Below are 57,671 nucleotides of genomic sequence, written 5' to 3' on the forward strand. Positions count from 1 at the left end.
GGTATTTAAACGACGGTTTTGGGGTTTTACTATCTACCTTTAATTTGATAGAATCGTTCCGCGTGTAGAATTCTTCAATGGTATAATACCGTTCTTTTTGATCTCCAAGTACATGAACAGTTCTGGAGAAATGAGCCGAGTCCTGATGTTTCGTTTCTTCACCATCTAGTTTATGGTAAGTAGTAAAAGAAACCTGGGCTAGCGAACCAAAATGATAGAAAATGAGCAACAAAGAGCAGATCAGTTTTGCCGAAAATTGTAAATAATGCTTCATACTAATTATTAATCTGAAAGCAATTTAACACTTTTTATGCGCAACCTAACAAACTGCAGATTAAATAATCACTAATCATACCGATCGCACTGCAATGAAACATATTGAGTTTTCCACACTATGTTAACAACCATGTGAATAAGTCAAAATCAGACGGCCTAACTGTTTTTAATACCTGATAATACAGCTTCCCTTGCATATCATCTTTCAGTGTGCGCTGAATTTAGCCTTTTATGTGCCTACTGGGTTTGAAAAGGTCATTAAGTCATCCCTAGGACCAAGGATGCACATTTGCTAATGCTTGCGCTGTAGCAAAAAAGGCCACATCATCACGACGTGGCCAAAAATAAACATATGAATTTAATTAAACAGTTTCTATTTATAAGCGTTGACAGAACTGGAGACTTTCCAAGCACCACCCTCGTTGATCAATGTGACCAGATCAGTTTTTGTGAAATCCTCAAATTTCATGGTTATGCGGGCAACCATATAATTTTCAGATTCTTCCAAGATTTCTGCATTGGTGCTACAGTTCAATTTTTCACCCTTTTGTTTTTTCAGGAAAGAAATCACTTCCGAGCGTTTATTGGTCCGTGCATTCTTGCCCTGGATCTTTTGGCTAAAATCTGCTGCAAAAAGCTGTTCCACACCATCTGAAGCACCTTCAGTCATTACAGACAGGTAAGTATCAATCGCTAAATCGGCTGTCGACAAGTTCAATCCTTTTCCGGGATCCTTTGCTGCCATGCTCATGGTGGATACCGCAATTAAAGCAGCGGCGGCGAATGTTTTTATTAAAGTTTTCATAATTGCTATACTTTATAGTGTTAGTTTTTTTATCTCTTTTCTAATTGTCGCAAGGATCTGGATTTTGTTGCATCATTTTCCTCTTAGATTATGATTCAAAAGTAAGACAGTGCAACATGCGATTTTATTACATTTAGATCAATAGCACGGAAAAGTCGGTGAATAGCGGGATTGGAGCGGTGGAAGATAGCATGAAGGAGCAGCTTGCAATCTTCTGCGTAGCAATGAAGCGTTCGCATATTCTTCGGAAAGGAGTAACACGTGAAGTTAATTAGAAGTATTCCCAATTGGTGACATGGGGATATCTAGCAGTAATAAGGTGTTTAATAGTGTTTCCTTACCAGCAACAGAAAAGGATATTCTTTTTCCATTATTCAGACGCACATACATGATGCTCGGGGCATCAGAAATAAAACCCCAGCCATATCGAAAACTGTATCTAACCCCCCAACCTCCAAAATCCTTTAATGCTGATATATCATATATCTGAATACTCGAGATTTCATTCAGCTGATAAGTGCGTTTGAAAATATACATCACCGAATAACGGAGTCCCTTATTATCTATTTTAATTTTGACCTGATAAAAGATGAGAAGCGCGCCAACGAATAGCAAAATTAGGTGAACACTAAAGGGTACTTCAGCAAATAAAAAAAGTAAAATATATAGTACTACAAATAGTACAATTGCTATTTTCGGCATTTTTAACTCTTCTTGGAACACGGTATTCTTCATAATCTTTGGTTTATCTTTTTCGATCTCGCCACCTGAATACTGGCGGTGGTAGTATAAAAAATATCCTTCATTTCAAAAAAATAATTATCTTTAAGTAAGCCAAATTTTAAACTTCTAATACAATAATTCGAATTATGAAAGCTTACTTAAACAAGAAATCTCCATTAGCATTGATATTGAATATCGTTACCGCATTATTCTTACTCAGTCAAATGCCTCAGCATATCCTAATACATCAAGATGCCAAGATACTGAAAATTATTTCAGTAATATTAGTTGATATTTGTGCTATTGCAATTCTGATCTATTCGCTATATAGACTTATCTTTGATCGGATAAAATCCTAGAAAACGCAGCAGTTTATAAAAACATGAAAATCAATTATTAAGATCACGAACATGAACACAATTTTATTAAAGATCTATCAGTTTTTTACGACAACCACTATAGTCGGAATATCTATAACTGGATGGGTTAAAATAATACTTGCTTTTCTTCTGTTGGTTATAGGTATAAAGGATAGACACCACCTAACCATTTGGATCGCACTTCTGTTTATTGTAGCAGAATTGAATGTCCGTATTTTCTCCAAAAGAAGCTCAAAAATCATCAAGGAGAAGTAGTATATAACTACTTCTCCTTGATGATCTCAATTGAAGGATTAATCAATTGTAATTTACCAATAAATTCGGCAGGTTTTTCTGGGCAAATGAAGAGATTGTCAATCTGATTATAATGCAAGATCATTCCCTTTCTATACGGCCTTAATATAGTTAATCGCATTGTCCCAAACCAGTCAACCTTATCCTTTTCTAGTCTTCTAATCGTTGTAATATTCAAAGATTTTGTTCCTGAAATACTTCGAATTAATAGTTTATCTCCTTCAATCCAATATCGATTAAAGAAAAACGTAAAATACCAGGTTACAGCCAATATGAGAAAAAGAAATAAAGTGCCCATATAAAGCCCCTGCTCAATGTCTTCATAAGACAACATAATGATAAATCCTATCATTGCAACTCCCCAGATGTAACTACCTAGAGTAATACTTGTTCTATATGTATCCTTCATAAATTAACACTTCATTAAGATGTTTAGAGATTGAATTTATTGTTCCTTTATAGAGATAATGCATGAATTAAAGTAAAAAATTGGCTGCCTACAGAATAGTACAGCCAATTCTCAACATTTATTAATAAACTAGCTTTTCCAACAATCTAATACAACCAGGTAAAATAATAATCTGGATTGTCAACACGAGTAAATTTCACTGCTCGACCAAATGTAGGATCACTTACAAATGATAATTTAAACTCCTTATCCTTCATGTTTGCAAAAAATGAATTATTCATGTAAGGAACAATAATACCACCATTACCATTGTCTGCAGCTAGCGAAACAAATTTGAAATATCCCGTAGCTTCATCAATTGAATATTTCATAATATATGTTGCTGAAAAACCAGTTGTCCCTTGATAGATATTTGAAACAGCCGAGATTTCATTTCTAGCACTTACAAAAGTATAAGTCGTGTTACCAATAGTCAAATTATAGCCTGAGTTCTTAGATAGATTAAGATATTTGTTCCAATCAGCGATGAAGGAGTTTGACCAAGTAATCATCGGCAGATATTGTGAGTAACTAAATGGCCCCGGCACAGCAAAAGAAGTAATAGCTTTACCAATTTTATATTCTGGAGGAAGAATGTAATCTGGAGATTTATAGATATCATATGTTTTACCACTACGTGTCTGAAGCTTATATACATCTCCAGATTTAATTATCCCCGAAAAATATTCTCCGTTGTATTCCACATCATTTAACATCCGGATACTTTCACCCGCAATATAATAGTATTTAAGCTCAATACCAGTAACGGTATTATTAGGCATACCTATAAAGCTAATCACTTTGCCGTCAACATTTAGACCAATCTCAGTTTCAACATCTCCAACTTTAGCAACAGGTATACCGTCAGCAAAATATTCATTAAAACTTTCGATCTCAGATAGAAACTTTTTGTCTTCATATTTTTTTGCTTCTTCAGCTGTTGCCTTAATCAATATCAATGGATTTTGATATTTCTTTCCTGAGAATATTGCAGAATCACCTGAAAGACGAATAAATTCGAACTCTACGTCGCTTTGGAACCCAGCTCCAGGCGCTCCTCCAGCTACTTCTGGAACAGGATCTTGTAATACTGAAAGATAGGTATAAGTATCGAAAATCAGAGTCCCTTTCATCCCCCACTTAAGACGATATGTAGACGTTTCTGGGCTCACAGCAAACTCCTTAGCTAAATCACTATACATCAAAACCTTATCATCTTCCGTAAACCTCATATAATAACCGAATCCGCCTGAGGCTGATGTTCCCATACCCGCAATCCAACCATTTGGTGCTGAAACCAAAGCTGTTTTCCATTTCGCCAGTTCCTCCGAGATTCGTTCCTCAGGCGCTTCGCCGAAAACCAACTCGTTTTTTTCTTTTGAACAGCCTAAAAACAGGATGCTCAAAAGCGCTATATAAAATATCTTTCTCATCTGTTTATTTTAAAACAATAGGACCATAAAAATAATTACTCGTTGTCCCGTCCACATAAAAACCACCAAATTTTCCAAAATTTGGATCTGATGCTGTCATTGTCGTTGGGAAGAATGATGCGACAAACACTCTATTAGTTAAATAAGGTAATATATATGTTTCAAATCCTAACTTAACAGAAGCTATTGCGCCATTGCTATATGTAGTCCCACTTCCCTCAGGCAACAGTTTTGTGAATTTAGTCTGTCCTGTCGCATAGTCCACAGACAAATTGAAATCGTAATCGGCATAATATGGTCCTGCTCCTGCATTTGTCTTAAATTCGCATCTAAACGTTAACTTTGTTGCACTAGCGAAAATTAATTGAATATTTTGTACAGCCCAACCATTCGTTGACATAATGTTCTTATAATTATCGTAGACTGTTTGGAATGAACTCGATTTACCATAAGTTGTGTAATGTGACGCATCTGGATTAAAAGTAAATGACGCCACCTTGTTCCCGATCAGATAAGCCTTAAATGTCTTCGTTTGATCTACTGGATCTGTAGCCCCATATTCCTCTTTCAATACACGTTGAACTTCAGCCTGTAACGCACGATAGTCGATATTATAATAATCTTTAAAATAGGACACCACAAGTTTCTCCTTTTCCCGCAATTTTGCCGCTGCTGCAGGGCTTGTTGTTGCGCAGTAATTGTCAAACCAAACCTGTCCTTCAACAAGTAAATGGGCATTCATCTCAGCAAAATCTTCACCGAAAGAACTTCTGGAATATTGGGATACAAAACCCAAACTCTTAGCTACTGCTGCAGTATTTGCTGCTCCGGTCCAATCCGCTGTATAATCTGCTTTGCTTATTTGCTCAAATGCTGGCGGAATAACAATATTCTGATTTAAAATATGGGTAAACTCATGATGAATTGTACGCACCGGACGTTTTACTGCAGTAGGATTATTAAAGTCCAGGCTGTTCAATTCATACAATACAATCCGTCTACCGTTATCAGCAGTCCCCAGCGTAATGGATCCATTAGTATTATAAGATGGTGACCCATAAAGCACAAACTGTTTTGGCGTATAAGTCTTAATAAATGTTTTCCCGCCGATCTTTTCATAGGGTTGCAGATAGGTGGTCAACACCGCGTTCATCATGGGTTCTACTTGTTGAAGATAAACGGGAGAGATATCTCGGTTGACATCCGTAAAATTCCTTTCGAAACGATAGACCGTCTCAATATTATATGGATTGACTAAATTGCTAGTTAGCCATTTGTCTACATCATTCTGCGCTGTAATATCCGGATTATACTTTGTGAGATCTACAGTCAGATTATCGTTGTCTTTGCTACATGAAAGCAAACTGCCCAGAGCAAAAACACATATCATGTAATTAAAAAATCTTTTCATAATTTGTAATGATTATCTAGGGTTCAACTCAATACCAGCCAATGTACTCTCTTGTGGGATCTGAAATACTCTACGCGGATCTTCTGGCGACAATGTTTCAAAAGTCTCTGCACCACTTACATCAATATGGTTATGCACAACGGGAATGCGGTGTCTCAAGACATCAAACCAGCGCATCCCTTCACACAACCAACCAATCTGCTTAAACTGGAGTACGGTCTTCAATAGCGCATCTTTATCATCCGAAACATTGAAATAGGTTTTCGATTTTTCTGCGGTCACAGCATGCGTCGTACTATTGTAATTTACCACACGTACACTTACAAATTCATTCAGATCTCTCAACGCATTGGTAAAATCACCTTTTTGAATATACGCTTCAGCTCTATTCATTAGGCCTTCATCAGCTATAAACAACGGCTGCATAATATATGGGTAACCAATCCCTGCTGCGACGTTGGTATAATAGAAATACTCCTTAAAAACATAGGTTGTATAATTGTTGTCTGACCAACGCAAACCTTTATTGTAAAAAGGGGCACCACAAGCAGTGGTTTTATTGTAAACACCATTGAAAATAGCTGTACCAAAGCCGTATCGTGGATTGCCACCGACATTGCTTCTTTGGTAAGTTGAATACGTGTTAGCAAGCAAAATATTATAATTCTTATCAGCTTTTGTTAACTCGGTACGGAATTCCTCTGAGGTGTAGTTCCTTAATGTCGTGTTCCAAGGCCTCAAATAGGTGAGATAAGCTCCATTGGGGACAGCCAGATTTGCATGTTCAATGACCTTATCCCAATCACCTTTGAAAAGAAAAAACCTCGATGCGAACAAATGGGCGGCAGCCGGCGTAAAATGATATTTTGGCACTTGCCAAACACCTCCGTCCAAAAGCGACATTCCTTCTTCAAGATCCTTTTGGATATTTTCATATACCGATGCCACTGTACCGCGCTCATATTTGGGTAGGACGTCTGTCTCGGGCTTTAGAATATAAGGGATGCCAGGAGAAGAATTTGGCTTGCCAATCTCATACGCTTGGGCAAAAAATGTCACTAGCATAAAGTGACAATAGGCGCGGGCCACCAATGCTTCTCCCTTATATGGATTAGCAGCGATTCCCATATTATGTTCCTCAATTGCTGCTAAGGCTTGGTTAGCATTATTAATGGCTTCATAACAAGTCTTCCAATACTGAGTCGGCGTATTCGTTCCGTCGTCAACGATGTCTTTCCAGTTATAAAGACTGACAAATGGCTCGTTATTGTGGCCTACGTTAGGTCCTTTATCCACCGCATTATCCGAGTATGTCTCTGCCATCGCCAAATAATCGTACCCTGGATATGCAGATCCCACTAATTGAGCAACTTTCTCTACTGTATTTATATCCGTACGCATATCCGGTTCTTCATCTAGAAATTTATTGCAGGACGAAAAAACAGTTGCTCCACATATAAGCGCCAATATTATATTTTTATTTCTTTTCATTTTTACAGTCTATTAAAATCCAACTTTTAGTGAAAAAGTATATTGTCTAGGGATAGGCATTGCAACCCCACCGTTATTGAAAAACTCCGGATCTGCGCCATTTAGCTTTCTATCCGAATAGAGCAAGGCAATATTATTTCCAACCAATGCAATCGAAGCAGTACTTAATTTAAGTTTTGAAGTGATTGATTTAGGAATCTGATACGATATACTGATATTTTTCAGGCGAATAAAATCACCTTTGGCAACGCGTTCTGTCGAGTAGTTGTAGGCGTTGTACGGATATATCGCATCAACAGTAGATCCATCAGCCGCATATACTCTGGCACCTCTTGAGAAGGCATCTAATATCGACGGTATATTTGTCCTTGTTTCATCACCAGGCATAATCCAACGATTCGCGATATCGCGTGACATTGATGTCATATCATCATAGGTGGCTGAAATTGTAGGCTGTAAACGCACAAAGTTTCCTGCCGAAAAGGTAAATAATGCTGATAAGGTAAAGTTTTTATAGCTAAAGTTATTGTAATAACCTCCGGTAAATGTTGCATCCACAGGGCCGTGATATTTAAGATAATCGACTGTGTTGTCTTGGAGCCAAATATATGTCTCATTGCGTTCCCCATTTACACCCACATAAGTTGGGTATCCATATTCGGGATTCAAGCCATCAAACTGTAGCGAAAATAGTCCGCGTTGTGCGTAACCTTTCATTGCTCCGCCCTCAGCTTTAACCAAGGACCAAATGTTTGGATTAACTTCAAGTTCTGTAATCTCGTTTTTGTTGATTCCGAAGTTAAATTGTGTTCTCCATCTAAAATCTTGGCTTTTGACAGGGTTGCCTGCGACAGTCAACTCAAAACCATGAGCTTTCATTTTTCCGTAATTGGCATTCTTTTCGTATTCTCCACCGATACCTGAGGTTCTTATTGTTCCAATAAGATCGAAGATATTCCTTTTATAATAATCGAAAGTGATATCTATTTTATTGAATAATGCGAAATCAGCACCGATATTCAACTCGTACAGTTTCTCCCAGGTCAATTGGTCGTTTGCCAATCCACTATTATAGATCAGTGACTCTTTTTCATTCTCATATGGCCGTTTCGCGATCGTGCTATAAAACACCGCAGCAGAGTTACTCGCATTGCCCATATTAGCCACTAATCCATATGTACCCCTGATTCTGGCGCCCGACAGAACCGGTTTTACCGACTCAAAGAATCTTTCACTATCTATATCCCAGGCTCCTGATAAATTCCATGTAGGTAACCAACGTGCTGTGCGGGATTTCCCCATTTTATTAGACCCATCATAACGGAATGTACCATTTAAACTATATTTATCATTAAAATTATATGCTCCGCGCACAGCAAAACCAACTTGCCGGTCTTTCCCGTAGCCCATACCGAAGTATGGATCTCCGCCTTCTATCGCCTTCTTAAAATAACGATAATTTGGGTTTACAAGTCCGCCGTTCTCGTATTGATAACCAACACCGTCGTAATCGGAATTTTGGCGGTCCGCAGTCCGCAATTCCATCGTTGAAAATACATTGATCTTATGCTTTTCAATGGTTTTGTTGAACTCTAAATCCTGCCTAAAATAATACGACTTAATATTGTTGAGTACGGTATTAAAGAAACCTCCTTCAGGCAAAACAACTATTTTTGGATCATTTGGGAAATCAGGGTCATCATATAAGAAGATATTGCCTTCATTGACAGTAGGATTAGCGTTGGCGCGAAATGCCATTGCCATATTGGAATTGTCCCTTATATAATGTTGTCGTTCCGATTTGGCGTAACGGTAGGCTGCGTTGGCTGAATAAGTAAAGTCAGGAAGAAATCTGTACTTTATTCCTCCTTGGACTTTTAGATCCATCATATTTAAATTAAGATAATTATTCTCCAGCTCATTGATAATATTAAACGGAGCATAATTCCGGGTAAAATATTCCAAACTGCCATCCTCATTATAAGGAGTAATCAAACGGCTGGTATTTAATGCATATGAATATGGATTGATATCAAAGTCGCGCGAGTACTTACCATATACCGGGTCAGACTGACGGGTCAACGTTCCTGGAGATCGCTGATCACGGATGGAACCATTCACCAATAATTCAGCACTAAACTTGTCACTCAACTGAAAGTTATTGCGCATGTTCGCAGTATAACGTTGTACATTATCACCAATGGTCATACCATTGTCATTCGTGTAACTTGTCGAAAAATATGTCTGTGCTTTCGACGTTCCAGTTGAAATACTGATAGAATGCTCTTGCAACAAAGAGTTTTTAAATAAAACATCAAACCAGTTGGTATTTGCCTGTGCATAACGGGTGAGATAATTTAATCGGTCCTGCACTGTGTTTTTCAACCCAAAGGAATCTGTATTCGGATCGTAGAGATACATTTGGTTATACATTTTGGCAAAGATACCTCCGTTCATTGCATTGGCTACCGAACTATGGTTATAATAACCCTTATTTTCCATTTCCAGCAAAACAGACATTTGTTCCGCGGAATTCATAATATCAAATTGGTTATAGTTCGGCTTCAGGTAGGTAGTGAACGTTCCAGAGTAATTAACATTGGGCTTACCTTCTGTATTTTTTCCTTTTTTGGTATTCACCACAATTACCCCATTCATCGCTCGAGCCCCATACATCGCTGTTGCCGCAGCATCTTTAAGAATGGTAAAATCCTGAATATCGTCCGGATTTAATCCTGCAACAGACGAACCAATTAAAGTGCTTGCGTCACCCGTAGACAGTGCCTCGTTCGAAATATTCACAACGTCTTCTAAAATAATACCATCGACAACCCATAACGGCTTGTTATCTCCGGAGAGGGAGGTTGCTCCACGTACTCGAATCTTAGGAGCTGCTCCAAATGTACCGGACACATTTTGAACAGATACCCCGGCTACTTGGCCTTCTAACATTCTTGAAACATCGGGAACCCCACTTCGTTCGGCATCCTTTGCATTCACTTTTGAACTTGCCCCCGTGAATAACTTACGATCTATATTCTGATAACCCGTGGCGACAACATCGACCACATCCAACTGGTTATCTAAAGACTTCAACACTATGGACACTGTAGCTCGTCCATCTACAGCGACCTCAGTTCCTGCATACCCTATATACCTTACTACTAAGGTAGATGCCAAAGAAGCATTCAGCTTAAATCGTCCCTGTTCATCGGTCTGCGTAGAAATTGAAGTTCCTTTGACTGTTACTGTAGCGCCACTCAATCCTTTTCCGTCTTTATCTTTGACTGTTCCCGAAATGGATTGTTGTTGGAGGCCTGAGGAGACTGTCGTACTACCGTTCTTTACATTACTGTTGACTGAGATCGTATTGGCAATAATCTTGTATTCTATATTATTAGCTTTTAATACGGCGTTCAGCGCTTCTTCAACAGACGCATTTTTGACATTAACGGAGATTCGTGCTTTTGCGTTCAGATTTTCACTGTAAAGCACCCGTAGATGGGACTGCTTGGAGATCGCAGAGAGTGCTTCTTCAATGCGAGCATTGCGCAAATTCAGGGTAACCTTTTGCGCCGTTCCCTTAGCATGCACGCCCGTCACAAAGGCGAACAGAAGACATGTACTAATTTTCATAATACGTAATGGTTTGCAAAACCGTGGATCTTGTGGGATCAAGAACCACCTTTTGCTAAATGGTAAGTTATTCATACATTTACACTTTGTGGTTAATTAGGGTTTAATTGTTCAATTCAAGATCTAGGACCTGATAATCACATTTTCTGAACAGGGATGCTGCAACATTCCTGTTCTCTTTTTTAGGTCATTGTACTTAAGTATTATTTTTTCATAGGCAGATCAATTAGGTTGGCTGAAATTCTATATTTAAGTTTTAGTTGCTATAATTAACTTCTTACCGTCGATCTCAAATTTAAGGTCACTGACAAAGGATAGCATTTCCAGCACCTGTGACAGCTTTACATCGCGTTCGATACTACCAGTATATTCTTTATCCATTTGGACATTTCCGCGAAATGTGACATCTAAATCGTACCACCTGGATAATTGATGTGCAATAGCGGTAATCGTTTCCTTCTTGAAATAAAACTCATTATTGTGCCATGCGAGATCATGGGTCAAATCTGCTTTTCCTTTGACTAAATTGTCTTTGAAAGAAGAGGCGTATTCGCCAGGAAATAATTCGACTCGTTGGTCATTTTGCCTGACTTCCACCCTTCCTTCCGCCAATGTCGTACGCACTACATCCGAATAGGCATTGACGTTAAAATGTGTACCCAATACTTTAATTTCATTTCCTTTTGACTCTACGATAAACGGATGCCCTGGTTTTGGCACCACTTCAAAATAAGCCTCACCGTCCAAAACGACCCGCCGTTCATTCACAGAAAACTGAGAGGGAAACTTCAATTGCGATAGCGCATTTACCCACACCTTCGTTCCATCAGCTAAGGTCATCTTATAAAAACTTGCCTTTGGAACGATCAGTGAGTTGTATTGCAAGGGGATAGCTGTTTCGGTGGCTTTAACAATAAGTTCGTTACTATTGCCGATCAAGTTATTATTGTTGGTCAACGTTTTGGTGGAGTCGTTATTTAAGGAAACCTTCGTACCATCCGCCAAAACCAGGACTGCACCACTTGTAGCTGGCGCTATGTCTTGCTTCTTTGACACATATATACGCTCTTTAGCTTTTGGTACCGCGTTATGATAAGTATTCCATAAAAGAGTAGTACCCAACAAAAAAACAATAGATGCCGCTACTCCCAAGGACCATCTCCTGAACGACTTTGACTCTTTATACTTCTTAGCGTTCAATCTAGCCCAAGCCTTGTTGACATCCAACTGCCGAATAATACCCAGATCCTCCTCAATGTGCTTGGCTTGATGAAAGGATTCTAAAAATTGTCTATTTTTTGGGTTAGCCTTGAGCCAATTGTCAAGTTCTTCCTGTTCCTCCGCAGCCAGTTGACCACAAAGAAATTTTTTGATTAAATCGGTGATATGTCCTGTATTTTCTTTCATTGATTACAATAAAGAAACGCAAGACATAAAAAGGGGTGACAGGAATTTAAATATTTTTTAATAAAAAAATAATAAAGGGAATAAACTCGGGATTTAAACGCTTCAACAACATTTTCATGCCCCGTTGTTTTTGCGTTTTGACGGTATTGATACTGATCTGTAATTCTCGGGTAATCTCCAGGTTCGATAGTCCCTCTAAATACCCTAGCCGAAAGACCTGCTGACACGAGCTGGGCATTTGCTCTATGATTTTATAGATCTCCTGAATGACTTCGCTATGGATCATATTCAGTTCCAAAGCAATATTGTCCTCTTCGGTAAACCCCACAATGTTCCAATATTTTTGTCGCACTTTTTCATGCCGAATATGGTTATAACAAGCGAAGCGCACGGCCGTATAGAGATAATTTTTTATCGCAATCTCATTATCGCTTACCTGATCGGTGTTTTTAAAGTACGAAATAAAGGAATCCTGGACCAAATCTTCTGCTACAGAGAGGTCCCCAACTATCTTCCATGCAAAATGGCATAGCCCATTATAGTGTGTCTTAAACAATACTTCTTCTTTTTGCATAGTTAGGTCACTTGCATTCTCATTTATCTATCGTAATGACGATAGATGAGATTCTTATTTAGGGTAAAAGAACACATCTCCTCGAAGATGTTTAATAATTGTATTGTAAAAATGCTCATTTAATTTGTGAATAGCAAAAATATTTTAGCAATAGTGCCTTCCGCTATAATTAGACTTGCAGACTCATACTCTTTTTAGAGAGATAAGGAAAATAAATGCTGTATTCGAAAATAAACCTGGCAAAAGCGCATCAGTAACTTCACTTTTTTCCGATTTTTTTGCTATATTGTAAACTTTCCGAAAATCTCCGCACCTCTATAATACTCAAGGTTGAGAGCAATGCCAGAGACATTATGGAAAGGTAACAACATCATCTTAATAAAATTAAACAAAGACTGAATGCTATTTACTGTTTTATCAGGGTTAATAACATCGAGCCTTATTGTTCCATTTGGTCGGTTCCTCAAAACCAGATGGGGTTTTATTCTCGCATTTTTACCGGTACTTTTATTTTTATACTATCTGAAATTTATTGTACCGATCGGACAGGGATCTCATTTTGTGCAATCCACCCCCTGGGTACCTTCCCTGGGCATCAATCTGGACTTTAAGTTAGATGGTCTTTCCCTGCTCTTTACCCTGCTGATCACTGGCATTGGTGCCTGCATATTTTTTTATGCAAATGCTTATCTCAAGGGCCATCCCTATATCGACCGTTTTTTTGGTTATCTCTGCCTGTTTATGTCGGCGATGCTGGGTCTGGTACTTTCGGACAATATGCTTCTGCTGTTCATCTTCTGGGAGCTGACATCCATCAGTTCTTTCTTTTTGATCGGATTTAACAACGATATTAATGATTCAAGAAAAAGTGCACTAACCGCCCTTTCGATTACCGGACTTGGTGGCTTTTTCCTGCTTGCCGGATTTATACTGACCGGAAGTATCGCGGGCACATACAGTATCACCGAGCTGGCCGATAGGGCTGCATTGATCCAGCAGCATCCACTTTTCCCGTTGGTGTTTGGATTGATTGTGCTCGGTGCGATCACGAAATCCGCCCAGTTCCCTTTCCATTTTTGGTTACCCGGTGCCATGAAAGCTCCTACGCCGGTCTCTGCTTACCTGCATTCGGCAACGATGGTCAAGGCAGGGATCTACCTGCTGGCCCGCTTCTCCCCCGTCTTGGGCGGAAATCCGATATGGTCCTATTCACTAATGGCAATAGGTGGCGTGACCATGCTCTACGCCGCATTTCACTCGCTTTTCCGCACAGATCTCAAAGGTGTATTGGCTTATTCGACCATTTCTGCATTGGGCGTCCTTGTCTTCCTCCTTGGACTTGGTACCAAAGAAGCCGTCATCGCTGCCAGTGTATTTATTCTCGTACACGCGTTATATAAGGCTTCTTTGTTTCTGATCACCGGCATTATTGACCATGAAACAGGCACAAGAGACCTGACTGTCCTTAGGGGGCTAAGCAAAGTATTACTGCCGGTCGCCGTCGCAGGCTTTCTCGCCGCTCTATCCAGTGCCGGCGTACCACTCAGTATCGGCTTCATCGGAAAAGACCTGATCTATGAGGCTACATTACATGCTCATCAGGACCTGTTCCTTTACTTGACAGGCGCGGCTGTGCTAACAAACATTTTCCTTGTAGCCGCCGGATTTATGGCAGGCATCAAGCCTTTTATGGGCAAGCTCCCTGAACAGTTTAACGGTATCCACCTTCCGTATAAGTCAATGTGGATTCCGCCGCTGATTCTGGCGATCCTGGGTATCGTATTTGGCTGCATCCCCGGTATCCTTGGAGACTGGTTATCGGGCCCCACCGCGACCAGCATCCTCGGCGGTCCCGAGAGCTTCCAGCTCCAAATCTGGCACGGGTTCAACCTTGTGCTGCTGCTGAGTGCCATTACCATTGTCGCGGGTACAATTCTGTTTGTTTCAAATAAACCCAGTGCCGGCAAGCTGGCCTGGATAGGAAGATTTAATGCCTTCGCTCCGGAAAATATCATGCGCGTGATTTCCCGTGAATTTATGCTCTTCTCCGTCTTCTTCACCAGTAAAATGCATAATGGCTATCTGCGTTCTTATTTACTGAAAATTATCTTGTTTGCCGAACTGCTGATCGGCTATCAGCTCTTCTTGGGCGGGCCGCTGCATATCAAATGGGAAACCTTGTCTCCTGTCAGCTTTTACGAGGTCACCACCGTATGTATCTTGGTCGGCGCCATCATTTTGACCATCCGCACCTCCTCGCGCCTGACGGCAGTCGTCGCTACAAGTGTCGTAGGCTACGCAATCTGCCTGATCTTCGTGTTCTATAGCGCTCCGGATCTCGCGATGACCCAGTTTACCATCGATACGCTGACTGTCGTACTGTTTGTACTGGTACTGTTTAAACTGCCATCGTTTTTGAACCTGGCCAACCGCCGGACCATCATCAGGGATGCGATCGTCGCTATCGTTTTTGGTGTCATGTTATCCATGGTCGCCCTGCGTGTACTACATGAACCGACAAGCACTGACATCAGTGACTTCTATGGGAACTACGCTTATGTATTGGCGAAAGGAAAAAATGTCGTCAACGTCCTGCTCGTCGACTTTAGAGGATTCGATACCATGTTTGAAATTGTGGTACTGAGTATAGCTGCTTTAGGGGTGTACAGTTTATTGAAATTACGTTTAAAATCGTCTGATAAAGAATAATACAAGTTAGGGAAGTGTTGATGATCTCCTCAGAATCTCCATACTCGCTACGAATATTTAAATACTAGAATAGATGAATAGTACCATATTACAGACCGCAACGCGTTATCTTCTACCGATACTTTTGCTTTTTTCGGTATTTCTTTTATTGCGCGGTCACTACTATCCCGGAGGCGGTTTTGTTGGTGGCCTGGTCGCCTCCATCGCCTTTGTCCTACATAGTTTTGCATTCGGACCGCAAAACACGATGAAGCTGATTCAGTACAAGCCCCTATCCCTTATTCCCATCGGTCTCGGGATCGCTGCAGCAAGTATGTTTCTGCCGGCTTTCTTTGGATACCCAGTCATGACGGGACTTTGGCTGGAAGAAAAGATTCCTGTCATCGGAATGATTGGAACCGCCCTATTCTTTGACTTGGGTGTCTATTTTGTCGTGATCGGGGTTGTACTCACCATTTTGTTTACCATCGCACTAAATACGGAGGAAGAATAATGGAACTGGTTCTTGTATTGTTGATCGGGATCCTATACGCAGCAGGAATCTATCTTATCTTGCGACGGAGCATGGTCAAACTGCTATTGGGAATTATGCTATTGGGCAATGGTACCAATATCCTCATCTTTCTACTGGGCAACATCATTAAGGGCAAGCCTCCCATTATCGGCCCCGACTTAAAGGTATTTACGGATATATATGCAGATCCCATCCCGCAAGCTTTGATATTAACGGCAATTGTGATCAGCTTTGGGCTGACATCTTTTGCCATTGTACTGCTCAAACGTGTCTATGCACTACTGGGCACAGATGATTTGGATGATTTAAACACGCCTGAGGAAGAAGATATATGATAGACAACCAGCTTATCGCTACGGTCATCGTGCACCTATTCATTGCCATTGTCCAGTTGATGTTCTGGCGAAAATCCACCGCACAACGCTATTTGAGTGTAGGTGGAAGTATACTGGCACTGATACTTGCATTTAAGTTATTTTTCAAAGTGGAGGACAGCGGCATTTTAACCATGAATGCAGCCAACTGGAAAGCGCCTTTCGGAATTGTCTTTGTAGCAGACCTGTTCAGCAGTACACTGGTGGTGCTCACCTCCATCGCCGGACTGGCGGTATCGATATTTTCCTGCGTAGGGGTCGGACGTCAACGGATCCTCTATGGCTACTTTCCAATTTTCCACTTTTTGATGATGGGGCTCAACGGAGCCTTCCTGACCGGCGATATTTTCAATCTCTACGTCTGGTTTGAGGTCATTATCATCTCTTCATTCGTGCTGATGACACTTGGAGGCCGCAAATCTCAGCTTGAAGGAGCTGTCAAATACATGGCCATGAATATTCTCGCCTCCACATTCTTCCTGACGGGCATCGGTATTCTCTATGGCATTTCTGGTTCGCTAAACATGGCCGACCTGGCGCTGCGGATTCCCAAAATACAGAACCAGGCGCTCGTGGAGATCTCCGCAACGTTTTTCCTGATCGGATTTGGCATCAAATCAGCGGTTTTTCCACTCTATTTTTGGCTGCCCTCTTCTTATCACACACCACCATCTGCCGTTGCTGCGACTTTTGGCGGATTATTGACCAAAGTGGGTATCTATGCCCTGTTTCGCGTTTTCTCCCTACTCTTTATCCCTAATGAATTTACAAAAGAATTATTGGTCATCCTGGCCATACTAACGATATTGACTGGTGCCTTTGGTGCCCTGATCAAAACAAATATCCGTAGATTATTTTCCTACCTGATCGTTTGCCATATTGGTTTTATGATCGGCGGCCTTGGGTTATATAGCAAATGGGCACTGCTGGGGGCGGTGTTTTACCTGATCCATGATATTATGGTAAAGACCAATCTGTTTTTAATCGCAGGCGTTATCCGGCAGCTTAGGGGTACGATGGATATGAACAGGCTGGGTGGTCTCTATGCTCAGTATCCGAAGATCTCCTTGCTATTTGCTGTAGTGCTGTTCTCGCTGGTCGGCATTCCACCATTATCAGGCTTCTGGCCTAAGATCTATCTTTTCAGAGATACCTTTCAGCTGGAGAAATATGTCTTTGCCGCGGCACCGATTATCGGTAGCTTCATTACTTTATTGGTCATCGCCAAAATGTGGGCACAGGTCTTTTGGAAAGACGTACCGGAACCGGCAGTGATTGAGGACAAATTTGCAAACATGGTCGGCTACAAAAGAACCATGCTGTTGCTGCCTGTCATGCTGCTGGCAGCAGCATCTCTCTATATCGGCTTCAACGCGGAAGCCATCATTCGCGTCGCGGATCAGATCGCTGTACAATTATTGGATACTTCACCTTATATAAACGCTGTATTAGGAGGGCAGAATTAATATGATCAAACAGTTTTTAATGAATCTGATGCTGTCCTTTATCTGGGTAGCACTTACAGGATCCCTATATTACACCAATTTTCTGTTCGGCTTCCTACTTGGTTTCGCCATCCTCTGGGTCATGAACAGAAACGAAGCTGACCAGCGCTATTTCTTTCGGGTTCCAAAGACCGTCAGCTTTATACTCTTTTTCCTGTGGGAAATGATCGTCGCCAATGCTCAGGTTGCTTATGACGTCATAACACCCAAATTTTTTATGAAGCCGGCAATTGTGAAATACCCCATGGATGCGAAGACCGATCTGGAAATCAACCTGCTGTCGACCTTTATTTCACTCACCCCCGGCACATTGATATTGGATGTCAGCGAGGACAAGAGAACGCTTTTTATCCATGTCATGTATATGAAGAGCAAGGAGCAGTTTGTTTCCACGCTCAAAAACAATGTTGAACGAAGACTTTTAGAAATCTTACGATGAGTTTAAACAGTTATTTCGACTATGTAATTCTTCCGATATTAACATTGTCGGTCATTCTGGCATTTATCCGGTTATACAAAGGTCCGCAGATCTTTGACCGTGTCATCGCACTGGACCTCATCATCACGATTGGAATTGGTATTATCACGGTTTATAGTATCCGCAGTGCGCAGGAAGTATTTTTGGATATCGCCATGATCCTGGCACTGATCGCCTTTCTCGGTACGATAGCCTTTTCATTTTACTTAGAAAAACAAAACAACGATGATTGATATTACATTAGCTATTCTAAGCACCATAGGAGCCCTTGCCATTCTATTTGCATCAATCGGCATATTGCGGATGCCGGATTTTTACTTACGTCTTTCGGTTACGGTAAAGGCGGCAACCCTCGGCGTGGGGTTATTACTGATCTGCGCGGCCATGACCTTCCCTGATGTGTCGGTGACCACCAAAGCCATAGCAATTGGCTTTTTCCTTATCCTCACCGCTCCTGTAGCAGCGCATATGATCGGCCGTGCCGCTTATATCCAACGAGTAAAAACCTGGAAAGGAACCACGCTCAACGACCTTGAAAAGGAAGGCAAGCTGGACTGCAGGAAAGAAGACTTCTAATTGCTCCTGCTAGCCTCCAACGGAGGTAAACTGACCTTCAAAACCGTATCAGGGTACCAAACTGAATTCGATGCCCTGATATCGTTTTATGAGCCGAGCCCGAGTGGACTAAAATAGTATACATACAGGCGCCGGAACACTAATTTCCTTACCAGTATCGGTCAGCAGCCCTGTTTTCGCGTCACGGCTGAATAACACAATATTGTTGGTATTTTGATTGGCCACCAGAACAAAATTTCCATCTGGCGAAAAGTTAAAATTGCGTGGTCCCTTGCCTTTGACGGATGTATTGGCGAGCTTCTTTAATTCACCATCTTTTCCTATTGCAAATGTGGCAATGGTATTGGCATCCCCCCTATTTGTCGCGTACAAGAACTTGCCATCAGGAGAGGTTTTGATGTCTGCCCCACCATTTTGTCCACGGAAACCTTCGGAATTTATGTCATAGGTATTTTGGTACATCCAATCATTGCCTTCTTTTTTATAGGATGCAATCTGGCCCGTCATTTCTAATATTGCATAGAGATATTTCTCTTTTTTATCAAAAGCAATATGGCGCGGCCCGCCACCAGCCGGTGTAAAGAAGTCCTCTGACTCTTCGGCTGCACTAAACGTATTTCCTGATTTGCTGATAGAGAATACAGAGATCTGATCTAAACCGAGATCCTGAAGAAATAGTCTATCGCCCTTTTTCGAAAAAAAAGCAGAATGCACATGCGGCTTTTCCTGGCGCACCGGATCCACACCCTTACCCTCATGCTGGATGAGACGGCTTCTTTTGCTTAACACACCATTGCTCTCTAGATCAAACAAAGCTGCCGAACCACCGGAATAATTAGCCACCGCCAATAAGCTGCCTTTCGGGTGCACCTCGACAAAACAGGGTGATTCACCACCTGAAGGAAGTGAATTTAGCAGGGTCAGCTTTCCATCCTTAAATGAATAGGCTGATACCGTCCCCTCCTCGCCCGGGAGTTCATTGGCCGCGTAAACAAAATTATTATAACGTGCCAAAAACGAGGGGTCTTTGCTTTCCTGTGTGCTAAGCAACGAGGCTTCTCCCGTTTTTGTGTCGAAATTGTAAACATAGATCCCTTTGCTTTCGGTCCTATTGGTATAGGTTCCGACAAACATGGGTATCTGCTGGGCTAATGTAGTCAAGGGAAGTATAGTCATTAAGTAAATAAAAGCTTTTTTCATCTGTTCAAATTATTTATCCATATTACTTGTTTTAACGGCTTCAATAAACCGTTACCTGCGCATTGCTTTTTATATCATTTCGTCTGCCCGCAATATCGTCAATAAACTTGTTAAATTAGGTTAAAACCGCCCTTGCTAATAGGCAAATGCGTATTTTAGCGAATCAATATTAACAAGTCATCAATCTCCATCTGAAATACCGAGATTATAAAAATATTGTTAAATAAAAATACGAATAATTCATATAATCTGATAATTTTGTGCTGTTGTTCAAAATTTCACCATATGGAACGACGTAATCGAAAGGTTGATTTTAAATAATTTAGATGAAAAAAAACATATATATATTGTTTTTGTTGCTGTTTGTTTCCATTCAGGCCAACTTTGCGCAAAGGGGACAAGTTATTGACCGGGTAGTTGCAACTGTGGGCTCAGGAATTATCCTACAGTCGGATGTAGACATGCAGTATGCACAGTGGCTAGCGCAGGGAAATAAGCCCAACGAAACATTTAAATGTGGGGTGCTCGAGCAGCTAATCATTCAGAAGCTACTTTCACAACAGGCTGTAATTGACTCCATCGATGTGACCGAAACAGAGGTCGATGATAACCTGAATGCCCGTCTGCGGCATATGTCGCAACAGGCAGGCGGCCAGGAACGTCTTGAGAAGTTTCTCAACCGGTCGTTATTACAATATAAAGAAGAAATGCGGGCAAGTGTCTTCGAACAGCTGAAAGCAAATAAAATGCAGCAAAATATCGTATCCAAGGTGGATGTCACGCCATTGGAGGTAAAGCGCTATTTCGAAGGATTGAATCCGGACAGTTTACCTTATTTTAACACTGAGGTAGAAATTGGTGAAATCGTCCTAATGCCTAAATTGACTGACGAAGAGAAAAAAGAACAACGGGAAAAAATAGAAAACATCCGTAAACAAATTGTCGACGGTTCGGATTTTGGGACAATGGCCCGGTTGTACTCACAGGATCCGGGATCTGCTCCATACGGTGGCGACTTGGGCTTTGGTACCCGCGACAATTATGTAAAAGAGTTTTCGGCGATGGCGTTTAAATTAAAACCGGGAGAAATATCGCCTGTCGTCGAATCGAAATTTGGCTTTCATATCATCCAGGTATTAGAAAGACGGGGCGAAGAGGTACATAGCCGCCATATCTTAATGAAGATCAATCCAGGCGCTGCAGCATTGGAGCGAACAAAGAATAAATTGGACAGTATTTATAAACTTGTCGTAGATAAGAAATTAGATTTTTATAACGCTGCGACCAACTTCTCAGATGCCGAAGAGAGCAAATTCAACGGCGGTATGGTCCTCAATCCACAGGGATCCAACCGTACAACCTTAATTCCGATGGACGGGCTCGAAAAGGCTGTCTTTACAGCGATTGATCCGCTGAAACCCGGCGAATATTCGAAACCGGAACAATTCACTGACAAAACAGGGGATGTAGGCTACCGTTTCAATTACCTCAAGACACGTATCCCACCGCATAAAGCCAATCTGGATCAGGACTTCACCAAGATCAAGGAAGCAGCCCGGCAAGATAAAATTAACCGGAATCTCAGCAAGTGGTTTGATGATAAAGCGAAAAGCACCTTCATTGAAATCAGCGAGGACTTTGGGAACTGCGACGAACTAAAAAAATGGAAGAAGTAAGGTAAGACAAAAAAAAGACTTGAATGGATCATTCAAGTCTTTTTTTTGTCTTACCTCTCAAACATCATTTCTATCAGGATGTTCCAGTTGGCCTTTTTTACGTCATCTTTTGCCAGCTCACTCAATTGCCACACCCGTATATAATTATATTTGACCACCTTATCTTTTTGCCGAACAGTTGCCGTTCCTTTGGTGTAGGCAAAGTCCCCACTATACGAACGTTTCACCTCTTCCGGCACTGTTTCGATCGTCATACGCTGCTTCTTTAAATATGCCATCATTTTATCCTTACCCTCTAACGGACTTGTCCAGGGGAAAAGAAACCGAACGTCCTCACTTAAAAACTCCTTATAGGCCGTGGCATTATCGGCCTTGAGCACAGTAGACATCAGCTTATCGGTTTCCATGACAATATCTTCCCGTTGATTAAGCCTTACTTTAGAACGATGTTTTAAATACCAGGAATCTGTTGGTTCGATATATTCAAGATCAAAGTTGTTGTCGTTGCCGTTATTTTCTACTTCAGCACGGATATCGACAAGCCATTTCCCTTTTTTATTGCGCTTCCAAACAGTGAGGTATTCTCCGTGTCGCAACCGTGCTCCAACTTTTTGAAAGTCCATCGATCCTGAAGTGACGCCAAACTCCTGACTCTTCGCAACCAATGCAAATGTCGGCGCCCAGTCTATGACATCTGGAATATTGGGTCTATTATTAAGGTAATTGAATGCGTTTACCGCGGAGGGAACATAGAATGTAGATTCTTTATCGATAATCGACAAAAACGCCTGATGTGGTGTGGTTGCTTTAGCCAATGCTGCGGCGTCTTTATCCGCCTGTATCAAACTTCCAACTTTTTCGGGTATCTGCGCATACAATGTTGTACCGACCGTACTCATCAATGCAACAACGGATAACCTGTTCCAAAAATTCATATACAAATGATTATTTATAAATGTTCATTTTCATCGACATAAAATGAACGTGTTATACTCAGTTTGCCGGCGAAGGCTTTACGGAATATCCATTGACTTCTGGAAACGATGATGTCACCGACCTATGGATATTCCAATTAGTTTGTTTTAAATTCGATTTTTTATCTATCAAATCTTATTCCAAAGTGTGCCTTCCTTGCTATCTTTCAACTGAATACCAATTGCACTGAGTTCATCGCGAATCCGATCCGATGTGACAAAGTCCTTGTTGGCTTTGGCTTCGTTTCGAAGTTTAATCACCAGGTTCATCACATCATCGATATCATCGGTACCTGAGGCCTGATCATTCCGCAATCCGAGGATATCTTCAACAAACTCTTTCATGAAAATTTTGAGTTTTTCAAGTCCTTCCTCCGATACCTTCGCTTTGCCATCATAAATGGAATTGATCAGACGTACGACTTCAAATAGCTCTGCAATAAGTACCGGACTATTGAAGTCATCGTCCATCGCGGCATAACATTTATTGCGGATTTCGTCCAGATTGAATGAATCAGTTCCCTTGGATACCTTCAGCTTATCAAGGAGGCCCATCGCTGTCATTAACCGTTTATAGCCTTTGTCCGCTGCATCCAGAGCTTCATTGGAGAAGTCCAATGTGCTACGGTAATGTGCCTGCAGCATAAAGAAGCGCACGGCCATTGGTGAATAGCCTCTGTTTAACAAAGGGTGGTTACCTGTAAACAATTCACCCGGCAAGAATCCGTTGCCGGCAGACTTGGACATCCGCGCGCCATTGACGGTCAGCATATTGGTATGCATCCAGTATTTTGCGGGACTTGTATTGTTACATGCCTCGGATTGCGCGATTTCATTGGTATGATGTGTTGCAGCCAGATCCATTCCCCCACCATGAATATCAAACTGGTCACCGAGGTATTTGCGGCTCATGGCCGAACACTCGATATGCCAGCCCGGAAACCCTACACTCCATGGCGCAGGCCAGCGCATAATAGTTTCGGGCTTAGCTTTGATCCAAAGGGCAAAATCCAAGCGTCCTTTTTTCTCATCCTGACCGCTCAATTCGCGGGTATTGTTTAGCATATCTTCCAATTTGCGGTTGGTCAAGATTGTATAATCATACTGCTGAACATACTTCTCAACGTCAAAGTAGACGGTCCCATTGACTTCGTAGGCGTACCCATTAGCGATAATCTGCTGGATCATTTCGATCTGCTCAGAAATATGTCCAGTAGCTGTAGGCTCAATGCTGGGCGGCAAGGTGTTGAAAAGACGCAACACATCATGAAAACCGATGGTATACTTCTGCACGATTTCCATGGGCTCCAGCTGTTCCAATTTGGCCTTTTTTGCAAATTTATCATCTCCTTCGTCACGATCGCCCTCCAAATGTCCTGCATCAGTAATGTTGCGTACATAACGCACCTTATATCCCAGGTGACGCAGATACCTAAAAATCAAATCAAAAGATACAAACGTACGACAGTTGCCCAGATGTACATCGCTGTAAACAGTAGGTCCGCAGACATACATCCCCACAAGATTGGGATGGATCGGTTCGAATTTTTCTTTTGTTCTTGAAAGCGTATTATATAAGAAGAGATTATGGTCCATTTTTCTTAAAGCTCTTGGGAAATCTATTTTTGTCTGAAATATATTTGAATAGGCACACCTGTAAAGTCAAAGTTTTCGCGTAATTTATTTTCGATAAAGCGTTTGTACGGATCTTTGATATACTGTGGCAGATTACAGAAAAACGCAAACATCGGTGTGCGTCCCGGAAGCTGCGTAACGTATTTAATTTTGATATATTTTCCTTTCAGGGAGGGCGGTGGGTAATGCTCAATAATATCCAGCATCACCTCGTTTAGTTTTGATGTCGGAATCTTTTTGGTTTTGTTGGCGTAGACCTTATCTGCAACTTCCAAGACCTTCAGCACACGCTGTTTTTCGGTCACCGAAGTAAAGACAATAGGGACATCCGTAAATGGGGCAATTTTTTCACGGATACGGTCTTCAAAGGCTTTCATCGTCTTATTATCCTTCTGGATCAAATCCCATTTGTTGACTACGATGACGATTCCCTTCCTGTTTTTTTCAGCGAGATTGAAAATATTAACATCCTGTGCCTCCAGTCCATCCTGTGCGTCCAACATCAGGATCGTGACATCAGAATCTTCCAATGCTTTTATTGTGCGCATGACAGAGTAAAACTCGATGTCCTCATTCACTTTGGATTTGCGGCGAAGGCCAGCGGTGTCGATCAGCAGGAAGTTGTGGCCATACTGGTTATAATGAATGCGGATAGAATCGCGGGTAGTGCCGGCCATAGGAGTTACAATATTCCGGTCCTTGCCGATCAGTGCGTTGGTCAATGACGATTTACCCACATTTGGACGGCCGACGATGGTGTATTTAGGCAGGCTTTCTTCCTCCTTTTGCTCCTCTTCGAAGTGCGACACTACAGCATCTAATAATTCACCCGTCCCCGAACCTGTGGCAGCTGAGATATTAAATACTTCCCCTAATCCGAACGCGTAGAATTCGGCCGATTCATGGTGCAATTTAGCGTGGTCCACTTTATTGGCCACTACATAGACAGGTTTAGAACTTCTTCTGAGGATATCCGCAATCTCATCATCTAAGTCGGTGATACCAGTGGTCACATCCACCATGAATAATACGACAGAAGCCTCTTCAATAGCAATGTACACTTGGTCGCGGATAGCTTCTTCGAAGATATCATCCGAACCATGTACAAAACCACCGGTGTCGATGACTGTAAATTTTTTTCCGATCCACTCGGCTGTTTCATAATGACGGTCGCGGGTCACACCGCTAAAGTCATCAACAATCGCTTTTCTACTTTCTGTCAGGCGATTAAATAAAGTAGATTTACCTACATTCGGACGCCCGACAATTGCAACAATATTTGCCATATTTAATGTATTTGATCCGCCCGCTCTCACAGCAGACGGCACTTTTATGCTAAATTACAGTTAAGGGTACAAAGATACAGATTCAAAAGGGATTATATAGGATAAAACAAAAAAAGCATTACCTCCTCAGAAGTAATGCCTTTCGTTTATGATTAACCAGCAATAATCACGGATTTTGTTTTAAAACACCATTTGTTAATGTGATTTGTTGCTCCGGAATATAATCAATGACTTCATTTGATTTCGCATCGACCGTTAAAAAAGAATTTGAATTTGAGATGTGTGTACCAGGGTATTTCCTATCCAAAGTATATCCATTTCTAAATACATCGAACTTCCTATGCCCTTCCCAAGCAAGTTCAAGCTTACGTTCAGTTAATACAACATCAAGTACAGATTTTTCACCAAGATTAGCAGTAGTCCATAATCCAGTCGTCGGAATCCCAGCTCTTTTTCGAATGACATTCACATCATCCAAGGATGACTGTATACGCCCTAATTTTGCATTTGCTTCGGCACGTATTAAATATATTTCAGCCAGTCTAGATATTACTGGGGACCAAAGATGGCCTTGACCTTCCTGTCCCGAACATTTAAGAATAAAATATTTCAGATAGCCATTCCGATCTTCTAATTTTTTATCAATCAACACTGTTCTTTTTTTGCCTGCAATTTCGATAAAATATTGAAACGAACCGGCACCATTCGACTCTTTAATTAATTTATTTTTATTGCCATCAGAAGTATATGTATAATCCGAACCTTCTCGTTTAACAATGACGCTACCGTATTTGTAATTATCATTTACATAATAGGCATGTAGTTCATTGTTGTTAGAAACAACCGGCTCAACAAAACTGTAACGAATATCCTCCGGATATTTACGGATCTCTTCTAAATAGGATCTTGACGCATACATTTCCCCCCAACCAGCACCATTGATCGTTGCATACATAGATCCTATTGTATACCATCCATTATCAGAATAGTCAACATCTTTCAAAAACTTGATTGCAAAAATAGTCTCCGGATTATTTTCCGGCGCTGCTTTCGCAATATCCGTATATTTATCTCTTGACAATAGTGTAAACTTACCTGAATTAATTACTTTATCAGCATAACTTATCGCCTTTTCATTTTCACCCATAAACAGATACACACGTGCTAATAAAGCTTGTGCGGAATATAAACTTGCATATATATTCCCTTTATATGACTTAAAAAGTGTCTCTGCCTTTAACAAATCAGATACGATTTGTTGATATACCTCTTTTACTGTATTACGAGGCAATACTTCAAAAGGGTCGTCATTAAGTTTAAGCGGAACAGCTAAATTTACATCTGGATTTTGATTATAAGGACGTCCAAAAACATTGGCTAAATAAAAATACATTAAGCTTCGTAAATATAGATTTTCAGCGATAATCTGATCGTTTGTATCTGAAGTCCCTTCCTCTAATTGACCTAAGATATTATTCGTTCCTGCAATAATTTTGTATGAATTTTCCCAATAACTATTTACACGACCATTATTAACAATACGGTTATAGTTATAATTATAAAAAAAAGCATCAGTAGTAACCCCACTCAACGACACCTCGTCGGAAGGATATTCAGTGACGCGATGCCAATTCTCCACCCAGCTTTTCAACGTATGATAATTCCCAAGGTTTAATGCGTCGACCGCTCCTTCGGTATTTGTTATAGACTCATTGGTCAAATCTGTATAAGGTTCTTTATTGAGCGAACAGGAGCTCAATAAAAAAAATATAATTGATGAATATAAAAGTTTATTTTTCATGTGATTGAATTTAGAATGTGAAATTAACACCTGCTGTAACACGCTTTGGAGATGGATATTGGGAAGTCGAATCTCCAAATAAGGCCGCCTCGGGATCAAGTCCTGTAAATTTAGTTGACAACCATAAATTATCTGCAGCAATAAAAACGTTCACACTTTTCAACTTAAGTTTACTTAATAATTGTGGATTAAAATCATAAGCCAATGTCACGTTTCTTAACCTAAAGAAAGATGCATCCTCCAAATATCTAGATGATGTCTTATTAGAAGCGCTATTATTATTATAGGAAGCTATCGGATGTGTTGCATTAGCATTAGTCGGCGACCATCTTGACCATCCATCTGCTAAAATCATCTGATTATATGACGGATATGCCCCATCTGAATCAAATAATTCACGACCTCCATTGTAGGCATAAGCACCGTGCAAATAAGAGAATGTCGCTGTCAATGATATCCCTTTATATAGGAAACTTGTGTTTATACCGCCCTGGTATTTAGGTGTTGAAGTACCCACAAATTGTAAAGTTGCTTTATTATAGTCTGAAGTGGTTGAAACTTCACCAGTCTCAGGGTTTACAACCTCCCATAATGGCGCACCATTATTTTGATTAACACCAGCCCAATGACGCATATACCAAGAGTCAATATCACGTCCTTCTGAGTAACGCTTATTTCCAGCTGGCACATCAACACCATCTTTTAGATTTTTGATTCGATTTTTATTTGCAGCCCAATTGGCACCAATATTCCACTGTAATGGACTTTGTGGATCAAGTACCCGAGCATTCACTGCCAGCTCTAAGCCTTTATTATTGATAGAGCCAATGTTATACCAATAGCCATCCCATCCTGCAGTCGCAGGAAATTTAACATAAGACAATAGACCATCCGTATTTTTATTATAAGCATCGACAGTTAAATCTATTCGATTAAACAGGCCTAATTCCAATCCTAAATTGACATCTCTCGATTTTTCCCAGCTTACATTTCTATTATTATATTGGTTAGGAATAGCTGCTGGCGCACCATTATACTGCCCATTCAATCCATAAAGCGAATATGATGCGTAAAGTGAGGTAGGTGTATTGCCGACTTCTCCATATGAGGCTCTCAACCGCAATAAATTGATCTGATCGACATTAAAGAAATTCTCTTTATAAATATTCCAAGCTCCACTCACTGCGAAGAAACCACCATAACGATTATCAGCCCCAAAGCGTGAAGCACCATCCAATCGATATGAACCCTGGAAATTATAACGCTCATCATATTTATAATTTACTTGGACAAGACCAGATTGGAATGCATAATCATTTTTTGTACCTGATTGTGACAAGAAATTGGCCGCATTATCAACTATCGTTGATCCCCCGGATATACCTTTACCTGAAGCCCCAACGCTGGTGTACACATAATCAGAATATTCATACGCAGCAAGCGCTGAAACCTCATGTTTACCAAAATTTTCTTTATATTTTAACATTTGGTTAAAAAATCTCGTAATACGTTTGTCGGCAAATTGAGATACAGAGCCTTTATTCTCTAAACCAGAATTTGATTTAGGATCCGTATATGACATCGTAGTTTGATTGTAATAAGCCAAACTATTCATTGATTCAAATGTAAACCGATCTGAGATTTTCAAAGAAAAATCTAAATTTGATTGTATATCGAATGTTTGTCCTTCTCCATAATTATACTGTAAATCATACAAATAATTATTATTATCCCTACCATACCACAATACATCACCCACTTTAGGATTTATCAATGAGCCATCTGCATTAAAAGGAGTATCCCAAGGCATATTCAGATACATATCATAGAGCGAATGTTGACGATCCTCATAACTAGTATAAGAAGCATTTATCCTTGGCTTAAAGGTTAGATTCTTCGTCAATTTATGTTCAATATTCAATCTCCCGGTAAGTCTATTATAATCGTACCCTTTTACAGATCCTTTTTCATCGTAATAGTTTCCACTTGCATAAATTGATGTTTCTTCCGTCTTCCCCAAATAGTTTGCACTAAAATCATTTATTGCTCCACTTTGAGTGCCATTCGCTAACCAGTCATAATTAGTCTTCAAAACATCTGAAGTTACATTATTCGGTATCGCTTCTTGATTGTTAAATGATTGGTATAAATCCCACATTTGTTGAGAATTCATTACCTTAAATTTCCCAGGATTGAATTTTGCAGCTCCAGAAGATAAGTTAAATGCAAAGAGATGTTCACCAGGTTTTAATGCTCTTTTAGTCGTAACAACAATGACACCACTAGCTCCCCTTGAGCCATACTGTGTCGTTGCTGCAGCATCTTTCAATACCGAAACTGTTTCGATATCATTTGGATTTATATTTGGTGTTCCGTGCATAATTACACCGTCAACAACCCATAGTGGACTAATATTTGAATTGATTGAATTTCGTCCCCTAACTCGAATATTAGCATTTGAACCAGGTCTACCCGAACCAGAAACAACGTCAACCCCGGCAATTTTACTTTGTAATAAAGTGGAAACATTAGGTGATTTTACATCCTTTAATGTTTTTTGATCGATAGAAACAACAGAAGCTGAAACTTCTGTTTTCTTTTGACGCGAATATCCTGTTACAACGACTTCATCAAGCGCCTCATCATCAAGAACAAGATTAATATTGATAACTGGACTTGTCACAGTCACTTCTTGGCCTTTATATCCAATACTGTTGACGACCAGTACATCTCCGTTTTTGGCTTCAATGCTAAAGCTCCCATCCATCCCCGCGGATGTAGAGCGTGAAGTACCACGCACACTAATAGTCGCACCCGCCAGAGGGCCGTCTGCTGACTGCACTTTTCCGGTGACTTTCTGCTGAAAAACATCTTTATTCGACAGAACATTGTGGCTTGCAAATCTAAGACCATTAGCGTTAGCTTCGCCATGTGTACTTGTGATAAGTAAAGCTAACGATAACAGACTCAACCTGTGATTGCCGAGAATCTTTGAAATCATAATATTTAATAGTTAGTTTAAACATTGATTAGCATGCTAATCAAAATTTAGGTACATGAATGCTAAAGCTATAAGAAGATACAGGCTTATCAAAATGCACACATAACGAAATCGATTGCGCCAATTACACAAACGATTGCATAAACTACATTTGCAACTAAACATAGCCGGTTTATCAAAACATGCATTTCGGTCCACGTATACGCTGAAATGAAGTCGCTTTGAACGATCTATATTGACAAACAATAAGGAGGGGCGTTAAACTGATCCTCATATAGAAAAGGTACGAGGATATTTAAAAACAAAAAGCCAAGGTGGCACCTCGGCTTTTTCATTTAGTAGCGGGGACCAGACTCGAACTAGTGACCTTCGGGTTATGAGCCCGACGAGCTACCAACTGCTCCACCCCGCAATATATTTTTTGAACAAAATTGCCTTTTCTTTTGAAAAAACAAGATTATGATCCCTTCGAATTGGAGTACAAAGATATATTTTGTTTCTTTGTAATCCTAATAAAATTTAGAAAAATGTCACATAAAGCAGGATTCGTAAGTATCATCGGAAAGCCAAATGCTGGTAAGTCCACCCTAATGAACGCTTTAGTAGGTGAAAAGATGTCCATCATCACCCCTAAAGCGCAAACGACAAGACACCGCATTATCGGTATTGTAAATGATGAAGACCATCAGATTGTCTTTTCGGATACTCCGGGTGTCATCAAACCAAACTACTCGCTACAGGAATCCATGATGAATTTTGTTCAAGGATCACTTATTGATGCAGACATTATTTTATTTGTGACGGATATCCATGAAAAATATGACGAGAACGACGTTTTGGAAAAATTACGCAAAACAAACTCGCCCGTCGCTGTTCTCATCAATAAAATCGATAAATCTTCCGAAGAGGAGGTAAAAGCTAAAATTGAATTCTGGCAGGAAAAACTGAATCCCGACACCATCTTTGCCATATCCGCAAAACTGAACCATAACGTATCTGCTGTCATGCAGTACATCAAGGATAAATTGCCAGTGCATGAAGCATACTACGAAAAAGACGAGCTGACTGATAAATCGATGCGCTTCTTTGTCTCCGAAATGATCCGTGAAAAGGTATTCAAACTGTACGACAAAGAAATCCCGTACAGCACGGAAGTAATTGTTACATCGTATAAAGAGGAAGCAAACATCACCCGTATCGCCGCAGAAATTATCGTCGAACGCGATTCCCAAAAGAATATTATTATAGGCAAAGGCGGAGCCATGATCAAAAAAGTCGGCACTTATGCTCGCCAGGACATTGAAGAGTTTATTGGAGGCAAAGTATTCCTGGAATTGTTTGTCAAAGTCATCCCCGACTGGAGAAGCAAAAAGAACTACCTCAAACGTTTCGGCTATGACGACTAATTAGTGCAGAGCTAGGGGTAGCTTTCTTAACTTTGACTTTACTTTGAAAAGTAGTCACGAAGTGCTTTAATCTGTTTAAGATTAAGCACTTTTTTTAGCTCTTCGTCTGAAAGCTCTTTGACTTTTTTTACCGATTTAAATTCCTTCAGCAGCTTTTCTACTGTTGTCTTACCAATACCGGGGATGTTCTCCAGTTCGGATACAAAGGTCTTGCGGCTCCGCTGGTTACGATGAAAGGTGATGCCAAAGCGGTGGGCTTCATCGCGAAGATGCTGGATCACTTTTAGGGTCTCTGATTTCTTATCCAGATAGAGCGGATATTGATCGCCGGGATAGAATAGTTCCTCCAGTCTTTTTGCGATACCGATCACGGTAACCTGTCGTTCGATACCGAGCAAGCGCAAGCTCTTGAGCGCTGCTCCCAGCTGGCCTTTACCACCGTCGATGATAATCAACTGTGGCAGAGACTGCCCTTCGTCCAGCAACCTCCTATAGCGTCTAAATACAGCTTCTTCCATCGTCGCGAAATCGTTGGGCCCTTCTACAGTTTTTACATTAAAATGCCGATAATCCTTTTTGGACGGCTTGGCATCTTTAAACACGACGATGGCCGACACGGGATAATTTCCCTGTATATTGGAGTTATCAAAACACTCGATATGCTGCGGCAGTACGTTCATTCGGAGATCCTTTTGCATTTGCTTTAAAATACGTTCTGTCCTGACATCAGGATTGAGTTTTTCGTATTGTAGCAAGCGTTCTTTCCGGAAAAAGACCACATTTTTCTGCGACAATTCCAAAAGTTTCTTTTTCTCTCCCAGTTTGGGAACGGTAAAGCGTATACGCTCATTCTCCTCGATATCAAGCTCAAATGGCACAATAATCTCCCGGGACAGGCTCTTGAAGCGTTCACGAATTTCAGGGATGGCCAGCGACAGCAGTTCCTGCTCCGTTTCATCCAATCGTCGCCTCATTTCTAGGGTCTGCGTCTGAATAATGACACCGTTCATCACCTTTAGGTAGTTGACAAAGGCGTAACCATCGTCGGAGGCAATGCTAAAGACATCTACATTCGTGATGGAGGAGTTGACCACAGTTGACTTGCTTTGGTAATTGTCCAACTTATCCAATTTAGCCTTGATTGCCTGCGCACGCTCAAAATCCAATGCGACCACAGCAGCCGAAATGCTTTCTTTCAGGCGGTTGGTCACGATAGCGATTTTGCCGTTCAGAATATCCTTGATATCCCGCAGATTCTGATCATAGTCATCTTCAGACTGGTAGCCTTCGCAGGGCCCTTTGCAATTACCGATCTGATATTCGAGACAGATCTTAAACTTGCCCTTTCGGATATTCTCCTGTGTGAGCGCCAGATTGCATGTTCGAAGCGGAAAAAGCTCGCGGATCAAATCGAGTACAATGTGCATCATCCCGACAGAAGGGTAAGGCCCATAATAACGTGACCCATCTTTCACATATTGCCGCGTCCAAAATACTCGAGGAAAAGGCTCGTTTTTAATGACAATCCACGGATATGTTTTGTCGTCTTTCAGTAGAACATTATACCTTGGTTTATGTTTCTTGATCAGTGAGTTTTCAAGTAGCCAGGCATCAATTTCCGTATCGACGATAGTAAATGAAATCCGGTTGATCTTTCGCACCAGCACCCGGGTCTTGCCGTTTAGCTGGCTTTCATTGACAAAATACGACCCCACCCGGTTGCGAAGGTCCTTCGCTTTACCGATATAGATAAGTTCATCGTTCTTGTCAAAATATTGATAGACTCCAGGCCGATGCGGTATTTTCTTTAGTTCTTCTCTATAATCGAATGCCAAAACCTTGAAATTAAAACCCAATACTCACTCCTCAATACTCACTATGATTAAAACCCTAACCGATCATCTTTTAATTTAGCGTCATCACGTATACTGGAGTCGGTCGATCCATCTTCTACATCAGAACCACCCCCGCCCCAGTACTGGTTACAGTCAATAACGCGCGTCAGTCCTCCTTGTGGTTGTTCAAAGTCCCCTTTGGTGTATTTTAAGTTCGAATCTTTATACACCCGTTGCATGAAGTAGGCAAAGACAGGCATAGCAGCAGCTGCCCCCTGTCCATATTCCATCCTGTCAAAGCTGATTTCGCGATCTTCAGCTCCTGTCCATACCCCCGTGACCAATTCGGGAGTAACACCTATAAACCAAGCATCGGCATTACCGTTGGTGGTACCGGTTTTACCTCCGATAGGGTTGGTCAGCTTGTATTTCCATTGGATACGACGTGCTGTTCCCTGCGAAACAACTTTCTTCAGCATGTCCACGATAATATATGCCGACTCACTGTTCAGTGCTTTAACCACTTTAGGCGCTTTATCGTAAATGGGAGTACCATTTTTATCTTCAATACGCAGAATGGCCGTCGGTTCGATCCAGGTTCCGTGATTCACAAATGCCGAATATGCTCCTACCATGTCAAAGACGGATGCCTCATAAGCTCCCAGCGAGATAGAAGGATAATTGGGCACGTCGCTGGTGATTCCCATACGTTTGGTAAGTGCTGCCACCTCTGCTGCCCCGACCTCATGGATCAAGTATGCTGTGGCATAGTTTTGCGAGTATGCAAGCGCTTTGGCCAAGGTTATTGGGTTTCCGCCTTGTGCATTTCCCCTTGGAGTCCAGCCATTGTATGTCTGCTGGTAGTTTGGAATGCTATAACAAGGTGAGTAACCATTGTCTATCGCTACCGCATAAGTAAAAGGTTTGGCCGTGGAACCCACCTGACGGGTTCCCATCTTCACCTGGTCATATTTAAAATGCTCAAAGTCAATACCGCCCACCCAGGCTTTGATATGGCCGGTTTTGGGCTCCATGGACATCATGGCGTTGCGTAGCATCAATTTGTTGTACTTGATCGAATCCATTGGCGTCATCAGGGTGTCGACACTTCCTCTCCAAGTGAAGATATTCATCGGAACTTTAACATTGAAAGCCTTTTTGATCTGATCCTCACTCCAACCTTCTTCCTTCAAGATCCGGTAACGGTCAGAACGTTTCATACCGCTGACCAACAGCTTTGATTTATCGCCTTTGAAAGGATCGCGGTTTTTCCATTGCGCTGCAAATTTAGATTGCAGCTGCTTCATCCATTCTTTCTGCGCATCTTCCGCGTATTGCTGCATGGACATATTGATGGTCGTATAGATCTTCAGTCCGTCACGGTCTAGATCGTAGGGTGTACCGTCCGGTCTGGTAATGGACAGTTTGGCAAACTCCTTCTTAATCTCGTCCTTCAGCACCGCTCTAAAATAAGGCGCTAGACCTTCACCGTAGTTGGCTATCTTCAGTTCCAATCCAAGCGGTTTTTCCTTTGCTTTGGCAGCTTCCTCCGCTGAAATGAAGTTGGCGGCCACCATGTTGTTCAGGACAGTATTGCGGCGCATTCTTGACCGCTCGGGATATCTCACCGGCGAGTAGGCTCCCGGACCTTTCAACATACCCACCAATAAAGCTGCCTGATCTGCCGTCAGCTTATCCGGAGTGGTATTGAAATACGTTCTTGCCGCAGATTTAATCCCATAGGTGTTGTAAGCACCAAAATCAACCGTATTAAAATACATGGTGATAATTTCATCTTTGGTATAATTTCTTTCCAGCCGGACTGCAGTGATCCATTCCTGAAATTTTTGGATCACCCGTTTTAAAAAGTTTCTTTGACGGCCGTCGGAAAAAAGGTTCAGCGCCAACTGCTGGGTAATGGTACTTCCCCCCTGTTTGTTGCCCGTCAACGTATGGAAAATCACCGTAATGGTCCGCGAATAATCGATACCGGAGTGGTCATAAAAGCGTTTATCCTCAGTAGATACCAATGCTTTGACCAAATAGGGAGAAAGCTCGCTATATTTGACATTCGATCGATTCTGCACATAGTAGGTCCCCAGTACCTTATGGTCCTCTGTGATGACCTCAGATGCCAGATTACTCTTTGGGTTTTCTAGATCGCTGAATGAAGGTAATTTCCCAAACAGCCCCAGCCGTACACTCAATATGAACAAAAAGCCCAAGGCAACTATGCCGATGACAATCTTCCAAAAATTAAACGTATACCGCTTTATATCGCCTTCAGTAAGCTGATTTTTTTTTGATACTCGCTTCATCTATTTACTTAAGTTTCAGATGTTATTAATAACTCATCTTTGTATATTTTCAATTGCAGTCGAAAAGCCCAGCGTCTGCTATTATGCTGTTGTTTTCTAGACAAAATACGATGCGTTATGATCCATTTTTCCGGTCTATCGAAGTCTTATCGGAGCTTGCATGAACGTTCATTGTTTGTCTTTGTCGGCATTTGTGTTTGTCATATCCAAAGACGGACATTATACTTTTTCCTACAGACTTCGATATGGTTTTATTTCCACGTTATCAGATAACGTGCCAAACAATGCTTTTACCAGAACAAAGGTATTACAATTAAATCAAAAGTCCACATGTTTGCTGGTCTAGTTGTCTATACCCGTTCGATGAGGCAGACTGCATACGCTACGACACCTTCTTTTCGTCCAATAAACCCCATTGTTTCGTTGGTAGTCGCTTTGATTGAAATATCATCGATATCAAGGCCTGTTGCTTCTGCCAGCTTCACTTTCATCTGTGGGATATAAGGCTTGATTTTCGGTGCTTCGAGGCACAACATGGCATCGATATTGCCCAGCCGATAGCCTTTGGCCTGAATCAGAGCCATGCATTCTTTCAATAATATCAGGCTACTGATTCCCTTCCAGCGCATATCGGTATTCGGAAAGTGATAACCGATATCTTCTAAATTGGCTGCTCCTAAGATGGCATCACAAATCGCATGTACCAGCACATCCGCATCCGAATGTCCAAAAGCGCCCGCGTGATGTTCCAACTGAACACCACCAACAATAAATGGATGTCCTTCTCTGATCTGATGGACATCGAATCCAAATCCAACTTTAATTTTCATTACTATCTGGTGTACATAGCCATCGACTTGCGTTGGCTGATTATTTCTTTTAGTTCTATCAAGCCTCTTTGGCTTTGTTTTCCGCGAAGATAACACTTTGTCCACGATATTCGGAATACTCGCCGAGCTGTCGCATGGTAGATCATTGTAGCCACACCACCGTTTGTATGAGAGCCTTTCCTAAAATTAAAGAGGCTATTTCTGGTGAAATAGCCTCTTTAACTTTATTGTGTGTTTGTTTCACTAGGTTATCCTTACCTATTTATGCTTCCACTTCTTCGGGCGCAAATTGATCATATACTTCACCAAAAGCATCGTAGTCCTGATCACCATTAGGTTCAAAAACCTGGATATCTTTGGACCTTGCAAAGTCGACAATCGCTGGATTGACCTGCTGATCGGCTACCACAACCATATCTGTAAAGTGCAGAGCCCCTTTATAGATCGCTTCGTAGCTACCATCGCCATAAACCTTCGCATCTTCGGCCTTAAACGCGCCTTCAGGTGCCATTTCCGCATATTTCGTACCTAATGTACCTTTAAACTCTTCATTAAACAACGAATACATCACCTTAGCATCTTTAAATGTCGGGTCATCTTTGTACGTTGTCTTCACATACGCAGGTACCAAAGCAGAGAACCATCCATGACAGTGTACTACATCTGGCGACCAGCCTAATTTTTTAACAGTTTCCAACGCTCCTTTACAGAAGAACACCGAACGCTCATTATTGTCTGCAAAGAATTCGCCATGCTCATCACTAAAAACTTTTTTACGCTGAAAGTAGTCCTCATTATCCAAGAAATATACCTGCATCCGGGCTGCAGGCAATGAAGCTACCTTAATAATTAGCGGATTATCATTATTATCCACAACAATGTTCAAGCCTGAAAGACGAATTACCTCATGCAATCTATTTCTACGCTCGTTGATATTGCCAAAACGAGGCATCAAGATACGGATTTCAAATCCCTTCTCTTGCATCGCTTGAGGCAGTTGACGTGTAATTTCAGAAATTTTGGTTAATTCGAGGAAAGGCGACATCTCGTGAGTAATAAACAATATCTTCGTTTTTGCCATCTCCAGTTATTTTTATTTATTATTTTCGAACAGTAAAATCGGTCTACAAAGGTACAAAAAAAATACTTACCATGCAATTTACTATCAATCATCGTTTTATATTCCCAAAATAATATGCAACTTTGCCAACAAAAAACTATTTATCATTGTGGAAATTTTCAAAACGAAAGCATCTCTCCAGGTATATCTACAGAAAGCACGCTCATCCCATAAAAAAATCGCCCTGATCCCGACAATGGGCGCGCTACACGAAGGTCATCTCTCCCTGTTGGACTATGCCAGACCGATCAGTGACATCCGGATCTGCACCATCTTTGTAAACCCTACTCAGTTCAATGATCCCAAAGACCTGGAAAAATATCCCCGGCCAATTGAAAACGACATCAAATTGCTCGAATCGGTAGCTTGTGACATTCTGTTCATGCCCGATGTAACAGAAATGTACCCTGACAGCAATGAACAATGGCATCTTGACCTCGGCGAACTGGACCAGATCTGGGAAGGAGAAAAACGTCCCGGCCATTTTCAGGGAGTCACGCAGGTGGTGTACAAATTATTCACACTTGTACAGCCCGATATCGCCTGTTTTGGTCAGAAAGACTTTCAGCAAGTCATGGTCATCAAACGGATGATCGAAATCAAACATCTACCGGTGCAGCTGGCCATTTGCCCGACTGTCCGGGATAAAAATGGTTTGGCGCTAAGCTCCCGTAATATGCGCTTGAGTGAAACTGGAAAGACAACCGCCCTCGCGCTTTCCCGCGCGCTGCAATATGTTAAAGACCATGTCAAGGATCAGACAGACCTCAAAGACATTAAGGCACAAGCCTTAGCAATTCTAACTTCAACACCTGGCATTACGGTCGAATACTTTGCTATCTGTGAAAGCTCTTCTTTAAAAGAAGTCAATCAGATTGATTTTAGCAAGCAACATGTAGTTCTCGTTACAGCCTGGGTAGAGGGGGTACGGCTAATCGATAATATGATTGTAGAATGATGAAAGGCCCACTATAAAATACCAAAAAAGCTTTACCTTTGCGCCATGGTTATAGAAGTAATGAAATCCAAGATTCACCGCGTGAAGGTCACCCAAGCGGAATTGAATTATGTGGGTAGTATCACAATAGATGAAGATTTGATGGATGCCGCAAATATCATCGCCAATGAAAAGGTTCAGATTGTGAACAATAACAACGGCGCCCGTCTGGAAACGTATGTGATCCCCGGACAACGTGGGTCGGGAATCATCTGCCTCAATGGAGCAGCAGCGCGCCTGGTTCAAGTCGGCGATATCGTTATCATCATTTCCTACGCTACAATGGATTTTGAGGAGGCCAAGCAATTTAAGCCCTCCGTTGTATTTCCGGACGACAACAACCACTTAATTAGATAATATTCAGTATTGAATTTTTTTATTTTTAATTTTAACTTCGTTAAGTTATATCGTATTTTTGAAGCGTTACATGCAAAGTAACGCTTTTTTTATGCAGTCCAAAGCAACAGGAAATATTCGTCAGTTTATTGCATCATTCCAATTGGTATTGATGTCCCTGATTATCATTTCAGGTGTTGTCTTTATGCACAAGGAAGTAAAATCCACCGGTGAAATTGTCATGCACACTCACCCTTACGATTTTACAAAGAAAGAAAAGCCCCAAGAAACCGACGATCAGATCGACTATCTGAACGTTATTTACCAAAATACATACGTTCAGACAGAATTTACCGTTCTGGAACTTCCCATCCCAAGGGAAATCCCTAAGACGGATTATCGTACGATCTGTCCGGATGTGTTCGGTATCACAATCGACCACTATTACCTGAGAGGCCCACCCTGCGTCGCTTAACCAGCATTTTACTTTATATTAACCAGCCTACTGACTTTCATTACGGACAGTGAGCAAGACATGTTTTCACGCGATTAAAACCAAGTGGCATTCAAACATTGTATGCTAATAGAGTCTATATAGGGTCTGGCTTTATTTACATTAATATGTGTTCTTCCGGTCAACGCTAAGATAACAGCTTTGGAAAGACTGCCCATGATCAGGTTGCAACAGCAGGTCTTATGGACCTTCGGAATGGCATATCCGCCTTCTTATCTGATCGTTAGGCAGGTACTGACTATGCTTCTGAAAAAGCACATGCAGGATTGTAGCTATTATTCGAGTGACCGAAGATCGGCATCTATTATTTTAATATACATCACAACACAACTATGTTAAAGCAATACACGTTACTCGCTAGCTTACTGGCTGGTACATCCACAATATATGCACAAACACCCCTAGAAGGCCATCTATTCAACAGAAGTCGTGAGCCCATTCCATCGGGCACTGTGACGGTCAAAAATAGCAAATCCGTCACGTCATCAGATACCGCGGGACACTTTAAATTTAATGCGATTACAGGCGCGAAAATCACGTTAAACATCTCGGCGGTAGGTTACCGGTCATTGACGAAGGTCATTGCCATGGACACCATAAAATCACCGGTACAGATCCAGTTGGAAGAAGACAACCTGAACCTGGATGAGGTCGTCGTTTCGGCTACCCGCTACGGTGTCAAACGTAAAGACGCCCCTGTGGTGGTAAACGTGATCGGTCCTAAGCTATTCAACGCGACACAGTCTGTCGCCATGTCCGAAACCTTGAACTACCAGCCCGGTGTACGGGTGGAAAACAACTGTCAGAACTGCGGATTTTCACAAGTGCGGCTAAATGGCCTGGAAGGTCCTTATTCACAGATTCTGATCAATAGCAGAGCTGTGTTCTCGGCCTTGAATAGTGTATACGGCTTAGATCAAATACCGACCAGCATGATTGACCGGATTGAAGTGGTTCGAAGCGGTGGCTCGGCCCTGTTCGGTGCCAACGCTATTGCGGGAACCATCAATATCATCACCAAAGATCCTGTCGAGAATGACTGGCAGGTAAAATCCACCAACTCCCTGATCGACGGAAAAAGCTGGGACAACACCGTGGACTTCAACACCTCACTGGTGGCGGAGGACCTCAAAACCGGCGCCACATTTTATGGTATGCACCGTAATAGGCAATCCTATGACGCCAATGGAGATGGCTTCTCAGAGATTACCAAACTGCGTAACACGACTTTTGGTACCAAAGTATTCTATAAACCCAGTGATCTGGATAAAATCACAGTTGATTTTAGCACAGTCAACGAGTTCCGCCGGGGCGGTGATCAGCTGGACAAAGTCCCCCACCTTACGCAGATTACCGAACAGTTACAGACTAGTTCTGTCGTAGGTGGTATCACCTATGATCATTATTCCGAAGATTATAAGCATAAACTGTCCGCATATGGATCTGTACAGAAGACCGTGCGCGACAGTTATTACGGCGGACTAGGCGGTGGCACAACGTTGGCAGACAGCACCCTGGCTTCAAATGCTTATGGTAAAACGGACGACATAGCCCTTGTTGCTGGAAGCCAGTACACGTATAATTTCGAACGGGACGTATTCACAGCAGGCATCGAGTTTTCCTACAACGACACACAGGATGAAATCGCTGGCTACAACAGAACCATCGACCAGCGGAGCAAAGGGCTGGGCAGCTATGCTCAATACGAGTGGAAGCCCTTCGCGACATTAAAGACCTTGATCGGTGCCCGCTATGACTATACCTACGTCGATGGTAAATATAGTCTGGCAGGAATAAACCGCAATTCAGATCAACGCTTTGGAACATTCAGTCCACGCCTGACCATACTCTACGACATCAGCAAAGATCTGCAGTTCAGAGGAGGTTATGCCCGCGGCTTCCGTGCTCCACAGGCATTTAACGAAGATATGCACGTCACCTCCATCGGCGGTAACCAGGTATTTGTGCTGATTGGGGAAAACCTGAAAACAGAATACTCCAACGCTTATACCGGATCTTTCAGTTACAACAAAAACTTCGGAAATGTACAGACCAGTATGCTGGTCGAGGGTTTCTATACCGATCTCAACAACCAATTTGTGAGTGTCATGGCTTCAGAGAAAGACGGCCTGATTATTCAGGAAATGCAGAACGGCGAAGGCGCATGCGTATATGGCTCGAATATCGAAATCAATGTGGCTCCCTCGTCCTGGATCTCCTTTCAGGCTGGCGGTACCGTACAACGCTCGCGTTATAAGCGCGAGCAACTTATCTATGAAGGCAAAACAGAATCCCAGGATATCTGGACTAAGAAATATGTCCGCACCCCCAATATCTATGGCTATATGAACAGCAATCTTAAAGCCACCAAACGCCTGGCAGTGGATCTCACCGGAGTATATACCGGTAAAATGATCGTCCCACATATCCAGGATGACATCATGACGCTCAAAGACGCGCGTGATTTTGTTGAACTGAATCTGCGTCTCGGGTATACCATGCCCATACACAAGCATTTCAGTATCGAGATCTTTGGCGGCGTGCAGAACATGTTCAACGCTTTTCAAAAGGATTTTGACAAAGGCCCATTACGCGACTCCGATTACATATACGGACCTACGCGCCCGCGTACCTTTACATTCGGCCTTCGGGTAGGCCACTTTCATTAAATAACAATTGCTATGAAACATACGTGGAAAGGCAGCTTCCTGCTGATCATGTTGTTTTATCCGCTCCTGCACTTTGGTCAGGAGCGGATAAATTGGGTCAGCTTTGAACAGCTGGACTCTTTAATGGCTGTTGCACCACGCGAGACTCTTCTTTTTATACATACAGACTGGTGTAGTTACTGCAGGAAAATGGAGCAGGAGGTATTTACAAAAACAGAGATCGTATCGCGTATCAATAGCTTGTACTATGCCGTAAAGCTCGACGCGGAATCCACACAGCATATCACTTTTGATCAGAGTATCTGGAAGCCGACATGGAATAGGAAAAGAAAAGGACAATATCATCCCCTAGCATTACAATTATTACACGGGCGAAAGATGGTCTTTCCCAGCTTATTTCGGTTTGACCGCGACTTCCGTTTAAAATGTTTACAACAAAAATACCTGAATTCAAAACAGTTGAATGATTTTTTAGAATAATTTAACATATTTGTGTAGCGAAACCAATGACCGATGCGTTTGAGTATTTATAATTAATACACACTTTAAGAAATTATGAAAAATATCACGAAATTTTTGATGGCGTTTTTGTGCCTGGGGATGATTTTCTCAGCTTGTAACAAAGACGATTTTGACTGGGACGCTTTTTACAAGGAACAGGCTGAAAAACAACGTATTCAGGATTCCATTAATAAAAAAAGAGTCGAAGAACAGTATCCGACGATCAAGAAATATGTCGCTGACAACCAACTTCAAAATGTGCAATATATAGATTCTTTGGGCATCGCATATCAGATCTTGGCTACGGGAGATGAGAGTTCATATACTTATTCATTCAATAGCAATGGACAAATCGTTGCACCAAATGTAACAGTTGAATATATTGGTAAGTATGTGCAGACAGGTTCACAATATAAACCCGAAGGAACTGTATTTGAAAAGACCGAAGAGGGAAAAACGGAGACTAAGAATCTAGCGTCACGTCCGGTAGTATGGCACAGAGCATTTTTACCACAGAAAATAAAGTACGGTCAGCAAGAAATTGCTGTAGGGGGTATTACAACCACTGGCATGAAAAAAGGCTCTAAAATTCGCATCATAACACCTTCTCCTTGGGGATATGGCGATAGCGATCAAAAAGCTGAATCGACTGGCAACACAATCCCTGGCAAGTCTATTTTAGATTATACTATCGATGTAAAAGATATTAAAAATATTACAAATTAACTCTTTATAGCTTGTTAAAAACAAAAACCATTTTCTAACCGAGGATGGTTTTTTGTTTTTAACCTTGTATGATCAAAGATCATCAGAAAATAAAAAATAAGCATACGCAATACAATTGTCTGAGATTATTATAAATCATAATACTATGTAATCAAAGATTCTGTATATCTTTAGCGATGTCTAGGACAACATTTTGATTATTATCAACACAATGAAAAAGTTTATTACACCATTACTTTTAGGAATTGCAGCGATCGCATTTTTTATTACGAGCTGCAACAAAAGCGAGGACGCTCCAATCTTTGATGAGGCTGCTCAATTTAAAGCCGATTCTATTCTACTCAAGGATTATGTAGCCAGTAAGTATCCGGATGCTCAATATGACTCAGAAAAAGGCATCTGGTATGAAATTTTAGTCCAGGGAGAAGGCAATTACGTATATAAGATTGTAGATACACTGAACGCAAAGCTCCTTAAATTTAGGCCTACCGTAAAATACACAGGTAGATTATTAAATGGAAGCATCTTTGACCAAACCGAAGCTGATAAAACCGCTACGTTTGAAATCTTGACCAACACAGGTTATTATTACCCCTTTGACAGTACAATTATTCCTGCATGGACATTTGCGTTTGCACCAAACAAGATCGGCGACATGAAGATGGGTGGGCTAACTGAGAAAGGACTTCAGAAAGGAGCCAAGATACATATTATGGTCCCCTCACGATGGGGTTACGGAAATCGTTCAAATGGAAAGATACCAGCAAATTCTCCCTTGGATTTCGTTATTGAAGTCGTCGATATCAAATAATTTGCGTTCTCTTTATAAGAATATTTAGTAAAAACAACGCTCCTAAAGCCATACACTTTAGGAGCGTTGTCAAATAAAAAAGCTCGAAGTGGGGAACTCCGAGCTTTACCTAACCAATTATTAACCTAAATTATGAAAAGACCTTTATTTCTTACTTTATCTATTTCTTCTGTTTTGATAGATCAAAGATAGCACAGATTCCGCCCGCTGTCAAGAAATTTAACAGCATTTAACGTTGTTAAAATTATGTTAAAACATTTTAGCAACATCCATGTTACAATTAGAGGAGCAAGGCACAGGATGGTATTTAACCATAACGAAACGGATAACATCGCGTTCTCAAAAGTCACAATTATAGGCCAGAAAAGCTAGAATAAAAGAAATACTTTCGACAAAAAGAAATAAATTTGTGATTAGATCCCGATGACTAATATACATATACATGAAAATAGCTTTAGCACAATTAAATTACCACATTGGCAATTTTGAAGCAAATACCGCAAACATCATACATGCTATCGAACAGGCCAGATCAGCAGCCGCCGATCTGATCATATTTGCCGAACTGGCGATCGGCGGATATCCTGCCAAGGATCTCTTAAGAAGTAAGGTATTTAGACGTCAATGTGATGAAGCTATCCAGCACATCGCCAGCCACTGTCAGGATATAGCCTGCATCATTGGTGCTCCCGTTAAAAATAGCGATCCTGAAGGTAAGGAACTGTACAATACTGCCATTTTTATTGAAGATGGTGCCGTCCGAAATATTGTTAAAAAGGGGCTTCTCCCAGACTACGATGTTTTTGATGAATATCGCTACTTCGAGCCAAACAAGCGCTTCCACTGTATCGAACTGAAAGGCGTAAAGATTGCGTTGACTGTTTGCGAGGACCTTTGGGATGACGATGAGGGCGGCAATTCCTATGTTGGCAATCCCATGGCCGAACTACAGCAGGAAAACCCCGATCTGCTGATCAATATTGCGGCCTCCCCATTTTCCTATACACATTTTGATAAACGGGTGACAGTACTCGCGCAACAGGTTAAAAAGTCTAAACGGCCCCTGATTTATGTTAATCAGGTGGGGGCACATATGGATATTATTTTTGATGGCCGCTCAATGGCCCTGAATAACGAAGGAGGAAAAATAGCTGAACTAAAACGATTTGAAGAAGATCTTCAATACGTCACTTATCATCAGCGCAATATTACGTCGACAACAGCTTCGGTCAAGGATGCGGTATCCGATATTGCACTGATCCATGATGCCCTGATTTTGGGACTTCGGGATTATTTTCAAAAATCCGGATTCAGACGAGCCGTGCTGGGATTGTCGGGAGGGCTGGATTCTGCCTTGGTCGCTGCACTGGCCTGTGAAGCCCTTGGTGCGGACAACGTCCTGGCCGTTCTGATGCCCTCCGTATATTCTTCGGATCATTCGATCAAAGATGCGCTGGATCTGGTTAATAATACAGGCTGCCAACATCATATTGTCCCTATCAAAGCTATTGCAGCGGCATACGAAGACAGCCTGTCTCCTCTTTTTGAGGGGCTGAAGCCTGACACAACGGAAGAAAATATTCAGGCCCGTGCTAGGGCTGTGATCCTGATGGCCATCTCCAACAAGTTTGGCCATATTCTGCTCAATACATCGAATAAAAGCGAAGCCGCCGTGGGATACGGCACCCTTTACGGCGATATGGCCGGTTCCATTGCTGTCATTGGCGATGTTTACAAATCCAAGGCCTACGAATTAGCCCGTTATATCAACCGGGAACGTATCATCATCCCCGTCAATACGATTGAAAAAGCACCTTCGGCGGAATTGCGTCCCGACCAAAAGGACTCGGACTCGCTGCCCGAATATGAATTGCTCGACAGCATCTTATTTGAATTGATTGAAAATGAGAAGACAGGATCAGAAGTTGTAGCAATGGGATTTGAAAAATCGTTAGTAGAAAGAGTAAGCAAGCTTGTTAATAATGCGGAGTTTAAGCGCTTTCAGGCGCCCCCAATTCTGCGAGTTAGCCCAAAAGCATTTGGTACGGGAAGACAAATCCCCTTAGTGGCAAAATATCCGTATTAATTTTACAATAGAGGTTAAACCATGTGTGCTGTTTTTTGTCTAATATTAATAAATTTAAAATGCAGTCCCTACGCTATGAAGTTATAAAGGGATAATGCCATAACAAGCTGCTGGGCTCGTACAATCTTAGCGGCGAAAAAATACGAACAAAAAATTAGTTAAATAAAATATTAAGTTCCATATAGGCCATGAAGAAGATTCTTTTATTTTTGGTGCTCTGCGTTGCACTGGCATCATGTTCATCTTACCAATACAATACTACGCGGGTAGAAAAGATGGATTTTACACCGTTCAAAACGTATGCCTGGTTACCTCCTGTTGACTCGCTTTCAAAATCCTATTTTGACAATGATATTGCCAAAACGAATATTTTGGATGCGGCCAACGCTGCTTTAGAGGCGAAGGGACTTCAGTATACAAAAGATAATCCGGACCTTCTATTCCGTTACATTGCTATTGTCAACAACAAAAGCCGTCTTGTATACGGAAGTGCATATTACGGATGGGGCGGCCCCTGGGGTTGGTACCGGCCATGGTTTTCACCTTATTTTTATGGCGGCGGATATTACCCTGTGGCAAAAGAACGCTACCGCTATGGCCACCTGATCATCGAAGCCATAGACCGCAAGACCAATTCCGTGATCTGGCAGGCCCGTGGCTCGGGAGATGTTGATAACCCAGAAAAAGCCATCAATAACATCAGTAAAGTAGCAACCGGCGTGATTGATCTTTTCCCTGTAAAAACATTAAAGAAATAAATTCAGCTAAGAAAGTAAGATTCTCGGATAGCCGATAATCTTATTGCTATAGATCAAAAAAAGACTGGTTGTGATGCAACCAGTCTTTTTCTATTAGAATCAGACTGAAGGTCTTAACTTTAGGTAGAATGGTACCTCGACCCGTTCTTTCGATTTGTTCATAATCAATTCTGCAGCTAGCCTCCCCATCATCTCAAAATCAGTAGATATCGTCGTAATACCATTTAATATGAATTTCTTCAAGGGGGTTTCATTGTAGGAGATGATCCCTACATCCTTGCCGATGACCAATTTATTTTGAATCACCTTATTCAGCAGCTTCACCAGATCGTCTTCAATAATATTGATATAACAGGTGCCTTTCTCCACTTTTTCCTCATCGATGTCCGATACTAACTCATGTTCAAAAGCAAATTGCTGGCAAAACTTATAAAAGCCTTTGATAATAGCTTTTGGGAAATCACTATAGTCGGGAAATACCAGTTTTAAGCTTTTATACTTACTCAGCACCTCGTTTGCCTCCTCCAGAGCATTGTAAATATCCCGTTCATAATTTTCATATACTGCTGGAAAATCGCCGGGCACATCCTCGATAAATTTACCCAATAGCATCAATTTTTCTGCTGGGATCTTGCGGATGATGTCCGGAGCTTTATCCCTTCCTTCTTTAAAATGTGGAAACAGCACGTAGTAATCATAAGTTTTGGTCAGGCTGCCCAAAAGGTTATTCAGATATGATAGATCCGAATTATAAACAAAAAGATCCAGGTTGGCAAAATCACCCAGTTCCCTCGCAAAAGAGTCGTAAACTATTTTTTTATGGGCACTCAGTTTGTTGAGGAAAAGCGCAATCTTAAGTTTTGACTGGACGTCGGTCTTATTCACATAATAGCCCTTCCCCGGATTTGAAGCAATAATCTCATTTTTCTTTAGATAACGGTAAGCCTTTTCGACCGTATCGCGGGATATCTCAAGGTATGCACTCAGTTCGTTAATGGAGGGCAGCATGTCATTCCGAACCAATGTTTCATTTTTTACAGCATCAATAATTGTATTTGCCAGCTGCAAATACTTTGGAGTAGCAGAGAAGTCACTAATTTCCAGGGTTTTTAAAAATTGATTTACGGAACTGGTCATTGTTAGATTTTAATAATTATAAAATTAATGATTTGTTTATAAATATTTAAATAAAAGACCTGAATCCTCCATCAAAAACCCGCTTCTATACAGCCCATGATAAATGGACCGGTTGCCTTGGTATCATTCTTCCGGACCCGCTCACCGACATAGTAGTCATAGCTACCATCACGGTAGGGACTTCCGCCCAATCCAGCCACAGCGTTACATTGGATCAATGACCAAGCTCCATTTTCACGTTTCAATAATTTTTTTCGAATACCACGATATAATCGATCCACCAGAGTACGGTAGCTCTCCTGCAGATACTTTTTATGGATACCTTTGGCGTAAGCGTATAGCAACATGCTGTTTACCGACGCCTCCTGATAATTTCTCTCGCGCTGCGGCTGGTCAATGACCTGCCACCACAGGCCCTCTTGATCTTGATATCTCGCCAGACTCTCCGCCAGGGACTGCACCAATTGAATTAGCGCAGGTCTTCTTGGATGACGCGCGGGGAGATCATCCAGCACATCAATGACCGCCATATAATACCAGCCGATGCTTCTTCCCCAAAAATTGGGAGACTGCCCCGTCTGCGGATTTGCCCAGGCCTGCTTCTTACTTTCATCCCACGCGTGGTAATATAATCCGGTCGCCGCATCAAAGGTATGTTTGGCCGTAATCAGAATCTCGTCGACAGCCTTATCGTAATAGCGGTCATCGCCAACCATTTTAGCGTACTTTGTCAAAAATGGTGCAGTCATATAAACGCCGTCGAGCCAGACCTGATGGGGGTAAATCAATTTGTGCCAGTAAGCGCCCTCAAGCGTAGTCGGCTGATACTTCAGTTGATGCGCCAATGATTCTATAGCCAGCCTATATTTTTCCTTTTTGGTCTTTTCATAAAGTTCAAATAATATTTTTCCCGGGTTGATATAGTCCACGTTATACGTGCTGAGCTCATATAAGTGGATTTGCCCCTTCTCATTGATTAAGGTATCGGCCCATTTTTCCACATAGTTGAAGTATTTTTCATCTCCTGTCTTTTCGAAAACTTTTAACATGGCAAGACAACCTAAGCCTTGCGCATAACCGAAATAAAGCCGTTTGCCGTGATCCAATTGCCAAGCCTCAGGGAAACGTTTCATCTCCGAATCTGCAAAATGTTGATACATCGATTGTGCTGTCAGCGTAGATACTACTCCCAGTAAGCATAGGAGAACAATTATTTTTTTTAAGACCATATGTTGTCCTGTATGATTAAAATAAATATGTTACAATTATTATAGTACTTATAAAGAGTTAAGACTTTCTGGAGCTAATAGATAATGTCATTAGTTATCTTTTAATACTGGCATATAATTATTATCATGGGTTTACCTAACGAGTAGGTAATAAGCATGTACATCAGTCAGTAATACTAAAAATATTACAAAAAAAAACATTAACCGTCCTGAACTATCTTGATTTCGCATGCTGTCTGAACGATTCCGCGCTGTAAAATATTGATTTCGTCACATGAAACAGTCACTCCGACCAGTGACTCGTTTGTTTTCCCACAGGGAATTTTCATTTACCCTTGTGGAAAAATCGTTCAGACACCCGACTTTTTCATTTCGCCGAGTGGCAGAACGAAAAAGTCATTTAACTAAACAAAGAAGTCGGGGGACTTTTTCAATTAGACCAACGTCAGTGACATTTTCCCATAGGGGGAAATCAAACTTCCACCTGTCGAAATGAATTCGACAGGTGGAAAAATTGAGCAAATACAGCGCAAATTCCCGCAAACAGAGGGCAAAATCGATCGAAAGGAATATGAAACCAAGACTTTTCCTTTCAATCTGACCGGCTCCACAGACTGGATTTCAATGAGCATAATTGATTTCATTCAACCATAGTAATCACCCATCCTGCATTTCAAGCAAACTAAACTGTTAATATATTTCGTAATTACTCCAATGGATACTGAACAAACCAATTTTTTCGATTCAACAAATATTGATGAATCTGATTAGCTTGCCCGGAAGCATATTTTTGTGCGACCACATCGGCTAAAATTGCAGGATCGTTCCAACGATCAGCAATCCTCATCATGGCAAAATATGCCTTTGCTTCTCCTGCACTTTCCATCAAGGTCTCTTTAACAACCAATTTATCAAATGCTTTCTTATACGCATCCATTTTTTCGACAGTTGACAAATCATCTTTGCTAACACCTTCCGGGTAAACAGGCGCAAGATTTACCCGCCGCCTAATCCCCCAGTTTCTGGCAAGACTGACATTCATCACCGCATCATCAAATGGGTACTGCAGATTCCCTGCATGCCTTGATAGATACAGTTCAATACCATCGTTCAACAATGCTTCGGCCTGATCAAACATCCCCAGATTATTCAGTGCCTCAATCATAAAAAAATGTACATCAGCATCTCTGTAAATCACTATATGCACATTGTTCTTATAAATCTCTGAAGGGCTCTCCCGATCTCTCGAAAATTTGCGGATAACCCATTCGCCATTCTGTAGAGAATAGGTGTAATTCTCGCCTCGATATTGGTCACCCAAAGTATGACCATCATATCTAATTTGATCCTGATATCGCTGCATAGCCACTTGGGTTGGCTTTAAATAATATAAGGACGGATTTTGATTCGAAAAAAACTGAATCAATCGATTTGTCTGATTTCTTTCAAAGTCATAAGGAACAATATTAATCAATACCCTTGTCCGTGTTATTGGATCTCTGGTAAATACCTGCACCCACTCTCCATTATAATCGTCATTACTAATCTTAAACTTATTACTTCCATTATCATAAATAAAGCGAATACCAATATCGACCACTTTTGTATACTGCTTTGTCCACAAATACAATTCCATCAACAATGGTTCTGGTGAAGGACAAATCATATTCCAGGTGAGATCCTGTTGATTGGTGTTGACCCCAGGGAACAAAATATTACCCCAGTTTGCAACATACTTGCCATCAACCCCGTCCATACCTACTTCCATCAATGAAACAAGTTTGGGCAATAGTTCATTTAATGAAATTACAGGTATGGATGACAGATTGTCTAGATCAATTTTAGAATTATCAAAATAGGCTACCTGTCCATATAATTTTCCTAGCGTCAAATACGTCCATACTTTAAAACGAATCGTCCCCGAAATTAATGCTTTATAGTGCTCATCTTCCAATGCTTTTGGGTTTGCTTTTCGATAGGTTATGATCTTTTCCAAATAGGCATTGGCGTTGACAATAAGATCATAATACGTACGCGGATTGGCAAAGGTATTGCCCTTCTTTTCTTTATAATTGTACAAATCCCACAAATCCTGTGGTGCATTGGCAGTAGGTTCAAGGAGGTCTGTGCGCAAATCACTTAAAAACACGGTCTGATCAGCCAAGGCCTGCATTTTTGCAGCTACGCCCATATAGCCCGAATACAATTCGTTCTTTTCTTGCCCATATTCCTTGTCCGTCAATATATCATTGGTATTCACTTCAAAGTATTTGGAGCAACTGGTCAAAAACAAGCACAGGACTATTATGCCATGGTGGATATGATAACTTTTCATACTTTTTCTAGAGTTTAAAATTGACGCCTAATTTAAAAGTTCGAGGTAATGGGATTTTCCCATAATCTATGCCTGTATAACCAACGCTATTGCTGTATGCTGTTACGGGATCTAGCCCTAAATACTTACTCCATGTAAACAAATTTTCAGCAACGATATACCATTCCGAATTGGAAAGAATCTTAAGCCTATGATTGCCAAATCTATACGACAACGACAAATTCTCTAAACGCATGTAAGAGGCATCTTCAATCCAGCGGCTAGAAAATCGTGCGTTCTCCATAGGGTCGCCGTATTGCGCCTGCGGGACATCGGTTTGCTGACCATCAGTTTGCCAACGACGTAAAGCTGCAATGGATTGATTGCTGTAACCAGCGAGATCCTCAAGACTTCTCCGTACAGCATTGTAGACCTTGTTGCCCTGGGTAAAACTCATAATTCCTTGCAGTTGAAGCTTCTTATAACGCAAAGAGAAATATGCTCCCCCAAATAATTTCGGCAAACTATTCCCTAAATCGACCTGATCTTCAGCGTCTATTATACCATCATTATTCACATCTTTAAATTGAATATCGCCCGCTGCAAACATTCTATTTTTGTAATCATACAAATTCAATTGTTCAGCTTCTTTGGAGCTGGCGATAACTCCATTGGATTGATATCCATAAAAAGAAAAGGGTGATTTCTCCACCGCATGGATGCGAACAACATCATCTTCCTGTTGTAACAATATTGGGTTCACGCTCAATAGTTTTTTCACAGAACTATTTAATGTCGATAAATTACCTACAAGTGTGAAAGACCAATCTTTCTTATCAACGAAAACGAAATTAGCATCAACTTCCAAACCATGATTGTCGATTTGCCCTCCGTTTAAGAATATCCTGTCGATACCAGCTATCGGCGACACCGAAAAACCATTCAAAAGATGACTCGCTTTATTGTAATAATACCCCAGGTTGACATTTAAACGTTGATTTAGCCCAGAAAAGATCAAATTACCTTGAAGGTTTTGGTTATCTTCCCATCTAATTTCATTGCTAGAAATATTGCCTACGACAATTCCAGCCAATTGTCGATATAATTGGCTACTGTAATACGACTGTCCCATCTTGGATGAAAAACGGCTGTTACCAGTCTTCGCGTAGCCAAATTTTAATATCAGATTGTTCATCGATTCATGTTCTTTGAGAAAAGACATATTAGAGAGCAAAATTGATAAGTCCGCGGCCGGCAACAGTCCAAACCTCTTGGCATTTGCGCCAGTAACCGAAGTACCGTCAACACTAAGATTGACATCCAACTTCAACAAGCTACGCCAGTTGTAATTAACATAACCATAAACGTTCATCCAATTCCAGTCTTCATCATATCCCCAAAACTTACGGCCCGCATTGCTCACATAATTAAGTGTACGGTAAAAATCTGAACTCGTATTCCTCCCCGCACCTGCATCATATTCCTGACTATTGAGCAGCCCTTGTATTCCGGCACCAGCGTCCAATTGGTCTCTGCCCAATTGCTTCGCATAACTTCCATAAAAATTCCATGAAATATTGGAAGTTTTTCCGGCCCCCGATCGTGCCGTATTTAACGCTATCCCATTTTCAAGCGGTACAATTGTACCACTTGAAAGCCCCGGAACAAATGTTGTCTGTCTATTATAATTTGTATAGAAGCCGAGCAAAGCATTAAATTGAAGATCTTTAGTCGCCCTGTAACGCAAATTTGCCTGCGCAAAAACATCATAGATATCTGAGGTAAAATCGCCAGTTTGTAAAAGTGCTAAGGGATTAGATACACCAAATTGTCTCACACCATCCAGATCAGTTAATAGATTATTGTCTTTATCTTTCGTAAAGGCACTAAGAATAGGCGCTCTATACATCGCGGCCAACATAGGATTGGTGGCTTTTAGCATACCCTGCTCCTGCAGCCTTCCTGTGCTATAGGTCAATGCCATAATTGCATTCAGGTCAAATTTCTGTCCTAAAGCAATATTCGAATTCAAACGTGTGCTGTATCGCGTATTGTTCGTATTATCCAATACGCCCTGTTGGTTTAAAACACCAAGAGAGAGGTCATATTTTGCGATGGCATCTCCACCTTTGATCCTTAAATGCTGATCTGTTACAAAAGCATTCCTATAAATCTGATCCTGCCAATCTGTTTTATTGTTGTACAGATAGTTATAATAATAATTCGGGTCATCTTTCAGGAAAGGAAATTGTGTCAAGAGCTCACCCATGTCTTCATAATGAGTCATACCAACTGCACCAAGATAACTCTTGTATTGACTATCATTTAGTAAAGGCAACGTTCTGAATTGATGCGCTACCCCAAAATTACCTCGGTACTCAATGACCGTTTCCATATCATCAGATGCAGACGTTTCTAATTTCAGTACACCATTGGAGCCTAAAGAGCCATAACGTGCTGTTTCAGCACCCTTTAAAAATCGAATACTCTTAATGTCGTGCACATTAAATGGAGCGAAGACACTTCTTGAGTATCCGCCAATAATCGGAGAATTATCCATATCTGGTAAATAGGGTACATTATCGATGACAACCAGCGGGTTGTTATTTGCTTCAAATGACCGAACGCCCCTAAAATTCAGAGCTCCTCCTTCGGAAGGCATCCCACTTTTGTTGGTAACACGTAAACCAGCAATTTGCCCTGTGAGTACCTGCTCAACTGTAGCAGCTCCTTTAGGGTAATGATTAGCGGTCAACACGGTGGAATTAGCTGCAGAAAAGGATCCAGAAACCACATTTTCATAATGCTCGCGTCCCTCCGAAATCAACGTTATTTCAATTTCATTTCGGCCCAACACTTCAATACGTGATTCGAAGAATCCTGGACTCCAAATACGAATAACTGGGGACTTATCTATTATTTTATCAAATACGAATGTTCCATCCGCTTTTGTCTTGGTTGTATGTGTCGAGTTCAAAATAGTAACAATGGCCCCTTCTACAGGAGCTTTATCATATGAATTCACGACTTTTCCGCTAATATTTTGCTGAGCATAACTATTCATGCAGAACAAGGAGAATGACAAAGCCATTGACAACTTCCAAACAAGTTTATTTTTTCTATACATGAGGTCTCTACAATTTCATTTAGTTAATAATTATTTGCCGTTGGAATTAGCGCCCAGTGATAAGGTTCTATATTTTCTACCGTTCCTTTACCCAATCCTGCAAATTCAACCTTTATTTTAAAGGATCGAATTTCATCCCCTTCAATAACGACGGGTCCAACCAGCCCTCCCCAACCATTGTACTTCGTTCCAGGTACGGTATTTGTTGCGCGATCGTAATTCCACGGAGTAGCAGGCTCTACATTTAATGATTTTGCCACAAGCTTATCATCTACATAAATATTCACAAATGGATGATTTTTGGCCAAAAATCCCATATATAAGTTATATTCTCCCGGTGGCACTTCTACAATTTTATAACCGGTTGAGCCATCAGGTTTCCGTTCCAACATAATGGGAGTAAAATCGATCGATGCTGGCTTGTTATCTGCGATGTCTCCTCGAATTAGCAAAGTCCTATAGGTTAACTCTATACCCAATGTGGGGAAGCTCACCTTATCCCTATCCTTGGGTTCTATATTGGTCACATTGGCTAGGCTAAATAGATTTGCTTTTTCATTTTCCGGCACATATTCATAGTAATGAAACAGCTGTTTTATCATTTTTATATGAACATTATTAGGAATTTTTAATTTCGTAACGTTAAAAATTCGGCCGTTACTCATGCGCTTATATTGTGGATCCACCAGCTGTACACTTGGCTTCCATAGTCGATTAAATGCGGACGTCAGATCCTTTGTACCATAATCTTCTATAATTTCATTATAAAAAATGGCCTCTTTGATCCAAGTATAGGCTATTAAGGAATCTTCTTTCAAAAACTTCTTTCCAAATTGATCATAGAGGCTCTGTAGATCCGCAAAACAGTTTTTAATGACAGTATTAGCTGGCAAAAACATTGTCACATTTGCAAATTCGGAACGGATGTTTGCCTTATCAAAAATTGGATTTGTGATTGTAAATACGGAATCGTATAAGGTATTTCCAGTTGGGTCTACGCCAATAGGAACACTATTTGATAAATCGAAAATTGTATCGTTCATGGCAAGAACACTATCTCTAATAATCGAATAGTCGTTTCCAAGACCACGGAGATAATCATAGATACTGACATCCGGCTTTAGCAATAGGTCAATTTCATGAACCACCCCATTTTTACAAAATTGATTGGCTTTTATAAGGGCAGCATCACCAACATACACATGAGCATCTTTACGGGAAATCGTCAGATACTTACCATTTAATGTAATTAGCTTTAAACCATCCTTGAGTTTTCCACTGTCATATTTCAGGTTATTGATATGATACTTCAAAATCGAGGCTTTATCTTCTGTAGATGCTTCCAAGGCTACCATCTGATCATTAGGTACCGCCCAGATTGTTAATTCTTGATCGCGTGTCAGCTCCTCAGCAATCCCATACTCCTCCAGCTTGGAGACAAATAGGCTATATTGGGGTTGAGTTTTAAGATAAGCTAATAAATCCAAACTGGATACGGATCCTTGTTCCTCATAATGGTCGTTCCAATTCTTCTTACACCCTGTTGCTACAACAAGTATCAACAGGAGAATTCCTACAATTTTTTTCATCTGTAAATAATTAGATTTCATTTATTTGGTCAATCAATTGGTTCGAATTGGATGTAATCTAAGGTCAACAGCTTACCATCCAGCGATAATATGCGTAGCGTATGGTTTGTTGTTTCATTAAACTCTACAGTCCCTAAATCGTTTGACATGATCTTGTCGGAGCTCGTATTGGACATCACCAATCGGGGATAGAGCATTTCGTTATCTAATATAAAAGCACAGATTCCCGTATTTGAAGCATACTTTGTACTCGGCCATGTCAATTTGACTTTATATTTTCCTTTTATAAGGGTTGGGCTTTGCATCTGAATCCAACCTGACTCTCCCAATTCCACACGTAAATGATCGTAATTCAGAGAACCGGTGTACCAAATACCGTCCGCGCTCCTGTTGTTACGGTAAATTAGGACATTTGACTTTGTCTCCGGCTGTGCCTGCCATACAATACTCGTTAAATCGCCCGCCACGAAGGTCTTATTATATTGAGCCCCTAGACTTGGATTTCTATATTGTGTGACATTGGCAGCGATATCCGGGTAATCTGTAAACTCCCATACCACTTTTACCTGCTCAGGAACAAAAATTGGCATCCAATGATCAACTTCATGCATTACCCCATTTTTACAAGGAATATTGATTTCATTAAAATGAATAGAACCGCCGCTACGCTCATCCGAATTAATAACCAAGCCATTCCCCCCTTCGCTAATTTTGATCAATTGGTACTGCGCCATTGTCTCGATATTCATTTTTGTTGCGCC

44 protein-coding genes and 1 tRNA gene (2 of these 45 cut by a window edge) are annotated in these 57,671 nt (G+C 41.2%); 18 read left to right on the forward strand and 27 right to left on the reverse strand.

Features of this window, described 5'->3' with window-relative positions; genetic code table 11:
• The 10 genes from K7A41_RS13100 to K7A41_RS13145 form a co-directional block, all read right to left on the reverse strand.
• Nucleotides 1–274, reverse strand: the 5' end (the start) of a protein-coding gene (locus K7A41_RS13100; RefSeq protein ID WP_265714034.1) for an energy transducer TonB. It extends 719 nt beyond the left edge of the window; the window shows 274 of its 993 coding nt (coding positions 1–274); the start codon lies at nt 272–274; its stop codon lies beyond the left edge, outside the window.
• A 375-nt stretch (nt 275–649) separates the two neighbouring features.
• Nucleotides 650–1,081: a nuclear transport factor 2 family protein gene (locus tag K7A41_RS13105; protein WP_265714035.1), complete on the reverse strand. Its 432-nt coding sequence runs from the start codon at nt 1,079–1,081 to the stop codon at nt 650–652.
• A gap of 267 nt (nt 1,082–1,348) precedes the next feature.
• Nucleotides 1,349–1,816 carry a hypothetical protein gene (locus K7A41_RS13110; RefSeq protein ID WP_265714036.1) on the reverse strand — a complete coding sequence of 156 codons (468 nt, stop codon included), beginning with the start codon at nt 1,814–1,816 and terminating at the stop codon, nt 1,349–1,351.
• 630 nt (nt 1,817–2,446) lie between these two features.
• Complete coding sequence (locus tag K7A41_RS13115; protein WP_265714037.1) at nt 2,447–2,887, reverse strand: PH domain-containing protein; 441 nt, start codon at nt 2,885–2,887, stop codon at nt 2,447–2,449.
• Between the two features lie 146 nt (nt 2,888–3,033).
• On the reverse strand, nt 3,034–4,359 hold the full coding sequence (locus K7A41_RS13120) for a DUF4302 domain-containing protein (RefSeq protein ID WP_265714038.1): 1,326 nt from the start codon (nt 4,357–4,359) through the stop codon (nt 3,034–3,036).
• A 4-nt stretch (nt 4,360–4,363) separates the two neighbouring features.
• Nucleotides 4,364–5,770: a substrate import-associated zinc metallohydrolase lipoprotein gene (locus tag K7A41_RS13125; RefSeq protein WP_265714039.1), complete on the reverse strand. Its 1,407-nt coding sequence runs from the start codon at nt 5,768–5,770 to the stop codon at nt 4,364–4,366.
• Between the two features lie 12 nt (nt 5,771–5,782).
• Nucleotides 5,783–7,261: a RagB/SusD family nutrient uptake outer membrane protein gene (locus K7A41_RS13130; RefSeq protein ID WP_265714040.1), complete on the reverse strand. Its 1,479-nt coding sequence runs from the start codon at nt 7,259–7,261 to the stop codon at nt 5,783–5,785.
• A gap of 12 nt (nt 7,262–7,273) precedes the next feature.
• Nucleotides 7,274–10,897, reverse strand: a complete 3,624-nt coding sequence (locus K7A41_RS13135; RefSeq protein ID WP_265714041.1) for a SusC/RagA family TonB-linked outer membrane protein — start codon at nt 10,895–10,897, stop codon at nt 7,274–7,276.
• A 249-nt stretch (nt 10,898–11,146) separates the two neighbouring features.
• Complete coding sequence (locus K7A41_RS13140; RefSeq protein WP_265714042.1) at nt 11,147–12,304, reverse strand: FecR family protein; 1,158 nt, start codon at nt 12,302–12,304, stop codon at nt 11,147–11,149.
• A 46-nt stretch (nt 12,305–12,350) separates the two neighbouring features.
• Nucleotides 12,351–12,878 carry an RNA polymerase sigma-70 factor gene (locus K7A41_RS13145; RefSeq protein ID WP_265714043.1) on the reverse strand — a complete coding sequence of 176 codons (528 nt, stop codon included), beginning with the start codon at nt 12,876–12,878 and terminating at the stop codon, nt 12,351–12,353.
• A 399-nt stretch (nt 12,879–13,277) separates the two neighbouring features.
• On the opposite strand from K7A41_RS13145, the gene K7A41_RS13150 reads away from it, so the two are divergent.
• From K7A41_RS13150 to mnhG, 7 genes are all read left to right on the forward strand, one after another.
• The gene (locus K7A41_RS13150; RefSeq protein ID WP_265714044.1) at nt 13,278–15,587 is read left to right on the forward strand and encodes a putative monovalent cation/H+ antiporter subunit A; all 2,310 of its coding nucleotides are present in this window, start codon (nt 13,278–13,280) and stop codon (nt 15,585–15,587) included.
• 73 nt (nt 15,588–15,660) lie between these two features.
• Nucleotides 15,661–16,080 (forward strand): Na+/H+ antiporter subunit B, encoded by a 420-nt coding sequence (locus K7A41_RS13155; RefSeq protein ID WP_028072047.1) that lies wholly within the window; start codon nt 15,661–15,663, stop codon nt 16,078–16,080.
• Nucleotides 16,080–16,436 carry a Na+/H+ antiporter subunit C gene (locus K7A41_RS13160; RefSeq protein ID WP_028072046.1) on the forward strand — a complete coding sequence of 119 codons (357 nt, stop codon included), beginning with the start codon at nt 16,080–16,082 and terminating at the stop codon, nt 16,434–16,436. Before K7A41_RS13155 ends, K7A41_RS13160 begins: the two co-directional genes overlap by 1 nt.
• Nucleotides 16,433–17,941: a proton-conducting transporter membrane subunit gene (locus K7A41_RS13165; RefSeq protein ID WP_265714045.1), complete on the forward strand. Its 1,509-nt coding sequence runs from the start codon at nt 16,433–16,435 to the stop codon at nt 17,939–17,941. The genes K7A41_RS13160 and K7A41_RS13165 overlap by 4 nt, the downstream gene beginning before the upstream one ends.
• A gap of 1 nt (nt 17,942) precedes the next feature.
• Complete coding sequence (locus K7A41_RS13170; RefSeq protein ID WP_028072044.1) at nt 17,943–18,419, forward strand: Na+/H+ antiporter subunit E; 477 nt, start codon at nt 17,943–17,945, stop codon at nt 18,417–18,419.
• Complete coding sequence (locus K7A41_RS13175; protein WP_028072043.1) at nt 18,416–18,691, forward strand: monovalent cation/H+ antiporter complex subunit F; 276 nt, start codon at nt 18,416–18,418, stop codon at nt 18,689–18,691. The genes K7A41_RS13170 and K7A41_RS13175 overlap by 4 nt, the downstream gene beginning before the upstream one ends.
• Nucleotides 18,684–19,034 carry a monovalent cation/H(+) antiporter subunit G gene (gene mnhG / locus K7A41_RS13180; protein ID WP_046671613.1) on the forward strand — a complete coding sequence of 117 codons (351 nt, stop codon included), beginning with the start codon at nt 18,684–18,686 and terminating at the stop codon, nt 19,032–19,034. Before K7A41_RS13175 ends, mnhG begins: the two co-directional genes overlap by 8 nt.
• 108 nt (nt 19,035–19,142) lie before the next feature.
• Here mnhG and K7A41_RS13185 read toward each other — a convergent pair whose 3' ends face one another.
• Entirely contained in the window at nt 19,143–20,234 is a 1,092-nt protein-coding gene (locus tag K7A41_RS13185; protein ID WP_265714046.1) for a lactonase family protein, read from the reverse strand.
• Between the two features lie 326 nt (nt 20,235–20,560).
• Here K7A41_RS13185 and K7A41_RS13190 point away from each other — a divergent pair, with 326 nt between their 5' ends.
• Nucleotides 20,561–21,910 (forward strand): peptidylprolyl isomerase, encoded by a 1,350-nt coding sequence (locus K7A41_RS13190; protein ID WP_265714047.1) that lies wholly within the window; start codon nt 20,561–20,563, stop codon nt 21,908–21,910.
• A 50-nt stretch (nt 21,911–21,960) separates the two neighbouring features.
• On the opposite strand, the gene K7A41_RS13195 is transcribed toward K7A41_RS13190, so the two are convergent.
• From K7A41_RS13195 to K7A41_RS13220, 6 genes are all read right to left on the reverse strand, one after another.
• Nucleotides 21,961–22,845 (reverse strand): DUF4440 domain-containing protein, encoded by an 885-nt coding sequence (locus K7A41_RS13195; protein ID WP_265714048.1) that lies wholly within the window; start codon nt 22,843–22,845, stop codon nt 21,961–21,963.
• Nucleotides 22,846–23,013: 168 nt separating this feature from the next.
• A complete protein-coding gene (gene cysS, locus K7A41_RS13200; RefSeq protein WP_265714049.1) occupies nt 23,014–24,480 on the reverse strand; it encodes a cysteine--tRNA ligase in 1,467 nt (488 codons plus the stop codon).
• Between the two features lie 23 nt (nt 24,481–24,503).
• A complete protein-coding gene (der, locus tag K7A41_RS13205; protein WP_265714050.1) occupies nt 24,504–25,805 on the reverse strand; it encodes a ribosome biogenesis GTPase Der in 1,302 nt (433 codons plus the stop codon).
• Between the two features lie 166 nt (nt 25,806–25,971).
• Nucleotides 25,972–27,606, reverse strand: a complete 1,635-nt coding sequence (locus K7A41_RS13210; RefSeq protein ID WP_028072036.1) for a RagB/SusD family nutrient uptake outer membrane protein — start codon at nt 27,604–27,606, stop codon at nt 25,972–25,974.
• 10 nt (nt 27,607–27,616) lie between these two features.
• Nucleotides 27,617–30,607 (reverse strand): SusC/RagA family TonB-linked outer membrane protein, encoded by a 2,991-nt coding sequence (locus K7A41_RS13215; protein WP_265714051.1) that lies wholly within the window; start codon nt 30,605–30,607, stop codon nt 27,617–27,619.
• Nucleotides 30,608–30,946: 339 nt separating this feature from the next.
• A tRNA-Met gene (locus K7A41_RS13220) sits at nt 30,947–31,019 on the reverse strand.
• Between the two features lie 115 nt (nt 31,020–31,134).
• On the opposite strand from K7A41_RS13220, the gene era reads away from it, so the two are divergent.
• Entirely contained in the window at nt 31,135–32,013 is an 879-nt protein-coding gene (era, locus tag K7A41_RS13225) for a GTPase Era (RefSeq protein ID WP_028072034.1), read from the forward strand.
• Nucleotides 32,014–32,051: 38 nt separating this feature from the next.
• Here era and uvrC read toward each other — a convergent pair whose 3' ends face one another.
• The 4 genes from uvrC to K7A41_RS13245 all read right to left on the reverse strand — a co-directional run bounded on the left by uvrC (nt 32,052) and on the right by K7A41_RS13245 (nt 38,077).
• The gene (gene uvrC, locus K7A41_RS13230) at nt 32,052–33,848 is read right to left on the reverse strand and encodes an excinuclease ABC subunit UvrC (RefSeq protein WP_265714052.1); all 1,797 of its coding nucleotides are present in this window, start codon (nt 33,846–33,848) and stop codon (nt 32,052–32,054) included.
• A gap of 47 nt (nt 33,849–33,895) precedes the next feature.
• Complete coding sequence (locus tag K7A41_RS13235; protein WP_265714053.1) at nt 33,896–36,166, reverse strand: transglycosylase domain-containing protein; 2,271 nt, start codon at nt 36,164–36,166, stop codon at nt 33,896–33,898.
• A 350-nt stretch (nt 36,167–36,516) separates the two neighbouring features.
• Nucleotides 36,517–36,996, reverse strand: a complete 480-nt coding sequence (gene ispF, locus K7A41_RS13240; RefSeq protein ID WP_265714054.1) for a 2-C-methyl-D-erythritol 2,4-cyclodiphosphate synthase — start codon at nt 36,994–36,996, stop codon at nt 36,517–36,519.
• Between the two features lie 262 nt (nt 36,997–37,258).
• Nucleotides 37,259–38,077 (reverse strand): glycogen/starch synthase, encoded by an 819-nt coding sequence (locus tag K7A41_RS13245; protein ID WP_265714055.1) that lies wholly within the window; start codon nt 38,075–38,077, stop codon nt 37,259–37,261.
• Nucleotides 38,078–38,225: 148 nt separating this feature from the next.
• Here K7A41_RS13245 and panC point away from each other — a divergent pair, with 148 nt between their 5' ends.
• From panC to K7A41_RS13290, 9 genes are all read left to right on the forward strand, one after another.
• On the forward strand, nt 38,226–39,074 hold the full coding sequence (gene panC, locus K7A41_RS13250) for a pantoate--beta-alanine ligase (RefSeq protein WP_265714056.1): 849 nt from the start codon (nt 38,226–38,228) through the stop codon (nt 39,072–39,074).
• A gap of 45 nt (nt 39,075–39,119) precedes the next feature.
• Nucleotides 39,120–39,470, forward strand: a complete 351-nt coding sequence (gene panD, locus K7A41_RS13255) for an aspartate 1-decarboxylase (protein ID WP_028072029.1) — start codon at nt 39,120–39,122, stop codon at nt 39,468–39,470.
• A gap of 91 nt (nt 39,471–39,561) precedes the next feature.
• Nucleotides 39,562–39,924: a hypothetical protein gene (locus K7A41_RS13260; protein ID WP_265714057.1), complete on the forward strand. Its 363-nt coding sequence runs from the start codon at nt 39,562–39,564 to the stop codon at nt 39,922–39,924.
• Between the two features lie 371 nt (nt 39,925–40,295).
• Complete coding sequence (locus K7A41_RS13265) at nt 40,296–42,632, forward strand: TonB-dependent receptor plug domain-containing protein (RefSeq protein WP_265714058.1); 2,337 nt, start codon at nt 40,296–40,298, stop codon at nt 42,630–42,632.
• Between the two features lie 12 nt (nt 42,633–42,644).
• Nucleotides 42,645–43,112 carry a DUF255 domain-containing protein gene (locus K7A41_RS13270; protein ID WP_265714059.1) on the forward strand — a complete coding sequence of 156 codons (468 nt, stop codon included), beginning with the start codon at nt 42,645–42,647 and terminating at the stop codon, nt 43,110–43,112.
• A 75-nt stretch (nt 43,113–43,187) separates the two neighbouring features.
• Complete coding sequence (locus K7A41_RS13275; RefSeq protein ID WP_265714060.1) at nt 43,188–43,859, forward strand: FKBP-type peptidyl-prolyl cis-trans isomerase; 672 nt, start codon at nt 43,188–43,190, stop codon at nt 43,857–43,859.
• A 211-nt stretch (nt 43,860–44,070) separates the two neighbouring features.
• A complete protein-coding gene (locus K7A41_RS13280) occupies nt 44,071–44,670 on the forward strand; it encodes an FKBP-type peptidyl-prolyl cis-trans isomerase (RefSeq protein WP_265714061.1) in 600 nt (199 codons plus the stop codon).
• Between the two features lie 442 nt (nt 44,671–45,112).
• A complete protein-coding gene (locus K7A41_RS13285) occupies nt 45,113–46,756 on the forward strand; it encodes an NAD+ synthase (protein WP_265714062.1) in 1,644 nt (547 codons plus the stop codon).
• A gap of 188 nt (nt 46,757–46,944) precedes the next feature.
• Nucleotides 46,945–47,514 carry a DUF4136 domain-containing protein gene (locus K7A41_RS13290; protein WP_028072022.1) on the forward strand — a complete coding sequence of 190 codons (570 nt, stop codon included), beginning with the start codon at nt 46,945–46,947 and terminating at the stop codon, nt 47,512–47,514.
• Between the two features lie 99 nt (nt 47,515–47,613).
• On the opposite strand, the gene K7A41_RS13295 is transcribed toward K7A41_RS13290, so the two are convergent.
• The 6 genes from K7A41_RS13295 to K7A41_RS13320 form a co-directional block, all read right to left on the reverse strand.
• Nucleotides 47,614–48,651 (reverse strand): GntR family transcriptional regulator, encoded by a 1,038-nt coding sequence (locus K7A41_RS13295; RefSeq protein WP_028072021.1) that lies wholly within the window; start codon nt 48,649–48,651, stop codon nt 47,614–47,616.
• Between the two features lie 71 nt (nt 48,652–48,722).
• Complete coding sequence (locus K7A41_RS13300; protein WP_265714063.1) at nt 48,723–49,880, reverse strand: glycoside hydrolase family 88/105 protein; 1,158 nt, start codon at nt 49,878–49,880, stop codon at nt 48,723–48,725.
• 706 nt (nt 49,881–50,586) lie between these two features.
• Nucleotides 50,587–52,215, reverse strand: coding sequence for a RagB/SusD family nutrient uptake outer membrane protein (locus K7A41_RS13305; RefSeq protein WP_265714064.1), 1,629 nt, complete (start codon nt 52,213–52,215; stop codon nt 50,587–50,589).
• A 7-nt stretch (nt 52,216–52,222) separates the two neighbouring features.
• Nucleotides 52,223–55,321: a SusC/RagA family TonB-linked outer membrane protein gene (locus K7A41_RS13310; RefSeq protein WP_265714065.1), complete on the reverse strand. Its 3,099-nt coding sequence runs from the start codon at nt 55,319–55,321 to the stop codon at nt 52,223–52,225.
• Between the two features lie 23 nt (nt 55,322–55,344).
• Entirely contained in the window at nt 55,345–56,910 is a 1,566-nt protein-coding gene (locus K7A41_RS13315) for a fasciclin domain-containing protein (protein ID WP_265714066.1), read from the reverse strand.
• A 29-nt stretch (nt 56,911–56,939) separates the two neighbouring features.
• Nucleotides 56,940–57,671, reverse strand: the 3' end of a protein-coding gene (locus K7A41_RS13320) for a fasciclin domain-containing protein (RefSeq protein WP_265714067.1). The gene runs 882 nt beyond the window's last position; 732 of the gene's 1,614 nt are visible here — the last part of the coding sequence; its start codon lies off the right edge, out of view — the gene reads right to left on this strand; it ends in the stop codon at nt 56,940–56,942.

The organism is Sphingobacterium sp. InxBP1 (assembly GCF_026191775.1).
GTDB classification, from domain to species: Bacteria; Bacteroidota; Bacteroidia; order Sphingobacteriales; family Sphingobacteriaceae; genus Sphingobacterium; species Sphingobacterium thalpophilum.

Coding starts and splice junctions, on each gene's coding strand:
- K7A41_RS13215 (WP_265714051.1), bottom strand. CDS start 30,607: ATGATTTCAAAGATTCTCGGCAATCACAGGTTGAGTCTGTTATCGTTA.
- K7A41_RS13170 (WP_028072044.1), top strand. CDS start 17,943: ATGATCAAACAGTTTTTAATGAATCTGATGCTGTCCTTTATCTGGGTA.
- era (WP_028072034.1), top strand. CDS start 31,135: ATGTCACATAAAGCAGGATTCGTAAGTATCATCGGAAAGCCAAATGCT.
- K7A41_RS13245 (WP_265714055.1), bottom strand. CDS start 38,077: ATGGCAAAAACGAAGATATTGTTTATTACTCACGAGATGTCGCCTTTC.
- der (WP_265714050.1), bottom strand. CDS start 25,805: ATGGCAAATATTGTTGCAATTGTCGGGCGTCCGAATGTAGGTAAATCT.
- K7A41_RS13110 (WP_265714036.1), bottom strand. CDS start 1,816: ATGAAGAATACCGTGTTCCAAGAAGAGTTAAAAATGCCGAAAATAGCA.
- K7A41_RS13155 (WP_028072047.1), top strand. CDS start 15,661: ATGAATAGTACCATATTACAGACCGCAACGCGTTATCTTCTACCGATA.
- panD (WP_028072029.1), top strand. CDS start 39,120: ATGGTTATAGAAGTAATGAAATCCAAGATTCACCGCGTGAAGGTCACC.
- K7A41_RS13175 (WP_028072043.1), top strand. CDS start 18,416: ATGAGTTTAAACAGTTATTTCGACTATGTAATTCTTCCGATATTAACA.
- mnhG (WP_046671613.1), top strand. CDS start 18,684: ATGATTGATATTACATTAGCTATTCTAAGCACCATAGGAGCCCTTGCC.
- K7A41_RS13305 (WP_265714064.1), bottom strand. CDS start 52,215: ATGAAAAGTTATCATATCCACCATGGCATAATAGTCCTGTGCTTGTTT.
- K7A41_RS13275 (WP_265714060.1), top strand. CDS start 43,188: ATGAAAAATATCACGAAATTTTTGATGGCGTTTTTGTGCCTGGGGATG.
- K7A41_RS13210 (WP_028072036.1), bottom strand. CDS start 27,606: ATGAAAAATAAACTTTTATATTCATCAATTATATTTTTTTTATTGAGC.
- K7A41_RS13145 (WP_265714043.1), bottom strand. CDS start 12,878: ATGCAAAAAGAAGAAGTATTGTTTAAGACACACTATAATGGGCTATGC.
- cysS (WP_265714049.1), bottom strand. CDS start 24,480: ATGGACCATAATCTCTTCTTATATAATACGCTTTCAAGAACAAAAGAA.
- K7A41_RS13150 (WP_265714044.1), top strand. CDS start 13,278: ATGCTATTTACTGTTTTATCAGGGTTAATAACATCGAGCCTTATTGTT.
- K7A41_RS13265 (WP_265714058.1), top strand. CDS start 40,296: ATGTTAAAGCAATACACGTTACTCGCTAGCTTACTGGCTGGTACATCC.
- K7A41_RS13295 (WP_028072021.1), bottom strand. CDS start 48,651: ATGACCAGTTCCGTAAATCAATTTTTAAAAACCCTGGAAATTAGTGAC.
- ispF (WP_265714054.1), bottom strand. CDS start 36,996: ATGAAAATTAAAGTTGGATTTGGATTCGATGTCCATCAGATCAGAGAA.
- K7A41_RS13285 (WP_265714062.1), top strand. CDS start 45,113: ATGAAAATAGCTTTAGCACAATTAAATTACCACATTGGCAATTTTGAA.
- K7A41_RS13190 (WP_265714047.1), top strand. CDS start 20,561: ATGAAAAAAAACATATATATATTGTTTTTGTTGCTGTTTGTTTCCATT.
- K7A41_RS13315 (WP_265714066.1), bottom strand. CDS start 56,910: ATGAAAAAAATTGTAGGAATTCTCCTGTTGATACTTGTTGTAGCAACA.
- K7A41_RS13130 (WP_265714040.1), bottom strand. CDS start 7,261: ATGAAAAGAAATAAAAATATAATATTGGCGCTTATATGTGGAGCAACT.
- K7A41_RS13160 (WP_028072046.1), top strand. CDS start 16,080: ATGGAACTGGTTCTTGTATTGTTGATCGGGATCCTATACGCAGCAGGA.
- K7A41_RS13280 (WP_265714061.1), top strand. CDS start 44,071: ATGAAAAAGTTTATTACACCATTACTTTTAGGAATTGCAGCGATCGCA.
- K7A41_RS13195 (WP_265714048.1), bottom strand. CDS start 22,845: ATGAATTTTTGGAACAGGTTATCCGTTGTTGCATTGATGAGTACGGTC.
- K7A41_RS13140 (WP_265714042.1), bottom strand. CDS start 12,304: ATGAAAGAAAATACAGGACATATCACCGATTTAATCAAAAAATTTCTT.
- K7A41_RS13115 (WP_265714037.1), bottom strand. CDS start 2,887: ATGAAGGATACATATAGAACAAGTATTACTCTAGGTAGTTACATCTGG.
- K7A41_RS13270 (WP_265714059.1), top strand. CDS start 42,645: ATGAAACATACGTGGAAAGGCAGCTTCCTGCTGATCATGTTGTTTTAT.
- K7A41_RS13105 (WP_265714035.1), bottom strand. CDS start 1,081: ATGAAAACTTTAATAAAAACATTCGCCGCCGCTGCTTTAATTGCGGTA.
- K7A41_RS13120 (WP_265714038.1), bottom strand. CDS start 4,359: ATGAGAAAGATATTTTATATAGCGCTTTTGAGCATCCTGTTTTTAGGC.
- K7A41_RS13260 (WP_265714057.1), top strand. CDS start 39,562: ATGCAGTCCAAAGCAACAGGAAATATTCGTCAGTTTATTGCATCATTC.
- K7A41_RS13165 (WP_265714045.1), top strand. CDS start 16,433: ATGATAGACAACCAGCTTATCGCTACGGTCATCGTGCACCTATTCATT.
- K7A41_RS13235 (WP_265714053.1), bottom strand. CDS start 36,166: ATGAAGCGAGTATCAAAAAAAAATCAGCTTACTGAAGGCGATATAAAG.
- K7A41_RS13135 (WP_265714041.1), bottom strand. CDS start 10,897: ATGAAAATTAGTACATGTCTTCTGTTCGCCTTTGTGACGGGCGTGCAT.
- K7A41_RS13185 (WP_265714046.1), bottom strand. CDS start 20,234: ATGAAAAAAGCTTTTATTTACTTAATGACTATACTTCCCTTGACTACA.
- K7A41_RS13290 (WP_028072022.1), top strand. CDS start 46,945: ATGAAGAAGATTCTTTTATTTTTGGTGCTCTGCGTTGCACTGGCATCA.
- K7A41_RS13300 (WP_265714063.1), bottom strand. CDS start 49,880: ATGGTCTTAAAAAAAATAATTGTTCTCCTATGCTTACTGGGAGTAGTA.
- K7A41_RS13310 (WP_265714065.1), bottom strand. CDS start 55,321: ATGTATAGAAAAAATAAACTTGTTTGGAAGTTGTCAATGGCTTTGTCA.
- K7A41_RS13125 (WP_265714039.1), bottom strand. CDS start 5,770: ATGAAAAGATTTTTTAATTACATGATATGTGTTTTTGCTCTGGGCAGT.